This window comes from Sphingobacterium sp. BIGb0116 (assembly GCF_024808035.1).
In the GTDB taxonomy this organism is placed as follows: Bacteria; Bacteroidota; Bacteroidia; order Sphingobacteriales; family Sphingobacteriaceae; genus Sphingobacterium; species Sphingobacterium paramultivorum.
In genome coordinates, this window is the sequence record NZ_JANUDT010000001.1 from 1 (window position 1) to 57,671 (window position 57,671).

Here is a 57,671-nt window from a genome sequence, read left to right on the forward strand (position 1 = left end):
TAGTATATCAAAAGGCGCAAATTTATAACTTGCTAGCCAAGGTTGGAATTATCTTTGAAAAGAAACTTGGCCTAATATCTAAAGTGTAATTATTTGTTATACTTTCACCAAAATTGATGAAGATCCCATCCGGCCGAAATGACTGGCACAAATCAAACCGTAATATCCAGTTAGAAAATTACAACTCATATGCGGACGCAAATGATTATATGATTCTATACTTTTAGTCACTTCCAGCAGGGCTTCACTTCTTGAAAAAAATACCCTTTTGAGTTTAAATTCTGTTTTTAATATGCCGTTAATTCTTTCTGAAATAGGGTTTTCATAGGCCTCTCCGTTTTCTGTCATGTTGATTTTTACACCCGCTTTTTTCAACATTATTATATAGTTGAAGGAACAGTACTGCACACCTCGATCCGAATGATGAATCAGAGTATTGGGAGCCGGTTTTTCCTTCAGTGCCATTTGCAGAGCTTTAATTGCCCCTTGAGCAGTCAGCTGGGGATGAAGGCAATAGCCCATAATTTTTCTCGAGTATGCATCAGTTATGAGTGAAAGACAATTGAAATCATAGCCTACTGAAATATATGTAATATCTGAAACCCATAATTCATTACTACGCGTAGGTGATAACTCTTTGATTAGGTTGGGATATTTCAGATAGGAATGATTAGAATTCGTGGTTTCTGGCGCGTGCTTCTTTTTCCTGTCTATCAGTAAGCTATGTTTTTTGAGTACCTTGTAGAACTTGTCTCTACCAATATTTATTCCATTACTTCGGAAAGGTGTATATAGACATTTATAAAGCTTGTGACCACCTAACCCAGGTAGTTCACGGCGAACAAGGCGAACCATGTCTACAGCCAGATTTTCGTGATCAGTATGGTCGTTAAGATGCCATATATGATCGTAATAAGCTTGTCGGCTATTACCAAACAATTTACAAAGTGGATCGACTCCCATCCTTGTCACATGCTTTTCTTTGAATAGCTTTATTGTTTGGTACCACGCTTTTTTCGGATCGCAATTTTATTCTCCTTTTCAGCATGGTCAATCATAAAGTTAAGACCGTAAATTAGCACATTGGCTTTTTCTAAAGCTTTCTCCAGATCCTTGATCCGTTTTTTTAAAGCGGTAACGTCTTTTGTTCCTGGCTTTTCCATAGGTACGGCTCCTTTTTCTAATTTGCGTTTATAATTGTTAATCCAATTGATTAAGATCGTCATATTGGATAGTCCATACTTTCTTGTAGTTTGTTCTGCTGACATATTTTTATATAGCACCAGCTCTACTAATTTCTCTTTAAATTCTTCTTTGAATTCAAAGAGAGACAAAGCTTGTTCATTCATGTTTCCTTTACATTTTTAACCAAAACTGTAAAGCTATAGACGTATAAGCCCCTGGAGAAAACTAATTCAATCTGATGTTCATATGCCCGTCTATCGACTTCCGTGGAAATAGCTCTGATCCGTTATCAACTTGGATTTTCCTGAGAATTGCCTGCTGGAATAGTCGGAGTTCTTCCAAAACAGAAACTACGTCACTTCCTTTAAGTACCTGTCCAACCTCAATAGCCATGCATTTACGGCTATATTTATCCACGCATATATTACAGTGAAACATGCCAGAATCATTGGGTCAATTTACTCCAGAATATGCAATATCTTCTGTCCTTCTATCTTCTCTTAATATTAGGGGGCTCTCACAATCTTTTTCTCCTTGAAGGATTTTTTCCAACCTACTACTTAAATATTAGCATCATACCCAATTTTAAGCAAGTTAATTTTTAGAAACACCTACAGGATATAAGAAAGTTTTTATTATTTTTAATACCAGACCATATTATAACATGACTATATCGCAGAAGTTAATAAAGAAATTACAAAGCATTAAAGAGAATAAGCTTACTATAGAGGTAATAATTCCATTTCTAGAATCTTTAAACTATAAAAAAGTGGAGTTTAATGGTGGAGTATATGAAGAAGGAAAGGACATAATTATGTGGGAAGAGGACAGATTTGGAGATACCAAAGTATCTGTTGCGCAAGTAAAGCACTTCAAGCTATCAAATAAAGCTTCAGGAAATGATAGTCTTCAGACTGTAATTAACCAACTAGAAAATTGCATAAAAAAACCTATATTATTTACTGACAAAATACACTATTTGCCGTCCAAAACAATTTTAATATCTACATATCCCATCAATACAACCACTTTAAAAACACGTTTTAGCGAAAATACGTGCATTAAAGATCACGATATTACTATTATAGACGGAGATAAACTATGCGATCTTTTAATTAAAAATCGAAAAGACATTGTAGATTCATTGTTGGGAATAGAGATAAATATTCCCGAGAAGATTTCACCAACTTTAAATAATGAGATTCTGCTAAGAGCTTTGGGGTATAATAATAAAATATCAATTAATAAAATTTATACGGATATAAATTTCAATTTAGGAAGGAGAATCCCTAAAATATTATTAAAGGAAAAATATGATCCTATTGAACAACAATTCGATTTAACCCTAAATCAGTGGAATCAATTTAAATCGCTTTGTGAAACTATATCAATAGAATATAAAATTGATTTCCTAAATTGCACTTTACAAGAGGTTGATTCTTCTGTCGACCAAACAACTTATAAAAAATGGCAAAGTAGTCTTCAAGATAAAATCAAAAACCATGAAAGAAAATTAATTGAAGTAAAAAAAGCAAGAAATGATTTACAAGAAAAAGCTCGAAAACGACGAGTACTGGATAATCAACAATATGATAATCAAGCTTTGTCAGATGCAGATGAGTTATTGAAGATTGCAGAATCCAAACTATCATTACTAGAAAAAGAATTATCTTTAGCGAACACACATGTCCAAAAACTTAAAGTAGCAAAACCCAGTGTGATATTTAATATAACTATTGACGGACATAAATTATCAAATCAAATAATTTTTAAACACAATTGGTTAATTGATGAAATTAATAAAATAAATAGTGAATCAATCGTTACTAAAGAAGTTTTGAGAAATTTTTTAAAAAACACGGAATTGTTAATCTCAACTACCGAATTAATTTTTAATAATCCTTTTATAGTAAACTGTCTGAAACCAAAAGAAGATGATATTATTGAGGAAGAATCTTCTCCAAGGCTTTCTATAGATATTCACAAACTCTTTGATACCGGTATGAATTTCATTGTTTTGGGGGAAGCAGGTGCAGGAAAAACAACAACTCTTCAAATGTACGCAAGTAAGCAATCTCAAAAGGATAATAAAATACCCATTTGGATTTCGCTTTCCAGAATGATACAATATGTCAATGAAATCCAAAACAATAAAAAGTCTTTAGATCTTACTCAATGCATAAATATTTACTTGACAAAACTTGGCGTGCCTAGTGGGGTCGATGTTCTTTGTGAGCTATTTAAATCCAATAAAACAATTCTTTTATTGGACGGATTAGATGAGGCTATTAAACCTGGGCCGTGGTTACCAGCAGAAATCCATAGGTTCAGCAAGTTATATAATTCAAACACACAGGTAATAGTATCTTCCCGGCTTTCAACTAAAGAAGTTAGCGAAGTAGGTTTTTTTCCTATTACATTATTACCCTTTACAAATGAGCAGCGAAATTCTTTTATAAAACAGTGGTTTTCCGAAATTGATAATGAAGTCATATATAGACGAGTTGCTAATCATTTGGATATCAATAAAGAAGTAGCTGACATTGTTAGAAATCCACTTCTAACGACCACCCTATGTGTTTTGGCTGAAAATAATCTTCCACTACCACGTACCGAAATTAACCTTTACAACGATAGGATCAAGTTACTAACGGGATATTATGATAATGTAAAAAACATTATTTCAAGGATTACCATTACTCCTCATCATTTGGAAACATTATCGATGAAACTAGCATTTTTCCTGCATACTAATAACTCTAGGGAAGATACTATTGAAAGTTTAACTATTATAGCTATTAATTCTATGAAAAATCATTTAAGTAGAGATCAAGCATCAATGGCAGTTCAAGAACTAATAGATCCTTGTAATATACTTATTCCAATGACAAAAAATGGACAATATGGATTTGGACATCTACGATACCAAGAGCACCTTGCTGCTAAAGAAATTTTGAGTAATAGAAGCATCAAATTACAGATACTCCTGAAAAATCAATGGTGGAAAGGCGCATTTACAATATTTTCAAAACTAAATGATACAATAGATTGGTTTATTAAAGAGCTAGGAAAATATGAATTAGTCACTAAAAACCAGGATATACTTTGTGAAATTATTGCAGCGAGACCTAAACATGAGCAAGATGCATTGATGGCCTTTTTACAGAAACATATTATAGCAGAAACTGGAAATATATAATAGTAAGATAATGCAAAAATATATTTAAATAGAAATAAATTATGGTTATAAATTTACCCCCCGAAAGTTATCAAGAAACTCTTTTATATAAAAAATTGTTAAAAAAGAGTACACCTAAAGATGGGTTGGCTGAGAAAGTGACATGTTTAATCGAAACGGCGAAACCATTACAAGAGTTAATTGTTGCAGGTCCTTTTAGAGACTATACGCTTCATAATCCAAATCATTCTAAGAAATTAATTCATCTGTCGGGGGCCATTATCCCAAATGAAACCTTGAATGAATTATCCGCACTAGAGATAACAGTGCTAATAATGTCATTTTATATTCATGACTTGGGTATGGTTCTGACACAAACTGAAAGAGAAAGAACAATTAGATCAACGCAATTTTTAGAGTTTTTAGCATCTCGCCAGGAGTTCTCACAAAAGCTTTCTGTATTGAGAGAAATTAGTAAATCAGCAATGGGTACAGAACTTTTTGATATAGAAACTTCTATTTTTCAAGTGACAGAAGCGGCATTAGCGGAATATATTAGGCCTTTGCATGCTACCCACCAACGATATCAACAATTAATAGACACCATAAAAAACTCCTCTGGCAGGAACGATTTATTTGAAATAGATGGAGTTTCATTTTTGGAAGAGCTAATTCTAGTTTGTATTAGCCACAATTTAAATTCAAGTTGTCTTCTTGAAACAAATGGTATACATAATGATAGATTTAATAGATCTTTAATTATAAATGGCTTAAGTTTAAATATGCAATATTGCGCTGCGGTACTTAGACTTGTTGACATCATCGATTTTGATAGGGAGCGGACTCCCAAATCAATTTTTGATGCTCTTGGAATAGCCAACAAAAGATTACCTGGATTTGAAATTTCACTAAAAGAATGGAATAAACACTTAAGCGTACATTCTATTAATATTACTGATGACGAGTTAGTAATATCCGGCGATAGCAAGCATCCCAATATTGAACATTCAATAAGAGAATTCTGCAGTATTATTGAGGAAGAGATAAGAAATACCACCACAATATTAAAGCAGAACACAAAAAATATTGCAGAAAAGTACTGGATCTCTTTGCCATTCAATGTCAGGGCCAATATCCGATCTATCGGATATATATACAAAGATTATTCAATCAAACTTAACGAAAGTGCAATAATTAATTTATTAATGGGTGAGAATTTATATCTCGACTCTCAAATAGCTCTGAGAGAGTTAATTCAAAATTCCATCGACGCATGTAATGTAAGGAAAAATTATGAGGAGTTAAGCTATTTTCCAGAAATAATAGTAGATACATATCAAGATAAAGATGAGCGTAGATGGCTTAGAGTTATTGATAATGGTATCGGAATGGATGAGTATGTGTTATCTAATTTTTTTTTCAAAGTAGGTAATAGTTATTATAATTCCGGTGATTTTAAAAAATTTGCTTTAAACAAACAAATTAATTCATTTGTTCCTATATCAAGATTTGGAATAGGAATGATATCAGTTTTTATGATAGGAGAAGCTCTAAAAGTTGTAACAAAAAATGAATCTTCACCTAGAAATGATAGATTGCAGAGAACGTTATTTATCGATGGCGTTAATTCGTTAGCTGTAGTAACAGAACAAAGTGATGGACCACAAGGAACAATAATCGAAGTCCTTTTGAGGAAAGAATATAGTGATAGCTCTTCAATTAAGAAGCTTTTCGGTTTTATTAAAGAGAATATAATAAGACCAAAGATTAAAATAAGCTTGATCCAAGAATCAAATAATAAAAGTGTAATTACTCATGACAATTATATTAAATTAAATAACAAAATTCTCCCCACATTAAAATTGGAGAATATCGAAACGGTACAGATTGATTTAGGACGATTTAGTAATATTTTAGAAGGGAAAGCAATTTTTTTCTTCTTTAAAACAGATTCTAACAAACTGTCATATTACGATTTACAAGGAAAATTAACGTGGGGGACATATCCACTAAAGGAATCTTTTATGTTTGAGAAATACCTTGGTGGAAGTAGAATAACTGTGAATGGTATACTAATGAGAATGAAAAAAATTGGTTCTTTGTATAATTTTGGAAAAAAATTCACAAACTTTGTTCTTGACGTGGAAGTAAAAGGAATTTCTGGTATTGAATATGATGTTTCTAGAGACAGGATTTATGGAAAAGGATTATTTAAGGTCAGGGGAGAGATTTTTAAAACTATAAGCAAGGGATTAAAAGAATTAGGTATTTATGGAAGATTAACTCCTGAAACGAAACAAATCCTAGAATCGGTCGAAACAAGAAAAATGCCTACTCCTCCACTAGATAAAGATTTGGTATCCAAGATAAAGCAAATCATAGATAATTCGAAAGATTGGGAAATTGGGATTCATAAAAGAATTGCTGAAGATTTAGGTATTAGTAACTCAGTAGCTACTAAATATATCACTGCTATGCTTAAAATGAAGATGATAAAAAAAAGTCATTCTTCAACTCTAGATGGGAGTTTAACTCAAACTCTGTCATTGGATAATTTGTAGGATTTATATAGATCCTTTCAATAACTTTATGTCAAAATGATGGTAGAACTATCAGCCTTACCATCATTTTGACATAAATCAGCAGTAATGAAAAATGAGTTAAGAAAGCGCTTTGAATGGGTAATGTTTTATGAGACCATTGGTAATGCGGTGTTGTATGTTTACGGTGGGGCATGACTAGGCCGACACTGAGAAAATGGGTTAAACGATTTAAAGACACTCCTATTCCAGAATTAGTCTTCCATTTTTTCTTATTGCAGAAATCCAAGGTAATTCCTCAAATGAACTATAAACAGTACTTTTCTCGAATTCTGTAAAAGCTATATAATCGCATATCTTAAGATCAGATACAAATATTGGAAAGACAAGTTTTTTTGGGGACGAGTTTCACATTCTATTTTGAGAGCAATATAGCCATTATTGTACAAATTGACTTTTGATTCAATTTCATCTGAAAATGGCTCGTTACCCTCCTCCAGATAAACACTTAATGAAATCCGGCCGTTACCTTTGTCATAAAATATCATTCTAGAATCATGTAAAAGGGTCATTATACATAATAAAATATCGTTAAGATTGAGTGAGATGGAATCAAAAAATACATTATAAATATTAAACTGCTCAAGTAGATCGAGGAATATGGTTTGAAATTCTTTTGAAAGAATATCTTTTTCAAAAACTGACGAAAAAAATATAGCCCCCCTAATTGTCTTCTGAATTTCGTTAATATGATTTCTTACTTTAGCTATAAGTTTTTCAGCTTCTAAACAGGTCTCAATTTCTTCCACAGTGGGTTTGAATTTCCTGATGGTGGAAATCATTTTTTCTGTTTTTTGAACCTTCAAATAATAAAACCCTTCAGATTTTTCATAATATTCTCTCATAACATACTGAATATCAGATTTAGAAAAGTTAAGATATTTTATCAAAAAATCTTCAGGAATATCATCTAGGCCGTCCAGATATAGAATTTTAAATAACTTGGCATCTATTTTATTTACATTAACTCCTCCAAGCAAAAAATTATTCAGTACATCATGGAAAGAAACTTTTCTCCATCCATATCCAACAACTTTAACACTTTTTGTTCATACAGCTTAAGGCATATCTAGAATTAACTTTACTGTGAAATATTCCCTGATTTCTAGTTGGATGGGCGATAAAGTGTGCTAATTCCCTAATAATACTATCAATTTTGATATACTCTCTGGTTGATATCAATAAGGTCCTGATAGTGTCCTCATCGAAAGTTCTTTCTTTAATTTTGAGTAAACAGGACTCAATTGCTTGCTTAACTTTTACAGAAATGGTATTCATTGGCTTTTAAGAATAAATAGTACCCTTCAGTTATAAAAATAGGAAAAATTGAAATTAAATGAAGTGTTCTTAGCAACCCATACATCGAATAAAAATTCTTCATCAGTTATTTTGTTATAATCATCATATAAATTAGGTACTAGTCCAACAAATACGGTCGCATAATCAATATAGGTGTGGTTAATCCTTGGTCGTCATACATACAAGTTGATATTTGTATCAGATCTTGCAAAAAGGACAAGTTTTCAACCTCTATACTATGTCGTAAGGTTTTTATCAAACTTATATTAACAAAAAACTTTTAATATGAAGTATTTTTTTTCTTAAAGAAAAAAAATACTTCATTGCTGGAAATGTACAATATTTTATTAATTTTGAATCAGCCGTAAATTTTATTAACAAAATTTAACACAAGATATTTTTTATACCAAGACTGAATCGTTTTTTTGATTCTAGCTCTAAAGAGTAATCTATTTATTATCTATCGTATCAGAATTTTATTTAAATAATTTCATCGGCAGGAAAAATATAAATAATAAAAAATTATGCTAACCGATAGATTTGAAGAACTTAGAAAAAAATCTCTAAAAAGAATTTTCGAAACCCAAAATATTACAAGGGTTTGGAGAGATACAGTAAGAGGCCAATTACGTAATCTTGATTTCCAAGATTATTTTGATAATTACGATCTAAATTTTAATATAGATAATCGATCTAAAGTTTTACAGAACGAGATACTAAAAGGCAATTATAAAACCTCTAATCCACTAATTTACAAACTAGAGAAAAAGTTAGGGATATGTAGGCATGTTGTTATACCCAATGCCATTGATGCCTTAGTATTACAAGTTCTAATAGAAGATATTGCGGAAGAAATTCTAAACAAGCAGCCTTCAAAGAATTCGTTTTATTCACGTGATAAGCATGCTAAACCAAATCCCTTAGGAATCTTCGATTCAAACGATTTTAAAGCACTTTGGAAAAGGATGCAAAAAGAAATTTATAAATTCCAAGAACAAAGAGAATTAATAGTAGTTACAGATCTGTCTAATTATTACGATACAATACATGTCAAAGAACTGAAAAAGGTCCTATCGAGTTATTGTCGAATTGATGAAGTTTTGTTGGACCTGTTATTTAAAATAATAGAAGATATTAGTTGGCGTCCAGATTATTTACCATATTCATTTAGAGGCCTCCCAACCACAAATATCGAAGGAGTTCGACTATTAGCTCATTCCTTTATGTTTGAAATAGATGACATTCTCAAAATAAAATCAGGAGAATCTTTCACAAGGTGGATGGACGACATTACATTTGCCGTGGATGACAAAAAAGAAGCTGTAAAAATAATAAATTCAATATCTGATCTTCTTAAATCAAGAGGTTTAGCTTTGAACATTTCGAAGACAAAGATTTTTTCGAAAGATCAGGCATCTCAAGAGTTTCTAATTGATGAAAATAAATATATCGATAATTGTGAAAAAATTATTTCTATTGGATCCAAAGTTAGTATAGAAGACATAGTATCTAAATTTCGAGAGCATCTAACAAAAAATACGGACAAAAAATATTTTGATAAAGTCACTAAAAGGTATTTAACCTTAATATCAAAAGTTAATTCGGAATGGGGTTATGAATTTTTAGAAGTACTGTATTTGGAATATCCCCAATTAAGGTCTCACATTCTATTATTCTTAGGAAATAATGGTTATAATAAGATGGGGGCGGACGTCATTACAAAAATTATAAGTAAGATTGAAGTTTTTGACGACATTTCACTACATCATATTACCAAATTGATCTGTCAATGGGAAATAAAAAATGTAGCTGATGATACTTCTTTTATAAATGGAATATTGGAAAGAATTGAAGCTATATTTAAATCGAACAAAATAATAATGAATTATTTGAGCGTACTAATGTTTAAAACAAAATATTCGCATGCCGAAGACTTGTTCAATTTCATAGTCTATTGGAAGGCAATTTGGGAAGACCACACTTATGGTAGGAGGCAAGTAATGGCTTGCTTAGCCCGATTAATAAATACTCAATATAATGATAAGGTAATCAAAATTATTCACTCAAACATCTCTTCAGGAATTTTAAGCGTTATTACTATCTGTACACAAATAATTGAATTTTCTCAGATTAGAAATATCGAGCGGAAAATGCTGTTATATCTCTTCCCGACAAATAAACCGAAAGCATATCCTTTTTATAAATTTTTAGTTTTATGTTCTGTGCTAAATTCTGAACCGGTTCGAAAAAATAAGCAACTAAATTCATCTATCAAAGAACATATCACTGATCCCTTTTATTTAAAATGGATAGAAGACCACTATAATATAAAAATTAATTAAAAAATGCGACAACAAGAAAAAGACACCGCATCTGAGCTTTATGACCGATTATGGAAAGTTAAATCCGCGAGGTTCAATGCAGCTAATAGATTGAGAAGGACACACTTGCTATCTTCCTATTCTACAAATTTACTTTCGGTCTATATAATTATTCTGTCAGTTTTCCCCGTTTTTGATTTTATAGAAAACGAAAGTTATATCAAAATATTAAGTTTCGTAACAGTATGTGTATCAATTATATTACTTGTATTTGTACTTATGGAATCTTCAATGCAGTATAATTTAAAATCAGAACGATTTCATGATTGTGGAAAAAAAATCGATCGGCTTTTTAAAAAATTTGAATTTGTAAAAGAAAATAAAGAGATTGATGAAGAAGAGCGATTTAAGCAATATTATAAGATTCAGAAAAAATATGATAAGATTATAGAGTTGCATGAAAATCATAATCCAATAGATTTCTATTTTTTCCAAGCAATTCAAAAACAAAAGAAATATGGAGTTCAAAAAAAAGAAATACTATTTATTAAGCGATTTGAATATGATACTGCATGTTTAAAGCGATCGTATATGATCATGAAATACAACCACTTAATCTATATTCATTATTATTTTGTGATCTTTATTCTTCCCATCTTAACAACTTATTTGGTACTTAAGTTAAAGTAATAGCTTTGATTCATAACGCCATAAAAAGTTAATAGAATGACTCCATCTAGTTTTATAAGATTATAACACTGTAACAATATATCAATATTTAATATTTGTTATATTTGCATATATCCAAATGGATAAGCCATTAAAAGTTTAATACAATGAGTCAACAAGATTATATAAAAGACATTGCACGTTTTGGATTGGAAAACGACCAGGACAAACTGTTGTCTACGTTGAACGAATTTATTGAACATAACAAGAACACCAAAAAGGTCAATTTTGCTTTGCAGCTTCAATCGCTATTAAAGGATTCTTTACGTAAGCAGAACAATCATTTAATGAAGGTTGGCTCCCCTACCCATTATCAAACTTTACAAGACAGAGAGACGGATGAGCTAATCTTAGAAAAGCTCACTTCAGATTATACACTTAATAATTTGGTACTAACCGAAGATGCTGCAGATAAATTAAATAATTTTTTGGAGGAACATCGTCAAAGTGAGTTATTAACCAAATACAATCTGCCGGTCTCCAATAAACTTTTGTTTTATGGCCCATCGGGATGCGGTAAAACATTAGCTTCTTATGTCATCGCTGGTGAGCTCAACAAATTGATGATCGTTGTCAACCTCGGAGCTATTGTTTCATCAAAATTGGGTGAAACTAGTAAAAATCTTGCCAAGATATTTCGTAAAGCTGCTCAGGAAGATTGTATTATCTTTATTGATGAATTTGACTCTCTTGGTAAAGTTCGTGACTACAGCCAAGATCATGGCGAAATGAAACGGGTAGTCAATACGATTTTGCAATTGTTTGATTATCTACCTCAAAGTAGTATGGTGATAGCAGCTACCAATCAGAAAGATATGTTGGACGAAGCTTTACTTCGTCGATTTGATCTTTCTATTTCATTGGAGTTGCCAGAAAAAGAGCAAATTGAAAAGCTGATCAATTTAGTACTCAAGGAAGACCAATTTATTTTTGATAAAAATGTCTCGAAGACTGCACTAATGGAAAGTGCTAAAGGCCTCTCCTATTACAGTATTCAGAAGACATTGATAAACGCAATAAAACGAAGCTTGTTTGCTATAAATCCTGTAAAAAGTATCAAACCAAAAATAGATACTAAGATCTGGAAAAATCTATTAGAGCAAGAAAAAAATACCTTAGCTATTAAATAAGCTAAGGCATTTTTTATTTCAATGATTTTAGAGAATTAAGCTTCCAAATCTGCTTCTTGATGGATATCTGCTATCACGTTAGGAACAGCTTCCATTATATTGACAGTTTTTAACTCTTCGTACAAATTTCCGTTGGAATTATTAGATTTATCTTCTAAATATAGAGCTAATGAAAATTGATGATCTTTAGTGGTGCGAGCCCATTCACTTAATTCCGTATCTAGATTTTCTTTAATAGCACACCTTAATACGATAGCTAATTGATTACCTATTTTTCGTAGCTCCTTTTTATTTATTTTAATAGAATGTTGTTGACGATTTGATAGGGGCTTATTAACTAGAGGAAAGAAATCTTCGGACCAGCTTTGTATTTTTGATTTTACTCCCAGGATTTTATTTCTTTGAACTCCTTTTAAGAGATTGAATTGCTTGATTTCCCCCTCGCTTAACTTACCTGACTGCTTCTGTTTTTTCAAATTATGCAGCTTTGGTGTCCAATATAACTCATAATGTTCGTGATCACGGTCCGCAAGAACATCTGCCAACTCTCCAATTGAATTTTTAACCAAAGAATTTGCAAAGTTAAAGGAAATATGAAGAGGATTATAATCAACATGATTACCCCACGCCGGATTTGTTTTAAAGCATAAAGTTGCCTTAATATCTAAAGCACCATTGCCTTTACCCTCCAATAAATAATCTGGAATCTTTACTAAGATTACTTTATGATGATCTTGTTTTATAGAATCTTCAATAAGTACCGAGACTGTATTTTCCTTTGAATACAACAATTGTTCAACATTTGGTTTTCCATAGCCGGATAGATTTCGATGAAGATCATCTGCTGAAATGACACGATTAGTTATATTCGTTTTGCCTTTACCAGTTAATTTGTTATATGTTATCCCAAATATTTTTACCGCTAATTCATCTTTTCTTAATTTTATTAACTCATCCAAATAGTTTGACAGATAGTTTTCCGCCGAATTTATCAATAGCGCTTTGATAGATTGTATAGAAATTTCGGGATACATATTCAGCAATTTTGCAGCTAAATTTGCTGCTAAAGGAGATGCTAAACTTGTACCTGCGTCAAAGGCATAAAAATCGGATCCTAACTCTCCAAAACCGATCACCTGCATAGAAGATTCTGGAGTTAGCAAATCTCCTCCAGGCATTAATATATCCGGCTTAAACCAGTTTTTATTACTATGATTTACACTTAATTTACCACCATTAATTTTCTGTTTAAAATCATAGTGATTTTTCCTAGAATAATAAGCTGTTAAATTCTTATCTAAACTTAAATCGGTAAGTGTATCAGGCCTAAAATTTTCAGCCAGTGCTCCCACCGTGATATTATTTATGCTCTCGGCGGGAATACAAATATTAGTATATACACAATTATGAAGTTCCATTTCATCTTCTGGTGGATTATAAAAATGAAATGGGTATTGATGTCGTTGACTAGGTATAGCTTGCAATCCCTCCAAGTCGTCATAAGGCATATTTCCGGCAGCGATAAATATTAATATATTTAACTCATAACTCAACTTATCTAACAAATAAGCAAAGTGCGAAGGAGCTTCATTATAACGCTTACTTTGTGCACAAACAGATAGATTAAAAATACGAACTCCATATACAAGGTTTGCTTGTTTAATTGCTTCAACAACACTAATTACATCAATGTACCCATTCATATCTTCTAAAATCTTTATAGAGAATATCTTCGCGTCGGCTTCAATATTCCTATCACCTGAGAAAAAAGACTCTCCAACAGCTGCTAAACTGGCCACTACTGTGCCGTGCGTATGAATTGCTTTATGTCCATCCTGAGTATTTGTAATGTCAATTTTCTCATCTAACATAACCGTCTCTATAGGTTGAATTTTACGTATTCCATTATCGATTACCCCGATTGTTGTCGATCTATCCTTAGGAGAAATATGTAAATTCCAAGTCAATACTTCTTGATTATATTGATTAGGTCTTACCGCTACGCTTCTTAGAGAATGTCCCTGAGCAAGGATATCAAAATTGTTTACTAATAAGTTTAATTCTGAAGATTCAATCCCCTCTAGTTGAATCACTTTTTCATATGGGTCAAACTTGAAATCTTGTAAGGCACCTTCTCGTTTTAAATCTTCCAACCTCTCCCTAAGAATTCCTTTTTGATGATCATATTGCTGAAATATTGGTACAGTATTATTAATCAATTCTAGAATCAAATTATCACTACAATGGTTTCTGATATCATCGGCAGTATGATACTTTATATCATAAATTGTAGTCATAATATCGTATTGCGTGTTCTTAGGGGAGGTCTGATCACTGCTATTGATATATTGCAATAGAATTCTGTGAAATTCGTTGAATTTGTCTTGATTTTCAACCGCAAATAGTACTGTCCTATTAAAATCTTCCAACATAACAGCAGTTAAACCAAACTCATTTAAAAATTTTGTTCTGGTATTAAAATTAACACCATTACTAAATGGAATTAAAAATCTAACCTCAACAATATCTATATTGACATTTATAAGTGTTTTATTTCTTAGACGATTCTCTCGATCAAGCAATAATTGATTAAATGAATTATTAAGCTTTTGCTTATGACTGCGGTAGGCTTCCGGATTTTGGTCAATAAGATCCGACTTTTCGATACCTCGATCTTTCTTAAATTTATTGATAAGCCCAAAGGGATTTCTCAAGTATAAATGTGGTAGTCTTCTATTCATAAAATGGCAATTTATGGTTAATACTAATATAGTAAAAAGAAATATAACCAATAGATTAAATAACGATTTCTTTGATTCTAATCCCTACAATTGTTTATTTCTAGAATCTAAAAATTGAGAAATTTGATATATTTTACATTATGGGAAACCGTAGATAATATAATTTTAGCTGTTTTAGATTTGCTTTCTTAAGATATAAAAATTATGAAAAAAACCTATTTAATTGGCTATGATTTAAACAGAACCGGCCAAGATTACGAAACTCTAATTGACGAAATAAAAAAACTTGGCACTTGGTGGCATTGTTTAGATAGCACATTTATAATTAAATCAACATCTACAGCCACTCTAATTAGGAACCATCTAATGACTTTCATTGACTCCAACGACGAGCTACTCGTTGTAGGGTTAAGCGGCGAGGGTGCTTGGACTGGCTTTTCAAATGAATGTTCAAACTGGCTAAAAAACAACCTCTAGCATATACCAAATGTCTATTTATACATGATCTACAAGTATAGATTGTAACAGCTAAATCTTCGGAAAAAGTAAATAAAAATACCCACGATCAAAAAATTATTTATCGTGGGTACTTAAAAAATGGATAAATCTAATTTAAATTAAAAATTTTAGCTGTGTCAGCTTCATTAAGAACGTCATTATAATTATCATCTTTAAAAGATTCAACATCGACTTTAAGTAAGCTCAACAGATAACGTGCAAATTCGTCCTTAGCACCAGTATTTTGAGGGAAATTTACTATCCTGTTTAAGGAAGCAGTTAGAAGGTCAGCCATTTGAATATATTCATTTCCAAAAGAATCTTCAGCGACAAAATTTAATAAATGTAACCCATTAATTTTTTGACTCCTTATTCTTTCCTTTATATTGGCTAATTTAAGTTTATCTCTCCCGTCCTCTTCCCTATCTACTGTAAGAGTTAGATTTCGAGGTAATTTTGCTCTATTTGAATTATGTTCTTGCAACACTCCTTCATAAAGTAAATGGGTTGTTAGATCTTCTAAGGCTCTGTCATTATCTGATACCCCTTTCCTTTTTAATACAATAGCTTTAAAACTAATCTCAGGATTTAAACCTATGAACTTCTCGACGAATTGCTTATACCTATTTAGATTGTTTGTCTTCAAATCTTTAAAATGAAATTCGAATTTGATGTCATTCAGCTTTTTCCAATCAAATAACTCTTTTTGTTTTTGTATCAAAGACGGCCCGAAGGAAAATAACCAAATGGAACCAATAATTAGGTAATCGTTTGTTTTTCCAGATTCATCTACATAAACAAAAAAGTTATCATCTAAAGGCTTATCATTAACGTTGTCGGTTTCAAACTCTTCTCTTAATTTTCTTCTAAATTTTTTTACCTCAGGATCAGCTTGAAATAGTCTATACTCATTTTGAATCTTCGCTCTAGCTCTTGAAAGCGAAGTTTGTTTTGTTAACTTGAATAATTTATCTTTCGTAAGCTCTCCATCACCCAAAATTTCATGTTCAAAATATCTCCAATAATTCCAAGCTAATTCCGCATCAGAATTTCTAGATTGCGGGAAATAACTCAAAATAAAAGCAACCCTATCTTTTAATCTATCAAAATTATTTGATCTTATATTTTCATTCAATTTAAGAATGTCCTCTTTTCTCTTTAGGTCTTTTTCAAGTTCTAGATTTTCAAGCTCTTCTGTGTTATTTGTTTCCATTTCGATATCGTTTTAATTTTTTTAGAATAGAGTTAATTAATTAGTCAACAGATGGTAGTGAAAATATTTCGAACTATAGAGTAATTAAACCTTAATAATTTTAACTTATTAAGAATGAAACCTATATAGCTCGCACCTATATCGCTAAAGACAGTGGTGCCGATGACAACATTGGCTGCTATTGGATCATTATATCGTGAAATCTCCCTCCCTTCGATGGAATTGGTCGTGGTTACTATCATGGCATTATACTTTTCAATCGGGCAAGGTTAATACCCAAGCCTAATATACATTATTTATTCTGAATTAATATGTTTACAGATATTAACTTTCAAGATTATTACAAACTGTAAGACTAAGGTATTGGTTTGAAAGTAGGATTGGTTACGGGAAACCGTAGCTGATTTATTCGACCGTTTTAATAAGGTAATAAATAAACAAAAAGGCCTCCCTCGTTAACCGTCGAGGGAGGCAATTTGGGCTAGATGTTAACCGGCTTTGGGCTTTCATCTATTGCAAAGATTGTTAGATTAGTTGAGATAATTGTTGTTCATTTCTTAGAAAATGTTGTTCAAAAATTCCATCCTAATAATAATTTAATTGCTAATGGATATTACGGTTTGATTTGTGCCAGTCATTTCGGTCGGATGGTGCCAGCTATTACGGTTCAAATGATGCCACTTTAGTGGTATAGTTTTAGTCCGTCCATCCGTATTTTTTACGGTTTGAATTGTGCCACTTTAAAAAGATCAAGAAAGAATTACCTTGTCGCTTTAAATACAGCGATATGGCCAACAAACTTGATCCGATGGACTTAAAACAAATACTCACATTACATCTGGACGGTTACAGTAACCGTAAAATAGGTTCCGTTCTCGGTATTTCCCGCAATACAGTCAATACCTATATGCAGCTATTTGCAGGCAGTGGCTACTCATTCAGGGAGCTTCTGGGCTTTGATACCGCTGCTTTATCCGAACTTTTTTCATCCCATACGACGCTGGACGCTACCCGCCACAATGAACTCATGCTTTACTTTGAGGGGGTCAACAAGGCCCGGAATCATCCCGGCTTTACCTTCCTGTATCATTATCAGCAATATGTTGAGCTAGCCGCAGAACCATATAGCTACACGCAGTTTCTCGAACATTACCGCCGTAAATATCCAAAAGAAAAGGGTTCAATGAAACTTCAGCATATTGCGGGCGAAGAAATGTTCGTGGACTTTGCCGGGAAGAAGCTGCAGATCATCGATAAACACACCGGAGAGGTTATCGCTGTGGAAGTATTTGTGGCCATACTACCGTGCAGCCAGTACACCTATATCCAGGCATGCAGGAGCCAGAAACGCGAAGATATGATATCCTGTTGCACAGCGGCGCTTCGTTTTTATGGTGGATCGCCCAAAGCGATAGTGTCCGACAATCTAAAGTCCGCCGTCAATAGATCGAGCAGATACGAAGCGGACATCAACCGTAGCTTCAAGGACTTTGCCCGCCATTATAACTGTGTCATCAACCCGACTCGTAGTTACGCTCCACAGGACAAAGCGCTGGTTGAGAATGCGGTGCATCTGGCCTATCAGCGTATCTATTACCCATTACGTGAAATGACTTTCTTCTCGCTGGAAGATCTCAATAGAGAAATTGCAGTACTACTGGAGCGTTATAACAATCTATTGTTCAAACGAAAAGAATCGAGCCGTATCGAGCTCTTCCAGAGTATTGAACGAGAATATCTCAAAGCCCTTCCCGCTGATCCATATGAACTGAAAGATTACAAAAGGGCCAAAGTGCAGAAAATGGGTTACGTATACTTTTCTCCCGAGAAGTGTTATTATAGTGTTCCATACCGGTATATCGGAAAGGAAACAATGATCCATTACACCAGAAGTCGTATTGAGATCTTTTATAATCATGAAAGAATTGCGCTACACCCGCGCAATCTGACCAAAGGCAGCTACATCACCAACGCAGATCACCTGAGCAGCACACATAAGTTCTATTCGGAATGGAGCCCTGAGTTCTTTAGAAAAAAAGCGCTGCCACATGGGGATTATGTCCTGGCATGCATCGAAAAGATACTTGCTTCCCATGATTATCCCGAAATAAACTATAAACGCTCCCTTGGAATTATCCACCTGCACCGAGCCTATGGATCCGGGCGTCTGAACAATGCGTGTAAAAGAGCATTGGATACAGATAGCTGCTCCTATCTACGGATAAAGAATATCCTGAAAAACAATATGGACAGGCTGCTTTTATCTGTGAATGAGCTTGATCCCCAAAAACCACATATACCTTTTCACAGCAATATACGCGGTGCTTCCGCATATGAATAATAAACAAAAATCAAGAAAATGAACAATCAGACAGTTGAAAAACTACGCGACATGCGTTTAGGAGCTATGGCACAGTTACACCAGCAGTACGTTAAGGAAAACAGGCTCGAAGGTATGACCTGCGACGAATACCTCGCGTTACTTACTGACCATCAGTGGGAAGACCGGGAAAATAAAAAGATAGAGCGTTTGCTCAAGCAGGCAAACTTTAGGCATAATGCCAGTATAGGTGATATAAACTACGCCAGTGAAAGAAATCTGGACAAAAATATGTTTGCGCGTCTGGGTACACTGGACTTTGTGCTCCGAAAAGAAAACATTATTATCTGTGGTGCTTCTGGCACAGGAAAAAGCTACCTGTCACAGGCTCTCGGACATCAGGCATGTATTACAGGGGTAAAAACCTCATATACAGTAACTGCCAGACTGATCAAAAGGCTGAAATTGAGCAAAGTTGACGGAACATACCTTAAAGAACTGGAAAAACTAACGAAAACGGAACTGCTGATACTTGATGACTTTGGCTTACAGGCTTTTGATAGCCAAGATCGGGAAACACTGATGGATATTATTGATGACCGACATGGTAAAAGATCAACCCTAATATCATCCCAGATACCTGTATCGGCCTGGTACGAGGTCATCGGCGGAGAGGGCACTATTGCGGATGCGATCTTGGACCGGATTGTAAACTCCTCACATCGGATAGACCTAAAAGGTGAATCGCTAAGAAAAGGAATATTGAAAAAGGAATAATCACAGCTTTTTTATATAATTGTATGATCTTTTAAGTGGCACGGTTTGACCGAAATCACTGGCATCATTACTCCGAAATACCCAGCTAAAGGCTATTTTTTCACGAACGCTCCAGATCAACCCACTCTTCGATAATTACAACCGTCGTTTATCAAAAGTTCTTCCATGACCATCCATATCTTATCCGTCAACGTAAAATATTTTTTAATGCTTAGATCATCTATAGTCAAAAATCCGGGAACAGAAAACTTATTGACAAATAGCACTCAACATCTAGAAATAATTTTTTTTAAAACCAAACAGGATTCGATCCTCCCCGACTCAAGGTTTTTTTATTCCTTTTATATCCTTTTTCATCGAATATCGTCCTTTATCCACTTTAATTCCCCACGTTGTATCAGAGCTATATATTTTTGCACGTGATCATCGGTCAATAAGCAATTGTCTTCAAGGTGGTAATTGAACTGTTTAGTGAAGGTGTAATATTGAATACTTCCTACATAAGCATTATTGAGATAAATATGCCAAAGGCTGTATTTCTTGGCCCTCACTTCCACTACCTGGCGTTTTCCATGATGATAAAACAACTCAGGCACATCCGTTTCAAAGCGAAGTATAAGAGCGTCAATGCACGCTTCCTTGATGTCATCGGCAAGTACACCGAATGCCAATTGCCACACTCCCTGAGATTTCCTGAAAACATAAAAAGCAAGACCATTTTTGTTATAAAGATGATAATCTTTCATGCCCATGCTTTTATCATGCACGGTAATTTGAGCGTACATTACCCGATTTCGGCAAAAGATTTCTAGCGGCTTCATTTTACAATATTACTAATAATATTAGTAATATTGCATACGATATAGATTTATAGGGTTTCTCATTTTTTATATGTAATCGGATGGATAAAGCTTCTCATAGCCCGATAATAGCATCGCACAAATTGTCTGGACGTATTACTTGGGAGTTTCTATGATAGGATTGTACATCTCCTGCATCTTCTTCTCATAGCTGGTAGAGCGACCGCCAAAGAAATCGACATAGCTCGCTCCTATATCGCTAAAGACAGTGGTACCGATAACAACATTGGCAGCTATTGGAAGTTTGGAATTGGTATGCTGAATTAATATGTTTACAGCTATTAACTTTCAAGATTTTTACAAATCGTAGGGCTAAGGCAAATATCATAGTTGGTCTACCACTTTTAAACGGCTTCTTGAAGCTCTCTGTAGATTTAAAAAATTGCCTCTCTCTAAATGACAGAAAGAAGCAATTTGACTAGTCTTAACCTGAAATTGTCTAAATATCAAGCGCTTGCATTATAAATCTATTTTTTCTATTTAACTCTTTTCAATTCAATATTATTCGGAACATGAAGTTTATATTGACTACCTTTTCCATCAATACTTATCATTCCACCTCCTTCCGCTAATATGAGTTTTAAAACTAGTTTATCAGGATTTCCTTTGACGTAGGTCAAGGTTCCTCGGGCATTAATACGATTTTTAGTTTCTCTAAATCGGAAAGATAATATATTTTCATTATTTACTTTTTTATCAAAAGATCCGGTAGTTATGGTATTCTTACCACCAACCTCATAACCATCGATCAAAACACCATTTTTTTTATAAGAATGGTAACCAACTGCAAAATCCATTTTATCACCATTAACTTTGTTGTAATATTCGTCTTTTATCAAAACTATAGTAAACACTTCATCATGCCCCTCATACTTCCAGGTACCGTAAAATTTATTTAACCCCGTTGGCTTGAGGTGTCTACCTGATTCATTTCTATGATCCTTAGATTGTGAGAAAACAAAACCTGTGATTAAAACCATCATAAATAGAATTGCTGCTTTTTTCATTTTTATCATTTTTATTGAATTTAACATGGATCGGGTATTATAGCTCCATTGGACACCTTTATAGGATCATAATTCCCATTTGAAAAATCCTTTTTAAATAATTGCATTCCAGTACCCTGAATACTTTCAAGAAATGATCTTTCATAGGCGTTCACTTCGCTCATACCATTAATTGTTTGATAATTTTGCGCATTGTTAAAATAACTATCAGACCAATTATTAAAATATGCAGCGTCATTTAAATTTGACATAAAACTTGAAAATTGATTTTGATTGGAAATTTTCAATAAATATTCTGTTCCCTGATTGGTAGTAACACCTAAAGTAAATACATCCGCATTATTAATTTTATTATTGTCATAGAGAACTTTTAATAGTTCAATATCTCCGTCTGAAAAATTGGGAATACCACCGGAAAAATGGTTATGAATATATCCGTCGATTGGATTTGTTACCCCCATAGAAACAAAATGTTGCCCATTGGCGCCCTGCGCATAATTAAATGAACCATCCATTTTAAAAGAATAAGCGGCTTCAAAATTTGCATTTGTACTTGTTCGTAAATTAGACATAAAGGTATTAAAAAAAGCCTTGGAATTCAATGCCTTTACTTCATCACATGGATCTTCAGGACATTCATATATACCAGTATTTCCCCCCATACATCCACAGGGTCCGTTGTATGCAGTCCCAAAAAGATCTCCATTGCAATCATAAATTTCATTTTCTGGAGGATAAGGGTTTTCAGGATTACATAAATAAAATTGATCGGGATCGTCACAAGGATCTTCACAATCGGGATAACAGGGAGGATATGGATCAGTACCATCAGGCGGACAATCGACCGCAAAACACTCTTCGCCAATTTCCACCCAGTCACTACAGACCTCATCTTCACTACCTTCCTCAACATCTCCCAAACACGCCTGTTGATAAATAGGAGTACATTCCTCACATTCCTGTTCTCCAATTCCAGCCATCAGAATATTTTTAGCAGAAGGTATGGCTTTTGGTATGTTAGCCTTTACGGCTGTTACACCATTCTTAACAGAAGATACATTACTGGATTCCGCTAATTGCTGTTTATCTTGTAAGAATACTTTCCTCTTCTCAACTTTGCCATTTTTCAATTGGAACACGAATAGCTTTCTTCCATCCAATCTCTTATATTCAATATAACCAGAAAATCTTTTAGTTCGAATTGATTTTAATTGAATGTTCTTCCGGAAATAACTCCCTGAATTACTTTCAAGATAATCGTAATCAGGGATATAAGTTAAAATAAGATTTATTTTCCTCCCACTTCTTGATTTGTAAAATAGCAACCTATTGAAGCTATTCTGTACTCTAATTTTGTTAGATTTCTTATCCGATTTTATATTATCAAAATTATATAACGCAATTCGGTTTTTAGATTTAGCAATTGGAACTTCGATAGCATTATAAACTTTAGTATTTGCATTTTTCGACAGCTGCCAAGCTGGGGTCAATTTAATTTTTTCAACTAAACCTATTTTATTGTTGGCGGAACTCGACAATTTATTAACGTCTGTGAGGCTATACTCACTTTCAAAACTTTCCCTTGCTTCTTTAACGAAAGGATCTTCAGTTTCTAATTTATTTGCCAAATATTCTAAAAATGAATCCCTTGTACAGGCAGCCATTAATAAAATGGGAATAAATAATAGAATAAAACTCCGATTAAATTTTCTTTTCATAAATCTAAAATTTTTGATTTTACATATTTCCTTATGTTTATAACATCGACAGAATTAACTTTAATTGGTAAATTCAAGAGTTCTAATCCTGATTTTTTCGCTAACTCAATTTCATTATTTTCTAAATAAAAATTAAACAATTCTAATCTAGTTGAAAACCGATTTGGCACGGAATAAACTGCTGATTTATAGTATTTCTCTGCTTCAACATTATTTCCTAAATGAGCACAAATCATACCCAGTCTTGAATAAATTACATTGAAAGGTTTTAATTTAGAAAGATTGAGTGTTGCCTCAAAGGCTTTTTCCCACTGCATACTTTCTGTGTAATAATTGGATATAATTTTCAACTTTTCTACCTCAAAATCAGTGCTTAAAAAAGCGGTTTTACTTCGCATTAATTCAATATCAGTATCGGTGAATTCTCCACTCTGCGCTTGTTGCTTAAGATTTAAAAAATATTTTCTGGTTAAATTATAATTGATTGACAAACAAATTATTACTAAAAATAACAAAATATTGAATAACATCAAATTTTTTCTTGAAAATTTCTCTATTGTAATTATATTTAAATACAGCTGTACAACCACGACTAGCCAAATAAGATCTCGACTAATAGTATTAGTAAAAAATGATGCTATGATAATTGTTATATAGGCAGTTGATAAAAAATAGGTCAAAAAATTGTTATTTATGTCTAATGCACGATTTACTGCCTTTAAACTAAAAAAAAAGAAAAAAAATAGAGGTATTAGCATTAATATTCCATTTTCAATTACTAAACGATAATATTCATTAAAAACATAATGTGTATTATCTGCAAGTAACAGTTCCTTTTCTGAAAAGGGTCTTTCAGAGAAATAACAACTTTGTAGATATAAATACTTACCATATATACCATTCCAACCTATTCCTTCAATCGGATTAACCAAAAACGCCTTAAATGAAATTTTATAAATCAATATCCTCCCTAAAGAGGAATCAATTTTCGTTATAAATGCAATAGTAATTGAAGCTATTAGTATCAATATTGATAACCATAAAGTAGGTTTCAATTTAGCCTTACTCCGAAATAGAATAAAGAAAAAAGAGGTGATAGCTCCCAGAGCGAATGATCGACTGCTAAAAATCGAAGCCAACAAGAAGATAATGGCTGGAAATAAAGCTATCTTTAGAATTTCGATCCAATTTTTGTTAGAAATCATAAAATTTACTTACACTACAAAGTATTTGATTATAGAATTTCGTTCAGAGAGCTTCATCAAAGCTTTTGGTCACAGAATAATTTTCTGATATTTTAATCAATTTTACAATTGATTAGGTTTAAATGGTGAATTTTTAACTTAGTAATAATAGCGATAAATTATTTTAAAAACAAAACCACTAGCGTCCAAAATGATAAATAATAGTTGCAGACTCAAAGTTTTTTTATTCCTTTTATATCCTTTTTCATCGAATATCGTCCTTTATCCACTTTAATTCCCCACGTTCTATCATGGCTATATATTTTTGCACGTGATCATCGGTCAATAAGCCATTGTCTTCAAGGTGGTAATTGAACTGCTTAGTGAAGGTGTAATATTGAATACTTCCTACATAAGCATTGTTGAGATAAATATGCCAAAGGCTGTATTTCTTGGCCCGAACTTCCACGACCTGCCGTTTTCCATGATGATAAAACAACTCAGGCACATCCGTATCAAAGCGAAGTATAAGAGCGTCAATGCACGCTTCCTTGATGTCATCGGCGAGTACACCGAATGCCAATTCCCACACTCCCTGAGATTTCCTGAAAACATAAAAAGCAAGACCATTTTTGTTGTAAAGATGATAATCTTTCATGCCCATGCTTTTATCATGCACGGTAATTTGAGCGTACATTACCCGATTTCGGCAAAAGATTTCTAGCGGTTTCATTTTGCAATATTACTAATAATATTAGTAATATTGTATACAGTATAGATTTATAGGGTTTCTCATTTTTTATATGCGAATGGTTGGATGATGCCTCTCATAGCCCGAAAATAGCATTAAACAAATTGTCTGGACGTGTTACTTGAGCGTTTCTATGATACGCTTGTACATCTCTTGCATAAGTTATTGGTTTGGAAGTCGGAATGGCTACGGGAAACTGTAAGTTTAGTAAATTTCATTCTCTTTAACTGACTTTCTTGCATACTAGTTTTCTAAAATAAAATATATACCATTTTTTGGTGTCCCACGAAATTCACAAAGCATATTTTCTTGCAGTATCTTAGGATCGAGTTCGACAGTGAAATGACACTTACTGCTTAAATCGGATATTTCTGCCTTTCATCCCATTTTAATTCTTTAATATAGCTAGCAATAACACAAAAAGAGTCATTTTCTACTGGTCGAACAATTGCTTTTCTCCTTAAAAATTACTATTTTTGAATAGTATTAATGTGGTATTATGAGAAATTTAGAGCACTTAAAAGAAGTTAGCAACAGCATTGTTCTCAAGTTGCGCAAACAAAAGCTTGATAAAGGGCAACCATTTTTAATAAGATCTAGCAAATTACCCAAAAATCAAAGCTACATCGAATACCCAAATCATTTAGTTAAAATTGTGATTGTTTCTTCTGATAAACGATCTTTTGATGTAGTACAGGAATTTAATATTCGTCAATCAAAAGATATCTTGAGAGAACTCAATATTTACTAATGCCTGATCTTTACATAATAACGGGTTCTAACGGTGCCGGGAAATCTACATTAGGTGCAGAATATCTTCCAGAGCATATAAAGAGTAATAATATTATTTTCGATGGTGATTTACTCTATACGAAAGAACTATCTCGGATATTCCCAAAAATTGTTCCTTCAGCAAAATACGCTCGGAAAGAGGCTTTGGATTATGTAGTACAGCAATTTGAAGAACAGACAAAACATGCATTAGAAAACCGGTTAGATTACGTCTATGAAGGACATTTTACAAATGACGAAACTTGGGAAACGCCCAAGCTGTTCAAGAAGTCGGGTTATAGAATATATTTATTGTTTTTTGGTTTAGAAAATACCGAACTTTCTCAGTTCCGTGTAACGGAAAGAGTTACTGACGGTGGACATTATGTAGATCCTCAAACATTGGAAAATAATTTTTTTGGAAATCTTGAGAAGCTAAACGATCACTTTCACTTCATCGATGAATTAGCTATTGTTGACACTTCAGATCTTAAACATACCATTTTATTGAAATTATCCGACGGTAAAATAGAGTATTCGGTGGAAAAAGATGAATTACCTGAATGGTTCACAACTTATATGCCTGTAATTGCTGCTTTGATCTAACTTCGGCCTTATTTAATTGAGTAAATCAACCTTTCCTATCCTATTGCAGATAATCTATCTATTAAATTCTTCTTTTGAAATTGTCTTCGTGTCAAATTTGTCTTTAAGCGAGTGATCTCGACTTCGGACAGCCAGTCGTAAACTATAAGATGGTACGCTTTGTACTTCATATCTTTTTCCATCTATTGTTTCAATCCGTTTTGGCCCACAACCAACAATTAAGACTCCATTTTTTAGATAGTTTAATTTTTAGCTTATGAATAAAAAACTGTAAATTGACAGTGTTAACTTATTCACGAAGTATCTTTTCGAACTGAAACTCAACAAGGCGCCATTGAAATATGGTAATGATTTAATTTTGTTAAAAGTTGCTCGGTTTGAAAATTCATTAGATATAACACGTAAAGCTATGATGAAAAAAGTACTGTTTATTATCTTACTGTATACAATCTCGTTTCCCGTAATCGCACAAAACAAGTATGCAACAACGACGGATGGAAAAACGGTATTATTAAAAAGCGACGGAACCTGGGAATATGTAAAAGACAAATCTACATCATCAAATATCAATCAATTTAAAAGTACGAGCTACTCCCCTTCGCCGCGCAGAACAAATTCTTCTAAAAGTAGTTCTTCTTCGAGAAATTACATCCGTGGCCCTCGTGGAGGCTGTTATTATATCAACTCCAATGGCAACAAGACTTATGTGGATAGAAGCATGTGTAATTGATTAGGCAAACAGGATCTATGACTATTAGGGCTATTCTCATCATATGCATTTATTTATTTATATCCTGTAAATCGGACGTAAATAAAAGATACTACGTCAACTCTAACGAAGATAACGCAAATTCTTTTTATGAAAAGTCTGAACAGCAGAACATCCTCGAGGACGAGAAAGATGATGACGGATATGAATACAAAGATGGAATGTACTGTGCATCCGTAGAATACTATAATCCAAATACAGGAACTAGTAGTACATATACCTTAAATATTGAGGTGGAAAGTGACAACTTAGTTATTATACATTGGCCAAATGGTGGTTGGCTGGACGAGTCTCATTTTATTTCGGAAGACATTTCTAGTGGTGCTTGTTCGTTTACAAGCGATAAAGGCTATGAGTATAATGTAACTATTTTAGGTAAAAATTGCCAGTTCACGGATAGCTCTATATCTGAAGACTTTAATGAAGAACAAGAAATAGATATTGAAGATGAAGTACAGCCTGATGAAGAAATAGAATAGTTTCGCTTTACGGTATTCCGTAACGTGAATATCTGTCAATACTTTATTTTCGAAATCTACTAAAATATTAACGTTATATGCAGGATAACATGACCAATTTTGATGTCGATAAAATTGTTAATTATTTAAAGCCATTGTGTGGCTATTTAAATGAACTTTACAACTGGAATGCAAATCTAACAGCACTAATTCCTCTGCAAATACTGGCGCAAGAAATGGTAGATGAGCTAAATAGTAAAAGTTTCTATGAAAAAGAAGTAACACTAAAAGCTATCTTGCGTCCGCATTTAATTGATGCTCATACCAATGACACCATATTGTTTGATAAGTTGACAATGTGGATTATTAAAGAATGGGGTGGAATTAAAGCCGCAAATGAAGAAAGTACCAAACTATTAATACAGGAATTTCTCAAAAATCGAGTAGCCAAATTTGACCGTATTGCGAGTATCTCAAAAGTTGCAGCATATATGTTCCCCGAAGAATGCATTATTTATGATTCTCGTGTTGCTTACTCCCTAAATTGGATACTACTCTCTCAAAATGCTGGTCATAAATTTTTTCCAATCCCAGACGGCCGCAATTCTAAAATGTCAGCTTTCAATATGGATACGCTTATCCGACTAAAATATGTACATAAATATGTTGCTCCAGATAAAACATCGCTAAGCAACAAAAAGTATATTAGCAAAATAGACAACGAGTTATATATCAGTAAAGAACGAGCATACCAAACACTCAATTGCCTCATTAAAGAGATAGCAAAAAGACTTTGGGTTGGACAAAAGGAGAAATGCGACCAACTTTTTTTTACCGAAATGCTCTTATTCTCAATTGCCGATCGAGAAGTATTTTTGGATATAACAAAACATTTCTCCGATGGTGCATACACCTCTCATCAACGATCAATAGAGCCTTCATTTCAGTAGGCGTTAAGATTCTTAGAATATTTAAATACACAATGCAAATAACTTTGCATTGTGTATTTAAATATTCTACTTCTTCTCTTATTGTCTTTTTGGAGGAGATAAAGAAGGCGTATTGCCTGGAGTTTCTTTGTTGTCTCTTTGGCGTCTGTCTGCTTTGCCCGTGGATTCGGCAATTCTTTTTGGTCCTGGTTTTAGTGCCATAATTTTGAAATTTATTAATAAAATATGTTTATTAATAGCCGCATATTTCTAATAGGCTATGACTTGATATAGACTTCAAAAATATCGTAATAAGCAGCTTCATCTTTAATAGTTTTAAGATATACGGTCTTTTCGCTCGCGAATACTGATTTAGGACTAATCACCACCTTCACTTCATCTGTCTGTACACTGAAATCTATTGCATCATTCTTACTCCAAGGTAAAGTAACGAAACCTCCTATATCTCCCACCCTTACCATAAGTGTTCCTGACATACTTGGAGTCTGCGAACAATATAAGGCGAGTACCGTTTTCTTAATAGGGGCATTTCGTCTTAAATTCTCCTTTTCCAATTCGAACTCCTCTCTGCTAATCAGACCGGAGTCCAACAATGTCTTAAGTTTAAATAACTCATCTGTAAATGATTTATGGCCAGCATTTAAGATGCCATCGGTTTGCTTTTTTGTATGTGAAAGCAATTCCGTTTCAAATTTGAGTTGCTCGTCTGATTTAGACACCAGAGTAAAAATGAGTCCAATAACCGGAGATAGGAATAATGAAAGAAAGAATGCTCCGGCAAAACCTATATTTCTATTAATGCCAATAGCACCCACTGCTAACGAAAAGATAATCCATCCTAAAAATATTTCCATTGTCTATGTTGTTTATAATAACTTTAATCAAAACTAAAGCTTGTTTAAAATGAAATTATACGGGAACCCGTAAGAAGAAAGTAAAAGAAAGGCTGAGATTTGCTAGTAGATTCTATTTAATCTTAGAACCATCTGCAACAACATGGCGCAACGAAAACCTTATAATCCGAATACAAAATATGGTCGTCGCAAATTAAGGGAAGATCATTACCGTCGAGTGGCAAATATGACAGACGACGAAAGAGGCAAGCTAGAAGCTAATACTTTTGGATGTATGCTATTGTTTATCATCATAAGTGGTTTAATTGTATTTTTTCTTTTTGGCGGAGATGGACTTATGAGATGGCTTGGTGGAAAACATCCCTATTAAAACAGTTCATTTAAACTTTAAATAGCTTAGAGTACAAGAAATCTTAGCTTGATTAAAATCGAAAACAGGAAATTTAACCAAAGCACATATTAAAAAATATTATGAGGAAAAGATTTTTATTCACATCCCTGAGTGCAATAATACTGTTTGCTTGTTGTCTAAATTCAGAAACAATTGAGTCTACTGAGTTGACGGACACAACTAATGATGAAATAAGTATAGCGGCACCCATTAAACTAAGCGGATACAGGTTATTACCACCAACCATTTCTAGAACACCGACAAAAACCTTATATAGAGCCAACATCGTATTAAAGGGTGACGATGGATTAAATGATGAAAACAATAAGCAGCTCCTACTCCATCTTTATGATTCTATAAAGAATAGTGATGCAAGCCCAAATGCAGTCAGTCTATTTCTATTTCAAACGGAAGAGCACAGTCAAAGTGGTATGGGACAATGGGTCGCAAGGCTTTCAAAGGCTAAAAACGATGATGAACCTACCGTAGCTGCACAGCATTTTAAAATTCCTTCTCCGGAAAAAGCACCATCTTATCGCAAATCACTTACACTTGAAATTCGAAAAGAGATATTTAAGGAGATTATCCAGGCAGAGGACAAGTCGATGCAAGAGGCCGAAAGAAAGTATCCATTGACGAGCTTTAGTAACGCAGAGAAGAATGATACTTATCAGCATCAACTTGCAAAAAAGTTCAAGGCCGAGATTCAAAGAAAATTTAAAGTAGACCAGAAAACACTTAAAACAATATCATTGGAAGGATTGGAATATAATTGGCCGATGCCAAAATATTCGAAAGACTGATTAATTATCTGTGGGATTCATATAGATCCTTTCAATAACTTTATGTTAAAATGATGGTAGAACTATCAGCTTTACCATCATTTTAACATAAGTCAGCAGTAATGAAAAATGAGGTAAAAAAGCGCTTTGAATGGGTAATGCTTTATGAGGCCATTGGTAATGCAGGTGTTGTATGTTTAAAGTGTGGCATAACTAGGCCGACACTGAGAAAATGGGTTAAACGATTTAAAGAGTCTGGTATTGATGGTCTAAGTGAACTTAGTAGGAGACCACATAAAATCCACCATAAAATAACAATAGAGGACGAACAGAGAATTATTGAGTTAAGGACAAACCGCAATTTAGGGCATCGTAGTATTGCTAGTGAGATGAAACGTTTATATGGGGTCTCAATCTCAACGGCAACTGTTCATAAGATTCTTAAAAAGAATAATAAACAGTATTTAAAACTTAAGCGATACTACCGTAAAAGACAAACTCGCTATAACCGACCAATACCGGGTGATCGCGTACAAATGGACGTCTGTAAAATAGCGCCAGGCATTTATCAATATACGGCGATAGATGATTGTAGCAGATTTAAAGTACTTCAATTATTTCCAAGGCGTACTGCTACCAACACCCTGAAATTTCTTGATACAGTGCTGGAACAGATGCCTTTTGCGATACAGCGCATTCAAACTGATAGAGGAAAAGAGTTTTTTGCTTATTCCGTTCAAGATAGATTAATGGAATGGGGTATAAAATTTCGGCCTATTAAACCAGGCTCTCCACATCTCAATGGAAAGGTAGAAAGAACACAGCGAACCGATCTTGATGAATTTTATTCCACAGTTGATATCAAAGATCCTGACCTACCAAACCTACTATCACAATGGCAATTTTATTATAATTGGCTTAGATCCCACAGTTCTCTAACGGGCCGTACCCCAATTCAGGTAATTAATGCTTTATCAAATAAAACTCCATTATGGGAGGAAGTCGATAATATGTACGACCCAAGCCGAGAGCGAATAAGGGATCAAAATTATTGGATTGACTGTCAGTTAAATAAGTGAAACGATGTGTGTAAATCTCACAGTTTACCGCAATAGTTTCTTCTGTAAACTATTTAACTAGACCCCTGGCTATACTCAAAAAAATATTTAGTTCCTTAACACGTATATTTATTACCGGGAGTTTCTTTGCTGTCTCTTGATTAAAATAGCCTCACCACTGCATATAAATTTCAGCTATATCATACAAAGTGGTTTCATGCATCACAGTTTTTAAGTAGACCATCTTTTCGCTGGCAAAAATTCCAGTCGGGCTGATCACCACCTTAACTTCGCCTGCAGGTACGTCGCAATCTAAAGCGTTATCCCGTCCCTGTGGTAAATCGATAAAGTTTCCTTTGTCCCCTACCCTTATCATCAATCTTCCAGAAATGCCAGAGGTGGAAGAACAATAAAGTGATAACACAGTCTTCTTTTGTGGTAGGGTGCTTTTTAAGTTTTCCTTCTCAATTTCAAATTCCTCCCTGGTAATCAAGTCTGAATCGAGCAAACTCTTAAGTTTATATAATTCATCAGTAAAAGACTTATCAATTGCTTTTAAAAGCCCATGAGTTTGTTTTTTCGCATTGGATAGCAATTCTGTTTCAAATTTAACCTGATCGTCTGATTTAGACACCAGTGTGAATATGAGTCCAATAACAGGAGATAGAAACATTCGACTCAGATTTAAGTGGCAGAGCTATTTGATACGTTTAAATACCCGATGAACTTTTAGCGAATCTTGAGATCCGATTCGGTTTCCCTTTTCGTCCCAAAGGACTGGTGTTGCTCGCAAATGAAGCTTCTTATTGATTATTTCCAGTTCAACCTCATCATTCTCATTTTGGATGGCAGGAATTATTAGGAGCTTTCCGTTTACATTTGCTTTAACAGTTTTTGCAGGAGCTATCCCCGAGCCGTCATCGGTAAAAAGTGCATAGTCCGTCCCCGGTTCAAAATGTATCTTGACGGTATTTGTCTCATACTTTACGCTGTACTGCCAGATACCTTCAAATGCTGTTTTTACCGTTAGAGGAATAGTTGTACTTTGTGCATAAGAACTTTGTGCAGCAATTACTATGAATATGATTGTAAATAGCCTTTTCATAGTTTGTGCCATTAATTTTTTTAGCTAACGTTTTACATGCTGAATACTATTCCGCTCCGACCCTATCCAATTTGTTGTTCTATACGTCAGAGTTTTAATAAATACCTGTCGACTCTCCATATTTTTCTACACAAACTTCGTCGGCTATGCCATAAAGAATTTGATCTGTAAATTCGTTAACACTATAGGGTATTTTTTCCGGATTTTTAATAACCGACAAATATAAATCTAGGCCATTACTAACTATCCAATTCGCAATATCTTCCACTCCATCTTCGGATTCTTCCATATAATCAGTATATGGTTTATCCTGCAATTCAACTGAAGCATCCACAAAGGTTTCCTGAAATCTGATAATTTCTTCTTTTTTAAAAGCACTAAGAATTTCTTTTAGCTTTTCTCTATTACAGTCTGCCTTTTTTATTATTGACCAAAACCATTCCAATGTTTGAATATGATCCATATCTATTGTTCTTTTTACGATATCCTTATAGCACACAATTTGCAGAAAATCCAAATTGTGTGGTTTATACTTTTAATTTTTAATAACCTTTTCTAAATTTCCATTTTCGTCATAGACTTTCCATTCTCCTTTTTTTCTTCCATTTTCATAGTTTCCTGTTTCCCGTAATTGTCCATTGTCGTGATAAAGCTTCCATAACCCTGAATTTTTATCATTTTTAAAGTTTGATACTTGCCGTATTTTTCCTTCTTCAGTATAGCGTTTCCATTCTCCGGTTTTTTCACCATTTTCGTAATGACCAATTTCTGCTAGCTGTCCATTTACATGGTATTGTTTCCATTCACCAAACTCCTTGCCATTTTCATAGTATACAATATCTTGCAATTGACCATTATAATAATATCTTTTCCACTCTCCTTTCCTAGTTCCATTTTTATAATTTCCGATTATTTTTAATTGTCCATTCACATCATATTCTTTAAATTCGCCTTGCGGTAGGTCGTTTTCATAGCTTAAACTTTTCCAAAGCTGTCCATTGTCAAAATACAAGTTCGATTCTCCCGTCACTTTTCCATTTTTATCTAATTTTTCCTTCAATCGAATTTCCCCATTATCGTGGTAAGTAATTACCTCTCTTGAATTTGAATTATCCTTTTTAAATTTTTGCTCCTGTCCACTACAGAATGTGAAGAGAGATAAAATTACTGGCATTACTAAGAATTGTTTCATCATTTGTGTATAGTCTTATCATTTAGGGATTATCAATATATTCTATATCAGTTTAATTATTTGCTGGATACCTATCTTAATAAACTTGAAGCTCCTTGCTATTTTTTGGGCGATAGAGATATAGCTGAATGTAAGTTGTAGTACCTAATCCTTTATCTTTTCGCTTAAATCCTCCCCACAATGCTGATTTTTCATTGTTAATTTTCTCTAAACAAACCAGTTTTCCGTGAGCATAGAAAGTCATTTTGTATTTTTCAATGGGTTTCAGATCAAAAAACTCTAAATCCTCATCTGTTCGGAATTGATATTCTTTGTCCCAGTTGTTTTTTATTTCTTCGGAAGAAAGATACATTTGCTGGGCTAGTCTTTTTTCTTTTTCATAAACAACATTCGCCAAATCATCTTTCGTACCTTTCATATATATACCTCTTATCTCATTGTATTTTGCAACAACTTCTATTTCTAACGCTTGTAACTGGTCTTTATCCTTAGCAAAAAGAACTTCGGCATTATCTAAAATGTTTATTTTGTAGGGAACTTCGGCGTCAAAAGTAAAACTGTCTTCAAAAAAATTCTGTCCGTCAAATGTTGAAACTTCTTTACCTTCCTCTATTTTTTGTGGAGTGGTGTAAGTAGTCACTTCTTCCTCATCACTCCAACTACCATCTTTACCTATGAAGGATTTTTTGATTAGGATCTGAACTCCAGAGTTTTTCATCAATGATGAATGCATTGACTTTGTATTTTGATTAAATCCTGGAGAGAGACGAATGGTGATTTTTTGCGGGCCTTTTTGTATGATGTCCCAATTTAAAGGGAAGTATGAGCCCGATAAACTTCCGCCTGAATTATCTTTGTATTTGATAACGGGAACATCATTGATAAGAATTTCGAACGAGCAGTTACTCGTGGATATATTTGCGCCATAATGCGGTTCTTTATCGAAGTGCTTTATTTCGGTTTCGATAGCATAGATATCTTTTGCTGATTTTGTGCTTTTATTCTGGCCATTACAGCTAACAGATAGTAGTATAAGATTTATAAATAAAAATATTCCCTTAAATTTCATCATACGTGTAATTTATTTATTTGGCTGCGAAAATCAGTAGGCCAATTATCGTAATTGAACTGTGCTTCTTTGCGATATACTGTTCATCATTTTGCTTATACTATTTGTTTTAGATGAATAGATTTTTGAATAAATTTAAAGCTTTAATGCTTAGGTGATTTCTATAATTACAATTCGTTGGATGTGCTTTATTATTCGCTGCGGTTGAGTCAAAAAAATAGGTCCTTTTGCAAACCTACCATAATTTGGTTCTGTTCTTAAGACAAATATTGGAAATATGGTATTCACAATTTGTACGGAACAAAACTATCAGGATCGAAAAATTCCATCTCCGGAAAATGCACCATCTTATCGCGAATCACTTACACTTGAAATTCGAAAAGAAATATTTAATGTGATTGTCCAGGCAGAGGAAAAGTCGATACAAATGGCCGAAAAAAGTATCCATTAACGAGCTTTAGTAATGCGAAGAAGAATGATACTGATCAACATCAGCTAGCAAAAGAGTTCAAGGCCGAGATCCGAAGAAAATTTGATCAATTTGTTGAGCGGAGATCTTGATTAACGTTGGCCGTCCGGATTCGAAAACCAATGACCATTCAATTCACGAATAGATGAACCATACAGACAAGTAAATTGAACCGTAGAAGAAAGCAATATGGTTATTAAATCAAGACCTTTGTATAATAAATTTAATCAATCAAATGTCAGAAATTACTAAAATTCAATTGGGGCAAAACGGCCCCACGGTTTCAAAGCTTAGTCTGGGATGTATGCGGATGTCATCAATATGGGGTGGCCCAACTCCCGACGAAACCGAAAGCATTGCAACCATCCATCAAGCTTTGGACAGTGGGATAAACTTCCTGAATACGGGAGATTTTTATGGTGCAGGTCACAACGAAATGCTTATTGGCAAAGCCATTAAGGGAAGACGGGATGATGCTTTCATCAGTGTCAAATTCGGTGCTATTTTCCACAACGGTCAATGGATCGGCTTGGATCTCCGTCCTGTAGCGATCAAGAATTTTGTCAACTATTCGTTGACCCGTCTGGGCATTGAAACTATCGACTTATATCAACCCTGTAGAATGGATAGCAGTGTGCCAATAGAAGACATCATCGGAACGATTGCAGACCTAGTAGCTGAAGGAAAAGTACGTCATATAGGCGTATCGGAAATAACCGCCTATCAGCTCCGTAAAGCCAACAGCGTTTATCCCATCAGTGCACTAGAAATCGGTTATTCTTTGGCTGACCGTCAGATCGAAAATGAGCTATTGCCTGCGGCTAAAGAATTAGGGATTGGTGTCGTGGCATTTGCCAACACGGCCGAAGGACTGTTAACCGGTAACCTACAAGCGCCAATTCCTGCGGATGACCATCGAAATCACTTTTCCCGTTTTCAGGGTAATAACCTGATCCATAATCTTGAAAAAGTGAAAGTATTAAAAGAAATTGCTCAGCGTAACAATGTCAGCCCTACACAACTTGCGATTGCGTGGGTAAAAGAACAAGGCGACAATATCATGCCATTGGTGAGTATGAGCCGCAGATCAAGACTACCCGAAAATATCGATGCGATGGAAATTGTAATTAGCCCAGAGGAGATGAATATTTTAAACACTACATTTGCAATAGGTGCTATTAAAGGTGGTACTTACTTACAAAGATAAATGGAAAGTCCAGCAGAAATACTTCCCGGCGTGATATTCTATTCCTACCTTTCTTCCCTAAAGAAAGAGAAAGCATGCGTATGGAACCACCATACCTTGGTATTACAGGTCTCGGGCCAGATGGTTCTGGAAACAGCTGAGCAGCATGTAAACATATCTGCCGGGGAAGTATTGCTAATTCACAAGAATCAGCTGGGAACCTTGACTAAAACCCCCGGGCCAAGTGGCCACTATGAAACTATCGTAATATCACTGCAAGAAGATCTGATGCGTCAAATAGCACTAGAAGAAAAGATGGAAGCCCAGGGTAAATACACCGGCCTTCCGAACATATGCCTCCCCAATAATGCGTTTATCAAAGGTTATTTCCAGTCGGTCGTTCCCTACGCACGAAGCGCTGGTCATGAAATGACTGACGAGATGGGACTTTTAAAGGTGAAAGAGGGAATCAAGTTGATACTGATAGCTGTTCCGGCACTGCGTAACTTTTTGTTTGATTTCGCAGCGCCTTATAAGATGGATCTAGAAAAATTTATGCTGAGCAATTTTCATTTCAATGTCCCTATTGAAAAGTTTGCACAACTCACCGGAAGAAGCCTTTCAGGATATAAAAGAGATTTTCAGAAAACCTTCGGGATGCCGCCACGTAAGTGGTTACAGGATAAAAGGCTGAATGAAGCACGGCATTTAATTGAAAGAAAAAACAAAAAACCATCAGCTATCTATCTCGATCTTGGTTTCGAGACCCTGTCCCATTTTTCTTCCGCCTTTAAGAAGAAATTTGGCAAAGCGCCGACTGTAGGTGGATAGTATTCCCAATCTTTTAATTGAATTATTAACTGCTACTTTTCAATCGGGAAATGTTAATACTTAAGCCCAATATACACTATATATTGCGGGCGAAGTGGTACAAAATGCTGGTTTCGCTTTCCGATGTCCAGCATTTAGTTTCTCTGTTTTATTTTGTTATTTAATTCTTCAAGTTTCGTTTTTGCGATATTATTAGTTGGAGAAAGTGTCAAGATTTTTTCATAACACTTTTTTGCTTTATCCATATATCCCCTGACTGTGTAGGCCTCGGCTAAGCTATCCCATACATTGATTGATTGCGGATAATTTTCCGTATTCAGCTCAAAAATAGAAATTGCTATATCAGGTAGTTGCCTATCATAAAGGGCAACATATCCAATTGTATTTACAAAACTTTGGTCCGGTTTAGTATCAAAGAAAAGTTCCTTTTTTATTTTTGCACTGTAATTTACCAATATATTGGGGTCTTTTGTTACTTCATTTATATCAATATTATATGGCTCGAAGAGATATCGAAGGCCATAATATGTAGCAGGAATTGTTACTGTTAAATGCTTTTCGTCTTCAAAATATCTAAAGTCTACCTTCAGATCTGGAGATTTATTCTCTTTCAGTAATTTATAAAATTGATTTCCCCATTGATAATGCCTCTTATCCTCCTGCATATTATTGGCTAATGCAATATATATTCTAGCTTTTAGGTCAACTCGATTCTCCAAAACTTCTTTACTTCTTTTCCCAATATAATTATGATCCCAAAACCATGAGGGGTCGATAAGTAAGTAATAACTAAACAGCTGCGGATTTTCTAACAGGCAATGTAACGCAAAGAGTCCGCCCAATGAGTGTCCGATAATCATGCTTTGTGGGATGGTCCTGAAAGATTTATTTATTTCCACCATTAATTCATCCTCCATAAAACGCATGAAATCATCTGCTTTTCCGCTACTTTTAAATGCAGTAATATCTTCTTTATCCAAATAATTCAATGAATTTGTAGGAGTGAAATTCTTTGTTCTATCGGTGTTTTCTATTGAAACAATAATAAGCTCAGGGATTTGCAACTTAAGATTTGCATCTGAATGCATCGATTGTGCAATCCCAGATACTTCCAAAAACTTACTCCTATCCCCATCTAAAACATAGGCAACGATGTATTTTTTGTCGATATTGTTTTTATAGGAAGCCGGTAAATAAACAGAATAATTTCTGCTTTCATTAAGTATTTTAGAGTTTATCGTATAGCGCTGTCCAACCACTAAAAAATTGTCATTTGATTGCGCAAAAGAATTGCTAAGACTAAAAATAAAAAAACAGATTATTGTGGTTATAGTTCGGCTCGTCAGTATAATGCTGGAAATCATCCGTATTGTTGCCATTAAAAAGGATTAAATAGATCTTATAAATACAAGTAAGCTTTAAATTTATGTAAAAATTTTAGATTTATAATATCTTCATGCATGATTTTAGGGAAAGAACGCAGCATTCTGTTTGTTCTAAACCTTATCATATTGAAATTCGTTTTTTTATTGCATATTAGCCATCGAAAATTGGACCATTTGAATTGGTACACCTATAGAACAAATTGAATATGGAAAGGCCATATAGCGATATTGCAACCCATTACGAAACTCCAACGGGGTATTCCATTATTGTCCCGGCAAAAAAGCATTTACCTATTATCATTATTTTTAGTTTATGGCTGGTTGGTTGGATACAATCAATTATTTTTTTTGCCCCGACACTTGAAAACTTTTCCGATAACACTGGCGGTTTAAGCTTCGAGGGAATATTTTTTATAGTTTGGTTGATGCTCTCGATGGCAGCGGGCTTATTTGTAATGAAAACGTTGATGTGGTACCTCATTGGAAAAGAAATTATTACAATAGATCGCGAGCAAATAAGTATTGCCAGAAAAAACGATATTCTATTCAGGCATAAGATTTATGATCTACAAGAAGCGAAGAAATTTCATGTTGAGGAAGAACATTTTGAGTTTGTTTTTTGGAACCAGGGGAATAGTTTAGGTATTTTTAGAAACAGAGGCACTATTCGATTTGAATATGGTTTTAAAACCATAAAATTTGCAAATGATATGGATCAAGCTGAGGCAAACCATATCTTGGAATCATTACGTGCGTCGGGCTATCTGACCACCACTAATTTTTGATTAAATTTTTTATGAATACGGAAAGCACCTTCGATTTAAAAAAATTCATACCACATGTGTCCTAAATAAATTTTAGGAGTCGGTTTCTGTGTTACAACCATAGATTTTTTGTTCATTTGAATTTTGCCCCCCAAGTAACGATTAAAATAGCCTTACATACAATTTAAGGCCAAGATATCGGTTGAATAGAGGATTAGTTACGGGAAACCGTAAGAATGCCTAACAGGCAATCCGTAGGTTTGAAAAGACAATACAAACCGCATTAATCAATAACATATGAAAGATAAAACAACCGCAGCTTTAATGGCATTTTTCCTTGGAGGATTTGGTGCACATAGATTTTACCTCGGGCAAACCGGATTAGGTGTCCTTTACCTCCTTTTTTGCTGGACGCTTATACCCGCATTTATCGCTTTGATTGATTTTATCGTTTTTCTCTCCATGAATAAAGAGAGTTTTGATATGAAATATAACCGTGTATATTTTTCACAGCCCATTATTCATAATTATGTACCCACTTCACCCATTCCCCAAAAGGATGCTGCGACTGAAATAGAGCGATTACATGGATTGATGGAAAAAGGAGTGATTACAAAAGCAGAATTTGAGGATGCAAAACGTAAGCTGCTATAAAGGTATAAAATAGATCGAAAAGTCTCCCTTAACGGTCGTTAAGGGAGACCGAAGCAATAAGCCTTTCAAAAAAATTATGCCTGTTGGCCACTCGCTCTATCAGCAACCAATTTGGCATTCAGCGAACCGCGTACCTCACTAGTCAGACTGCGAAGCTCATTGTATTTTCCGATCAATGTATTTAGGTCAGTGACAATTTTTGGTAGTGTATCCGCTACCGAATCTGTAACTGCATTTGGCAAAGGGCTTGCTGAACCTCCTACTGCTGCCGACTTTTTCACTAAGCCTGGAACAGTATTATTGGCCTCTAATATAATATTCTGATCCAGCACCTTTACTGCTGCCCCAACCTCATTGGAAACGCGCTGGGCAAACTGTCCGATCAGCATGTTATTTTTAATATAGGTTTCAGACAGCGACAAGGATGCACGAATACCGATCGACAATGCATTCGCTGTCTGTAATATGGTATTATCCTCAACGACGATATTGGCACTGGCAGTAACTCCCGTAACATAAATACAGGGACCATTCGCCTTACCAGAGGTGTTGAAATTGTTAATGACATTCCCTTTGATAATACAATTGGACAACATGCCACTATTGGAAAAGAAGCCCATGCTCAAGTTGGTACTATTATTATTGTAAATAAACAAATCGCTGCAATTACTATAATTGTACGCCATCACCGAAGTTCCTATTTGCTTATTGATCGTGTTGGAATAAACTTTAATCTTGGAGCTATTGCCAGCGGATACCATGGCATGCATTAGGGTATCAACAGTATTTGCATGCACGGTTAGCCCCTTTACTTCTGTTTGGCATAGCACAAAGTGGAACGATCGCCAGGAGAAGTTAGAGCCAACCACAACATCAAAGACAGTATCGAGTTTAATCGAAGTGATGTCAAGATTGGTTTTAAATGTATTGCTGCTTATATCGATCACCTTTGCAGAACCGTAACAATAGATAAATGCTGTAATCTGAGGTACTCCATCAAATTCATAAAATAACTGATTATTTTTAATGGAGATATTCTTGGTAATCATATCATCCTTAAGCCTTTCTGCATTCACCTTGATTAGAGCGCTTACTGTGGCAGATTTTTGTTTAGTTACCTGAATGGTATTATTGTAAAAATTAACATTCTCGATCATCGTATTTGTCCGCATGCAATTGCTTTCGAAATCATGCCCGACATTATTCAGGAAAGTATTATCATAAATATTGACGTTCAAAACGCTATTATTTTTATTCGGCTCAATGTCTATTCCATCCATGGGGAATTTGCCATTAATCACTCCAGTATTGCTGATTCTCGACTTTGAAATACTGATGTTGCTTCCTTTCGTTACCGTAATACCCTGACGTCCATTATTGTCCACGATTACATGATCTACAGAAATATTAATGCTCCCCCCGTCGGCAGTTTCTGCACCGCCTATACATATGCCATCGCCACAACAATTTTCAATCGTGATATCCTGAATGCTGATATCGCTACAGCCATCGACAATATTTATACCGTGCCCCCACTCACTCGAAGTTTCAATATGTGTTGCATTATCGCCGGTTATACGCCCCCTACCAAACACACCGCTATCGACGACCTCCGAAAATAATATAATTGCATACCGGTCATTGTTATTGGTTCGAATAGCGATCGTCGCATTGAGCTCCAAATAAACATGTGACTTCATCAATATACCTGGTCCATAATAGCTCGCTGGCAAACTTAAAAGCACATCTTGGCTGACTTCAACTATTTTTACGTTATTGTTTTGCGCATACACAATGGCACGGTTGATTCTTTCAAGACAATCGACAACGCCACCTATGGCACCAAAATAACTCACATCAACCCGATCACAAAATTCATGGATAAGCCCGATTCCACTAACTACAATTAGACTGCCACCATCGTCTGCCCCAGGCCCCGGAGTAGCCGCAGCCAGATAGTACTTGATCGGTGCTGGGGTATCCCCTTTTTCGTAATAGCCTAATAGCTCCACTCCTTCGTAGGTACCGTTTTGCAATGCTGTGATTTCAATGGCTGATATGCCTTGCATAGCTGCCATAGTTTCCTTAACTAAAAATTGATTTGCCATATTTCTTTGATTTAAATGATATAGGCAAAAGTATGTTTGCTGCCAGGTCGATCTGAGAGAAAATAGGGCTTTGTAAGCGGTAGTTGGACGATACCGAAAAGTTGAAATGATTACGGTTCCTATCCGTTATTTTAAAAGAAAAATGCGATATTTTTTGGAATACCGCACTTTAGGTTTTTGTTATATGTTATTTAATTATTTTGCCAATATGCCTGCAGCCCTTAGCTTCGCTTTTAAGTCCCGCAATTCGCTCAAGATCCCTTGTACTTCAGTAAGGGATTGGTTTGGAAGTAGGATTGGATATGGGAAACCATAGTACATTAAGATTAGAATTGACATAAGCCGTCATTACACGGACAACTTACAAGAAGCAACTTGGGAAAACAGCTCCACTTTCGTATATTCGATATGGCTATGTTACTTCGTTAAGTCGCCGCACCATTATATACTATGCTGAAAACTACGATACATACATTCAACGACCTTGATAAATGGTTGTCCGACAACTTTTATTTTGAAGACGGACACGTTTTGGCAATAAAAGAAAATCCGCTTGAAATTATTGTTGGTTATAATGTGAAAGCAAATTACAAGGCAAATTCAGAAAGACACATTTTGCCTTTCAAAATCATTCCATCAAAAATTTACGAATGGACTTTTGACAAAGATCTAGCAAATGTTGGTGACGACAACTACATTGAATATATTGAAGCACAAGAAGTTGAAAATGGAATTTGCTTAGAGTTCTCTACACCTGCGACTTTTCGACTTGTTACAAACAGCCTTGAAATTGAAGAACAAGAGCTAATAAAAACAACATTTAAGCCTTGGACAAGCGAAAAAGAAATGTATTTGACCGCTGACCTTTCTGAAGTTCCGAGACCTTTATTTTGGAAAGAAAAATTAAACAAATACGGACACGACATTCTGTTTCGTTATTATTCAGGTGAAGAAAGACAACCAGAGCAAGTTCCTTACCCAGACTATCAAGGTTACTATATACAACTTGCGGACAGAATTAGCTCGACACAAGAAGGTATTTTTCTCAAGCATATAAAAATAGAAAACGGAAAATTTAGTTTGAATTTTGAAAACAAGGACGATGAATTGAAAGATGTTTGGAACGACTTAACAGCAATTCTTGCAGACTTTCCTAATGCTCAAATCAAAAGCGGAAATTGCGAGTTTACCGGGACAAAATGGAAACAATATTTAGCGGACAAACTATTACCGACAACAGAATGACAGGAAGCACAGCATATAACGGGAGAGTGTAACATAAACTGTGTCAACCAATTTAATCGGCTCGTGCCCTTCATCTACTGGGGGGCAGTCATCCAAAATAAAGAAACTTAGAGTTTTTCGACCTCTTCGACAGAAAGTCCTGTGCCCTTAGCAATATCAGCTATAGGTAGCCCCATTTCCTTAAATGCTTTAGCAGTCTCAAGAGCTTTTTTACGCTCTCCTTCTGCTAGACCTTTGGCTTTACCTTCTGCTAGACCTTTGGCTTTACCTTCTGCTAGACCTTTAGCGTGACCTAAAGCTTCTCCTGATTTCTTGGCCGAATTAAATACGCTCTCAGCATCACGCTTATGTTTTAAACTTGCTTCGTATGACATTAGCTCCTCCTCCGTTAATTTACCTATCTCTCCTATCTCAAAGATAAGACCAAATATTCTTTTATCCAAAAATGATGGCAATCTATCCATAGTACTCAAATGTTTAAGTAAGTACAACCACTGATCCATAACTGTCTTTAGTTCTTCTGGCTGTTTATTAAATAATGGAAGCGAAATCATTTTATATCCCAATTTATCATAGAATATTTCTTTGGTCAATTTGTCACACAGCGCAACATCATAGAAATAAGGCCGCTCTGTGACACGGGATATACCAGAACTTCCATTTCTATCCATGTCAAACTCCAAAATACCAATAAAGTAAACCTCCGGTAGGTAATAATCACTCCCCTTCTTACCTCGCGCTAATTGTTTATTGATGAGACGTGAGGTATAGTACACTGCACGGTCCTTAAAAAATTCTTGAAAGAGCTGCTGCATCTCAATGATGAAAACCTCACCATCGCTGCCAATACAATGTAAATCAAATACAACACGACGCATTTCCTCATAATCACCATCATGTTCTACAGGCTTATATCTTAGATCCGAAATTATCTTCTCTCCATGAAATAGACTATTGAGAAACTCAATCAGTAAGATTTTGTTGTCCTCCCTACCAAAGTAAAATTTCCAACCGAAATCGGTACGTGGATCTACATACCTACCCAAATGTTTTTTTAATCTAGCCATAATATTTATTAATTGGTTATCAGTCAAATATACAACAATAAATTGAAAAATACTAAAATAATTAGTAAATAACATAAGTAGACAAGTAACTTATATTGATAGTCAATCGCACGAGCTGAAAAATTGTCTTAATAGCAGCTCCCCACATTATCTTATTAACGCTTTAGATAAAATACAAATTCAAATGGTCAAAATTATCCGTATTGAATGGTAACCGGATGTTGAATCTGGATGGTCAATGGTATCGAAATCTCCAATATAATAAGCTGAACAAAAAAACAAAAATCACTACATTTGATTAAGATAGAATAAGAATGGAACATGGGTTAATTTTGGAGAATATTGCTAAGCACATAACATTAGACGATAATGAAGTTGCACAATTTCTTAAGGTATTAAAAAAAGTAAAAGTACCGCGTAGAAGCATGATATTAACTCAGGGGCAATTATGTAATTCCATTTATTTTGTTGATACTGGAGCATTACGGGCATTCTACCTTGATGTGTCCGGCAGAGAATCGACTATTATGTTTGCCATAAAAGACTGGTGGATAACAGATATGTACTGCTTTATAAATGTACTTCCCGCCATGCTTACCATTGACACTATTGAAGATAGCATCATCTATCAGCTGCAAAAAAATGATCTGGAAAAACTCTATTTAACAGTACCAAAATTTGAACGTTTTTTTAGGATCTTGATGCAAAATGCCTATATAAGGGAACAATTGCGTGTGATTCAAAATCTCTCGTTAACCGCCGAAGAACGCTTTGACATATTCCTGAACAAATATCCTGATGTTGCCAATAAAGTGAAGCAAAAACAAATTGCATCCTATTTAGGAATCACACCTGAGTTTTTAAGTATGATCAAGCGAAAAAAGCGGAAGTCTTAAAGTAGTTTATTTTTTTTCAAGTTTGGACACCTTTAATTTGCAGTAATTAAAGAATGTAAATATGATGCTAATATTAATTGCGGGCCCTTATCGAGGTGGCACTAACGATGATCCGGTTTTAATGAAAAAGAACCTGGACAACCTTGAATCATTTGCTTTAGAAATCTTTAGAAAAGGGCATATACCGTTCATTGGTGAATGGATGGCACTTCCATTGATAAAATTAGCAGGATCAACACATGTTGGAGATCAGCAGTGGAATGAAGTCCAATATCCCATAGCACATCGGATGCTCGAGAAATGCGATGCCGTATTGCGAATCAAAGGAGAATCAAAAGGAGCTGATCAAGATGTACGGTTAGCCCAGGAAAGAGGACTGAAAATTTATCATTCTGTAGAAGAAATTCCCGTATCGGAGCTTCTTTAACCAAATTTTTACTAACAAAAAATATACTTTATGGAGTTAGAAATATATCAAGTCGATTCTTTTACAGAACAGGTATTTCATGGTAATCCCGCATGCGTTGTACCTTTAAAAAACTGGTTACCCGACGAAACACTTTTAAAAATAGCCCGTGAAAATGCGGTTGCGGAAACAGCATTTTTTATCGATAAAGGTGATATTATACACCTGAGATGGTTTACGCCCGAGATTGAAATGGATCTATGTGGGCACGCAACCCTTGCAACAGCCCATTGTTTAGTTGCACACCTGAGTTATCAAAAAAAAAGAATCATTTTTGAAACCCAGGTGGGACCGTTAAAAGTAGATGTAGAAGATGGTGTTTATTATATGGATTTTCCTTCCAGAATGCCAGAACCTACTGCCCTGCCCGATATTATTGAGAGATCATTAAATATCAAGCCAAAAGAGGTCCTCAAATCTAGAGATTATGTACTGTTGTATGAATCTGAGCAGGATATAAAAAACATCAGAATTGACAGATCCATTTTTGACCTAATCAATCTTGATCCGGGAGGCGTAGTAGTAACAGCAGCAGGTACGGAGAGCGATTTTGTTTCAAGATTTTTCACCCCACAGTCTTCTATTCTTGAAGATCCAGTTACTGGCTCAGCGCATTGTTCGCTTATACCATTCTGGGCAAAAAGATTAACAAAGGATAAGCTTTTAGCCCTGCAATTATCAGAAAGAGGTGGAAAGTTGTATTGTGAAAACAAGCCTGATCGCGTAATTATTGCTGGTAAGGCAAGAACATATTCTGTTGGACGCTTTTGGATTTAATTTCATTGTCAATAAAAACAGTTTAAAATCAATCTGAAGGCACATACACAAAGGCTGGCGGACAGCCCATTTAAAATTTATTAATTTTATAAGATGAAAGATAACATTATTGACAAAGTTGCTTTAATCTGTATAGTTGAAAAGAAAGTATTAACAGCTCTTTCCCATTCAAAATCAAAGCTATATCTACCTGGAGGCAAGAGAGAAATTGGTGAAACAGATTTAGAATGCTTAAAAAGAGAAATTCATGAGGAACTTAATGTCCAAATCAAAGAAGATTCAGTGCAATATTTTGAAACTTTCGAGGCTCTTGCCGATGGTAAAACTGATGGTATATCAGTAAGGATGACATGTTATTTTGCTGATTATTCCGGAAATCCTGAACCGACAAATGAAATAGCATCATTGGAATGGATAACCTATCAGGATAGGGATCGAACATCAGCTGTTGTAAAGATCATATTGGATAAGTTAAATGCTTTGAAGCTTATACATTAATTTTAATATTATTAGATGGAACAATTACTATCAATCGGTGCTGAAGCATTAAGGAAAGCTGCATTAAATGAAGATGCAAAAGCTTATGTTTTAAATAACGAAGCACTCTACAAGCTAATGAAGAAAGCCGCTGACCGATACATTGGCGGTGAAAATCTTTCGGAAACTTTAATAAAAGTACAAGATTCAAATGATACCGGTTTTAAGTGTTCGATCGAGTATATGGGTGAAAGCACTCGATCTATTATGCAAGCGGCAAAAGCGACGGATGAATTTTTGGATATCTGCAAAGCAATCGAGCAAAAAAATCTCAATTCCACGATTTCACTGGACCTTTCGCACATTGGACTAGAAGTCTCTGAAAGTCTTTGTTATGAGCACTTATCTAAAATATGTGAAACAGCAAAGGACAGGGAAGTTATTATTAGTGCTGAAGGAACAGACAGAACTGACCGCATTTTGAAACTCTATCAAAATGGTTCAAAGAAGTATGCCAACCTGTCCATTACCTTACAAGCCTACCTCCATCGGACAACTGATGATTTTGAAGCAATGTGTAATGAAAGGGGACGTATCCGTATCGTAAAAGGAGCATTTGAAACTGCTAAAGGACTGTCCCTACCACGTGGACAGGAACTCAATGACCGCTATATTTATTTTGTCGAACAGCTACTTTCAAAAGGCCACCCCTGTTCCATCGCAACCCATCATCATGAAATACAACAGGAAGTAAAAAAACTTATAGATACGCTAAAACCAAATAAAGAACTCTACGAGTTTGAAAGTCTTTTCGGAATCCAAACCGATCAGTTGGCCCAATTGAAAGATGAAGGCTATCCAACAAAACTCTATTTCGTTTACGGTCAGGAATGGTACCTTTATCTCTGCAACCGATTAGCTGAATATCCATTAAATTTGTTCAGAGCATTGCAGGATATTGTCGAATCAAAATAACAATTAGTAATAGAAAGTTCATCGAAACGATGAATTTTCTATTAACACAAACTTTATTTCATTAATTTAATTATTGCACAGCTCAAATTTTTCAAATGAAAAATGAGGATCAATTCGAATCGCTCACTTTCCCACAGGACATAAAAAAGAAGTTTAGAAGCTGCAGACAAAATCTTTCCAGACAGCACAAAACCAACATTAATAAATAAAGCTAAAAGCGCAATAAGTTCATAAAAACTTGATCGAATAGTCATTTAACCTCCTTTACGCCATTGCGAAAATCTACATCCATTTCCTGAAAACATAAAAAGCAAGACCATTTTTGTTGTAAAGATGATAATCTTCCATGCCCATGCTTTTATCATGCACGGTAATTTGAGCGTACATTACCCGATTTCGGCAAAAGATTTCTAGCGGTTTCATTTTACAATATTACTAACAATATTAGCAATATTGTATACGGTAAAGATATTTAGGGTTTCCCATTTTTTATATGTAATCGGATGTATTAAGCCTATCATAGCCCTATAATAGCATCGCAAAAATTGTCTGGACATGTTGCTTGAGCGTCTCTATGAGACGATTGTACATTTCCTGCATCTTCTTCTCATAGCTGGTAGAGCGACCGCCAAAGAAATCGACATAGCTCGCTGCTATATCGCTAAAGGCAGTGGTGCCGATGACAATATTGGTAGCTATTGGAAGGTTGGAATTTGTTGGGGTTGCTATCATAGCGTTCTATTGTTCAATCGGGCAAAGTCAATACCCAAGCAATCGGCCAAATGTTATATGAGAAAGCTATTTAACAAACATTCCGGAAAGCAACATACTTTCGTTAAAATTCAGGGTTACTGTATAAGGGGGCGTTTTGATTTCAATATAATTGGCAAAATCCACCGGATGATAAATTATTTTAAGCTTATCTAACAACTTAAGCACTTCTTCAAATTGTAAGCCTGGTTTTAAGTTATTTTCAAATGAGATGTTGACCTTTCTAAAGTCGTTGATGGCGTAACCATTGATAGTGTTTTCCTTTTGGTTCTCCGGATCACTTTTACTGACAGCAAAAAAAAGATTGAAATCATGATAAGTATTCTGATAATAGATCTCGTTGGTTTTTCCGGTAGTGCCATCAATTTCTGTCACTCGTTCAAAACGCTTATTTATAGGAGATTTCGTAAATTCTTCTTCCGTTGTTTTGCCAACAATCAAATTGTTTATATTCCAGTTCTTATCAATTTTCAGCGTGGGTTTGTCTCTAACATCTTCCGGTTTGGTCGCATTTTTTAGCAAGTCAGCCATATATTTTTCATTATTGCATCCGCCAAAATCAATTAAACCATTCATGATATCCCAGTAACACGTTTTAGACAAGTTTGTGTTGTTCAAAATGATTAACCTATCGTAGTCTGGCGCGTATAAAATAAATTTATTTTGGGGCTTTAAATTCCAGTATAAACCATGGTCGGTATTTGGATTTTTTGTCCCTTTGCCATATTTTACCTCTAGTTTCTTTAAAATACTCGCCTTTAGCTGTTGCGTCTTGAGCTCAATTCTTACGCCATATATTTTATCATCAGCAGCGTATCGTTTTAAAGATTCTTCTAATTCACTGGCGGTTTTGGCTTGTTTGAGATCAATATGTCCACCGCCAAGACGTGTAATACTATCTGTTTTTAATGTTTCCGAATTGATTTGAAAAATAATCCGCTGCCCTGCTAAATCAATTCCATCGAAACTATACCTTTGTGATTTTTCAACCTCCAGCAACAGACTGAAGGGATACTCTACAGTCTCAACGCCGACCAATAATCGATCCTCAAATTTACTGATTTGTTCAATCGGCTCATTTAAGTTCAAGTTTGCTAAATCTATTTTTTCTTGACTTCTGCAACACATAACAAAGGGTAAAACAGCTAGTAATGATAATTTCTTCATGATTCTTATTCTTTTTTAATAACAGGCAAAACACTACTTTTTACTGGATCTTTCCCACCTTAATCTCCGATCACCAAAAGGTTCTGTTTTCCCTTTTTTATAAATAACCCGTTTACGAATTGTTCCATCTTCTTTATAGTAAAACCATACACCTTCCTTAAGGTTGTTTAGATATGTACCCCTCTCTGCCAGCTTCTTATGTCTGTAAACTTTGGCCTCCCCATTTTTAAAACCATCTGTAAATGGCTCGAAATTGGTTTGGAAACCATTAAATTTTATCGCATAATTCCCGTTTAAAGGCTCTCCCGTTTCCTTTAAACAGGTTTTATCAGTAGCATCATCGTATTCGGTTTGCTCAAGTTCAATATTGATCCATGTCTGTGCAAAACCATTACTGATTGGAATTAAAAAGAAAAATAAAAAAAAGATGCCGGCAAGCATCTTCCTTAAAGCAGATAGCTTTAAAATTAAAATCGATGGAATTAATATTACTTTATTCATTTGTCAGGATGCTAAAATGTTGATATTATTGTTTAAGATTTCAGCTTCATTTACCAAACAAATTTAGCTGTAAAATCTATAGCAAATTGAATGGATTACAATTCGCTGGCAATAAATAACGATTCGTGGCCATTTGCTTTTTTTTCCACATCGATGGCACCCTGAATTCATTATGCTGCTGCCCAATCTTAAGTTTTTCTATTCAAAGAATGGCTTCGAATAAAAACGGCCACGAGCTGTATCACCCTATGATTTGTTTAATTAATACATGGTATTATTTCTTTTAAACTCTTTTTGAATTCAAGGCTTTGCTCCATTGTGTTTTATTGCATCTTGGACATGCCTTGGAATCATTCTCAAAACTAAATACGACATGGCCGCAATACATGCATGCGAATGGCCCTTCAGCACTGAATACATCAACCTTTTTGAAAGATGACGGGAATAATGGCAGCCCATACCTCACATCACTATCAGCATAAAATAAAACGCTTAGCGTTCCATCAACTTCTAGAATCCCTTCCTTAACCTGTCCCAAATGTTCGATATTTAAATTTCTCAGTTCAGAAAAAAATTCCATACGCGAAAAGGTATTATCATTTTCATGTTTTATATCAAATACGCCATCCTTTACTACAGGTAAAACTTTACCTTCCAATAAATGGGCAATATTCTCTGATCGGGAGGCAATCCAGGTTATCAACTTATAGACAAAGATTACACATATAAAGACAACAATCGAATGAAAGATTGGTATTTCTTCTTGAAACATTGGATCTCCAGCAGCTGAGCCCAAACTGATTATAATCGCAACCTCAAAAAGAGTTAACTGCCGAACTCCCCTTCTACCCGAGAGCCTTAGAATGATCAGTATTAGAATAAACATTATAATTGTTCTCGCTCCTATTTCAACAAGAAAGGAGCTTTCCACCCCCTCTGCAAATATTTTTTGTATATCAACCATAACCTTTTAAAATCCAAAAATCTTAATGTGGCCTCCGCCATTTAATCCTAAAACATTCCTCCGGTCGCAATAGTTCATCACTTGGCAAAAACAACTACATAAGGTATCAATCTTCAATGGTGTCGAGCTAATTCTGTCCGCAAGTTGTATATAGTAACCTTGATAGTCTGGATAAGGAACTTGCTCTGGTTGTCTTTCTTCACCTGAATAATAACGAAACAAAATGTCGTGTCCGTATTTGCTTAATTTTTCTTTCCAAAATAAAGGTCTCGGAACCTCAGAAAGGTAAGCGGTCAAATACATTTCTTTTTCGTGGGAACAATTAAAAGAGTCCCTTACCGACCTGTCTGCTGAAATCTGGGACTACTCCTTCTTGGGGGGAAGCCCTTCATATCACTTTTCCTTCCGCCTTGAGCAGAATGAAGACATTTTATACTCTTTATTTGTCAGTGTTATTTTACCCTATTTTGCGATCAGGATAATGCGCCTGCCCAATCGGGAAAAATCATTTAATCCCTGTAAGCGACACTGATTTTCAGGTATTTGAAAAGCTGAAAAAGAAAGTACAAAATGTTTTCCCCGAGCATCTGATAATTTAAGACGATAGGTTGCTACAAACAAAGGTTGATATCTTCGAGGCAGATGGGGAAAATCCTCCGTCAATACAGCACCTTTTATTCTCGACGATAGAAACATAGTTACAGCAGCACTATTCCGCAGTATTTAAGAATACTGAAAAGGTCAAATTCAAAGCAGGCATACATTTGCCTGCTTTGATCATTTAAGAAATATATTCTCTTATCTATGCAGACCTCTTGGGAAATAGTTCTTACATCTGTTTCTGACATATCAGTTTCACCAACACTCCAGATCAACCCATCCTTCATAAATACCGCCGATACCCTTTGGTCCATAAATTTTCCCCTTAACCTGTAATTTTTAGAAATTGGATTTGATTACCAACAATATTGAGCCGGTAACTCAATACAATAGGGCTTCCAGGAAAATTACCTGAGACTTCCGCTTTCAAAATACTTTGATCCTCATTCTTCTCAAAGCTGATAGGCTTCATAATTGACTTATAGTTTTTGTTTGCATCTGAAATCCATTTTTCGATCTCTTTTCGTCCATTGTGCATTTTGCCCTCATCATAAACTACTGCTGTTTCGGTGAAACACTTGGCATATGCAACACTATTGTAGCTCGCTTGTGCTGCCACTAAATCTATTAACACTTTTGGTAATTCCATGATTTCTTATTTTAGTTACTTTTAACCTATACAATTCCTTCCACAAGAACTCCATTATATATTGCCCCCGCTTTGCGGTGTGCTGCGGCCTTCTGGTAAGGCTTGCCAAAATACCATTTCCTTGCTGATTCCATATTTGGAAATTTAGCAACAACGACTCCCTGGATCTGATCACCTTCGAGAACTTCAAAGTCTCCATAAGGAGAAAGAACTTCAATTGGGTGCCCCTTCATAGTCTCTCCAATCAGGCTCCAATATTTCTCTAGCTCTTTTTGATCAATAGTTGTGATTCTTGTAAATATTATGTATGCTGGCATATGATTAAATTTAAACGGTTGGTATTGTCCCGCCATCGATTACAAATTCGGTTCCGGTGAGATATCCTGCTCGTGGTGATACTAAAAAACCGACCAATTCCGCAACCTCTTCGGGTTTTGCCGGCCTGCCAAAAGGTATTCCTCCCAGGCTGTTCATGACCTGTTGAATTGCTTCCTCAACGCTAATACCGGTTCGCTCCGAAATTTCCTGCATCATTCCCGTTGCACCGTCTGTCTGTATCCAGCCCGGCGAAACAGTTAAAACTCGTACCCCTTTCGGTGAGACTTCATTTGATAGATTTTTACTATAATTTAGCAATCCTGCTTTTGCTGCCGCATAAGGTAAAGTTGAATCATATAGTGGTAACCTAGCTTGTATGGAAGCGATATGAATAATGACACCATTTCCCTTCTCCAACATGTGAGGCAAAAAGCCTCGGTCTAAACGGACCGGCGCAAGCAGATTGGTATGAATAGCCTTTTCCCAATCTTCATCGCTCAATACTGAAAAACCTCCGCCTTGTGCATCTGAACCGCCCAGATTATTGACGAGTATATCCAACCTTCCAAATTTTTGAAGAACTTCTGTAACTATTTTTTTGGTTCCGGCAGATTGGCTTAGATCAGCAGAAATAAAATGTAACTTGTCGTTGGCTTGTTTAGGGGCATTTCTTGCCGCAATAATCACCGTTGCGCCTGCATTTAACAAGCGCTCAGCTATTACCTTTCCCGCGCCTTTTGTACCACCTGTCACCAAAGCAAATTTACCCGATAACTCCTTGTTGAAATCAACTATATGTTCCATTATTGAAATATTTTTATACAAATTTCCGACCTATAAACAGTTTACACAAGTACGGAAAAACGAATTGCATAGGGATAAATTTATCCCATATTGTATATTTTCGAACATTGACTTAATTTTGGAATATGTACGAAAAGAAAATACCTTTAAGTCTCAACTGTGGTTTAGACCTGATTGGTGAAGTTCTCTATGGTAAATGGAAAATACGATTATTGTGGTTTATCAATGAAGGGTATAAACGCCCAAGCGAACTCCAGCGCAAAATACCGGATGCTTCACGAAGAGTGCTAAATGTTCAGCTAAAAGAACTTGAAGAGCACGAATTGGTTGCAAAAGTTATTTACCCTGTTGTACCACCTAAAGTGGAATACAGTCTTACTGAATTTGGGAAAACTTTAATCCCTGTAATTTCTGCGCTAGGAAATTGGGGTGATGAGCATCAGGAGCGTCTAAGGAAAGTAATTTTGAAATAAAACGTTCAATTTCCCCGAGGGAAATCCAAAAAAAATGGCTTGCGAAATATCAAAAAAAAGTCGATTCTTCGTTTAGAATCGACTTATATACATACGCTAAAAAAGGTTTGTCCCACAAAAAACATCGTTGTTTTAATGCGGTATTGCAATTTCCGTTCTTCTTTTAATAAGATGGAAAGGAAGTACTGCTTTTTAACATCATTTTGATTTTGGCTCGGCCTTCTCTTGAGCATCTTCTGCTTGAGATGTAATCTGACCTTTCAGTTTATCAAAACCATCGGTCACCGAATTAGCGACATTACTTGCCGTCTCTTTAACACTCGCAGAAGCATTGTTAAACTGATCCTTCACGGCGTCACTAAGTTCTCCATATTTATTCTTTGCCTGATCCTTTAAATCATCTGACTTTTTCTTTATTTTCTTTCTTGTTTCCTCTCCACTTTCTGGAGCAAATAATAGTCCTACAAGTGCTCCAAGAGCAGCACCTGCCAGCATTCCAAGAACTAAGCCTGATTTATTATCTTTGTTGTTGAACATGGTAGTTTTATATTAAGTGGTTTGTAATTAATTCTATACAGTCAAAAAATACAATTAACATACCAACTTAACCAGTCTTCGAAATAAAAACTAAGTTTAGGTAATAATCGGAATCGTTAACCGTACTTAGACCTGTCACTTCATAGATTCTTTGATTCCCAAAATAGAATGGCGTTTAAGCTTCCCTTGGCTTAATTTCTGCCTGAATATTGTTTATCAACAATATTTAGGAAGTTTATAAGTTATTAAATTATGATATTAACATCCATTTATTTAAACTTGTCCTATATCAGCTATTACAGACTAACCGAAGTTTATGGTAATTATTAACAATTTTGAAGAATATAAGGCCTACGAGGGCAAACTCATCGGGGTTTCCAATTGGCACGTAATTAACCAACAGCAGATCAATCTGTTTGCGGATGCGACGCACGATCATCAATGGATACATGTCGACAAACAAAAAGCCGAAGAGGAAGGTCCCTTTTCTTCAACTATTGCACATGGGTATCTGACCCTATCATTAATTCCCTACTTGTGGAAGCAGATTGCAGATGTTAGAAACGTGAAAATGGAAATCAATTATGGAATAGAAAATTTTAGATTTGGACAAGCTGTCCCTGTAGATAGTGAAGTTCAACTCCAAGCAACCGCAAAATCCATCTGCAACCTTCGCGGAACAATAAAAGTGACTATTGAGGCTAAACTTGTTATCAAGAATCAAATTAAGCCAGCTTATATCGGGGATGTAGTATTCCTATATCATTTCAATACCTAAACTCGGTATATTTCATTATCAGCAACGCTATCAAGAACGCCCTTACCTAAGTGTAAAAATTACAACAAAATGCAAGGGCCGCCATTTTTAGCACGCTCTCCTTTTATAGATTTCCGATAATCTTTTATGGTCTCTTATCGACAATTCATCAATTACTTCCCGACAATCACTTTTCGATGTTCAGTTCCCCATTCGGCCAGGGTATTGATGATTTTTTTTAGCGTCAAGCCGTATTCTGTTAGTTGATATTGAACCGTTACGGGTTGCGTGTCGAGAACTATCCACAGTTGCAGCTAGCGGAAACAAAGTGGATGTGCTTGTACTGAATGCGGGAATAGCAAAGCAATATTCAATTGAAGATACAACCGAAGAGGTTTTTGACGACCTTTACAACATCAATGTCAAAGGACTATTCTTTACTTTGCAAAAATTAATCCCTCATTTATCAGAAGGAGATTCCATTGTTCTTATCTCATCTGGAGTCTCTGTGAGCGGGTATGCACAAATGGGTGCTTATGCAGCTACTGAACTGGCAGAATCTTGGAATTAACATTTGAAACGCCACAAGGAAGCAGTCCGTCGATTAGATCTCTCAGCGCTCCTCTATCGATTTCTGGTCGGAAATGTTCATCTCCGAATACGGGGGCTTCGTCTCGATGACTCTCATCCATCAGCATATTTCCCTGCGGATCAAGAAGACGGTATTTGTGTCGCCTCCATCGCTTTAAGACCTGAATCAAAGTGGTAAGGATAAGACGCCGCCGACCGACAGTGAAGAAATGTATATTTCCGCAGAGCTATATTTCGCGAAGGTCTCGAGAAATTGGAACGGAGGTATTTTAATGAAAGCGGAGCATTGAAAAACGTCTGGAGAGAGACGACAATACACCATTCTATGAAGCGGAAAGTCAAATGAGCTGTTAAGATATAAGCCTCATTTTGCTTTAATTTTATTTCTATGCTTTAGACCAAATTTAATTAAAACATTGGCAACTTCCTCCGTTTCTTTAGCATAGGCGGTAAGCGTATAAGAAACGGTCACAGGTTTGGTATCATTAACTGTTCTACTAATCAGCAAATTGTCTTCTAATTCCTGAAGTTCCTTGGATAGAACTTTTGGGGATATTCCCTGAGCCATCTCTTGCAGATCTTTAAACCGCATTGTGCCGTGTTGCTGCAAATTGTGCAGGATACAAAATTTCCATTTGCCACTGAGCAATTCAATGCCATCTTTTAATGCCAATATCGTTTCTTTATCAATATTTTTATTGCTCATATGATAGTTACTTTCCT

Annotated in this window: 65 protein-coding genes and 1 pseudogene; 31 read left to right on the top strand and 35 right to left on the bottom strand. The window is 35.0% G+C overall.

Going from position 1 to position 57,671, the window contains the following annotated elements; translation table 11 throughout:
- Positions 1-96: 96 nt before the first annotated feature.
- The 3 genes from M2419_RS00005 to M2419_RS00015 form a co-directional block, all read right to left on the bottom strand.
- Positions 97-972: an IS3 family transposase gene (locus M2419_RS00005; protein WP_259253962.1), complete on the bottom strand. Its 876-nt coding sequence runs from the start codon at positions 970-972 to the stop codon at positions 97-99.
- Between the two features lie 20 nt (positions 973-992).
- Complete coding sequence (locus M2419_RS00010) at positions 993-1,349, bottom strand: transposase (protein WP_259253963.1); 357 nt, start codon at positions 1,347-1,349, stop codon at positions 993-995.
- Positions 1,350-1,410: 61 nt separating this feature from the next.
- Positions 1,411-1,578 (bottom strand): hypothetical protein, encoded by a 168-nt coding sequence (locus tag M2419_RS00015; RefSeq protein WP_259253964.1) that lies wholly within the window; start codon positions 1,576-1,578, stop codon positions 1,411-1,413.
- Between the two features lie 271 nt (positions 1,579-1,849).
- Between M2419_RS00015 and M2419_RS00020 the strand changes: the two genes are divergently transcribed.
- Together M2419_RS00020 and M2419_RS00025 are read left to right on the top strand one after the other, a co-directional pair.
- Complete coding sequence (locus M2419_RS00020; protein WP_259253965.1) at positions 1,850-4,384, top strand: NACHT domain-containing NTPase; 2,535 nt, start codon at positions 1,850-1,852, stop codon at positions 4,382-4,384.
- Between the two features lie 41 nt (positions 4,385-4,425).
- Positions 4,426-6,924 carry an ATP-binding protein gene (locus tag M2419_RS00025; RefSeq protein WP_259253966.1) on the top strand — a complete coding sequence of 833 codons (2,499 nt, stop codon included), beginning with the start codon at positions 4,426-4,428 and terminating at the stop codon, positions 6,922-6,924.
- Between the two features lie 320 nt (positions 6,925-7,244).
- Here M2419_RS00025 and M2419_RS00030 read toward each other — a convergent pair whose 3' ends face one another.
- On the bottom strand, positions 7,245-7,943 hold the full coding sequence (locus M2419_RS00030) for a hypothetical protein (RefSeq protein WP_259253967.1): 699 nt from the start codon (positions 7,941-7,943) through the stop codon (positions 7,245-7,247).
- Positions 7,944-8,786: 843 nt separating this feature from the next.
- On the opposite strand from M2419_RS00030, the gene M2419_RS00035 reads away from it, so the two are divergent.
- The 3 genes from M2419_RS00035 to M2419_RS00045 all read left to right on the top strand — a co-directional run bounded on the left by M2419_RS00035 (position 8,787) and on the right by M2419_RS00045 (position 12,442).
- Positions 8,787-10,604, top strand: a complete 1,818-nt coding sequence (locus tag M2419_RS00035; protein ID WP_259253968.1) for an RNA-directed DNA polymerase — start codon at positions 8,787-8,789, stop codon at positions 10,602-10,604.
- Between the two features lie 3 nt (positions 10,605-10,607).
- Positions 10,608-11,273 carry an SLATT domain-containing protein gene (locus M2419_RS00040; protein ID WP_259253969.1) on the top strand — a complete coding sequence of 222 codons (666 nt, stop codon included), beginning with the start codon at positions 10,608-10,610 and terminating at the stop codon, positions 11,271-11,273.
- Between the two features lie 146 nt (positions 11,274-11,419).
- Positions 11,420-12,442, top strand: a complete 1,023-nt coding sequence (locus M2419_RS00045; protein WP_259253970.1) for an AAA family ATPase — start codon at positions 11,420-11,422, stop codon at positions 12,440-12,442.
- A 35-nt stretch (positions 12,443-12,477) separates the two neighbouring features.
- Here M2419_RS00045 and M2419_RS00050 read toward each other — a convergent pair whose 3' ends face one another.
- Complete coding sequence (locus tag M2419_RS00050) at positions 12,478-15,183, bottom strand: S8 family serine peptidase (protein WP_259253971.1); 2,706 nt, start codon at positions 15,181-15,183, stop codon at positions 12,478-12,480.
- A 204-nt stretch (positions 15,184-15,387) separates the two neighbouring features.
- On the opposite strand from M2419_RS00050, the gene M2419_RS00055 reads away from it, so the two are divergent.
- Positions 15,388-15,660: a SinR family protein gene (locus M2419_RS00055; RefSeq protein ID WP_205397818.1), complete on the top strand. Its 273-nt coding sequence runs from the start codon at positions 15,388-15,390 to the stop codon at positions 15,658-15,660.
- A gap of 130 nt (positions 15,661-15,790) precedes the next feature.
- Here M2419_RS00055 and M2419_RS00060 read toward each other — a convergent pair whose 3' ends face one another.
- Positions 15,791-16,894, bottom strand: coding sequence for a DUF3800 domain-containing protein (locus M2419_RS00060; protein WP_259253972.1), 1,104 nt, complete (start codon positions 16,892-16,894; stop codon positions 15,791-15,793).
- A 44-nt stretch (positions 16,895-16,938) separates the two neighbouring features.
- Positions 16,939-17,136 (bottom strand): heavy metal-binding domain-containing protein, encoded by a 198-nt coding sequence (locus M2419_RS27415; RefSeq protein WP_409049499.1) that lies wholly within the window; start codon positions 17,134-17,136, stop codon positions 16,939-16,941.
- A gap of 545 nt (positions 17,137-17,681) precedes the next feature.
- Here M2419_RS27415 and istA point away from each other — a divergent pair.
- On the top strand, positions 17,682-19,235 hold the full coding sequence (gene istA / locus M2419_RS00065) for an IS21 family transposase (RefSeq protein ID WP_259253973.1): 1,554 nt from the start codon (positions 17,682-17,684) through the stop codon (positions 19,233-19,235).
- A gap of 18 nt (positions 19,236-19,253) precedes the next feature.
- Positions 19,254-19,991: an IS21-like element helper ATPase IstB gene (istB, locus tag M2419_RS00070; protein WP_259253974.1), complete on the top strand. Its 738-nt coding sequence runs from the start codon at positions 19,254-19,256 to the stop codon at positions 19,989-19,991.
- 353 nt (positions 19,992-20,344) lie between these two features.
- On the opposite strand, the gene M2419_RS00075 is transcribed toward istB, so the two are convergent.
- From M2419_RS00075 to M2419_RS00095, 6 genes are all read right to left on the bottom strand, one after another.
- Entirely contained in the window at positions 20,345-20,737 is a 393-nt protein-coding gene (locus M2419_RS00075; RefSeq protein WP_259253975.1) for a hypothetical protein, read from the bottom strand.
- A gap of 210 nt (positions 20,738-20,947) precedes the next feature.
- Positions 20,948-21,133, bottom strand: coding sequence for a heavy metal-binding domain-containing protein (locus M2419_RS27420; RefSeq protein WP_409049502.1), 186 nt, complete (start codon positions 21,131-21,133; stop codon positions 20,948-20,950).
- A 194-nt stretch (positions 21,134-21,327) separates the two neighbouring features.
- The gene (locus M2419_RS00080) at positions 21,328-21,858 is read right to left on the bottom strand and encodes a DUF6705 family protein (RefSeq protein ID WP_259253976.1); all 531 of its coding nucleotides are present in this window, start codon (positions 21,856-21,858) and stop codon (positions 21,328-21,330) included.
- A 20-nt stretch (positions 21,859-21,878) separates the two neighbouring features.
- Positions 21,879-23,576, bottom strand: a complete 1,698-nt coding sequence (locus M2419_RS00085; protein WP_259253977.1) for a hypothetical protein — start codon at positions 23,574-23,576, stop codon at positions 21,879-21,881.
- Complete coding sequence (locus tag M2419_RS00090) at positions 23,573-24,781, bottom strand: O-antigen ligase family protein (protein WP_259253978.1); 1,209 nt, start codon at positions 24,779-24,781, stop codon at positions 23,573-23,575. The genes M2419_RS00085 and M2419_RS00090 overlap by 4 nt, the downstream gene beginning before the upstream one ends.
- 244 nt (positions 24,782-25,025) lie before the next feature.
- Positions 25,026-25,418: a hypothetical protein gene (locus M2419_RS00095; RefSeq protein ID WP_259253979.1), complete on the bottom strand. Its 393-nt coding sequence runs from the start codon at positions 25,416-25,418 to the stop codon at positions 25,026-25,028.
- Positions 25,419-26,010: 592 nt separating this feature from the next.
- On the opposite strand from M2419_RS00095, the gene M2419_RS00100 reads away from it, so the two are divergent.
- From M2419_RS00100 to M2419_RS00120, 5 genes are all read left to right on the top strand, one after another.
- The gene (locus tag M2419_RS00100) at positions 26,011-26,262 is read left to right on the top strand and encodes a hypothetical protein (protein WP_088161872.1); all 252 of its coding nucleotides are present in this window, start codon (positions 26,011-26,013) and stop codon (positions 26,260-26,262) included.
- A complete protein-coding gene (locus tag M2419_RS00105; RefSeq protein ID WP_259253980.1) occupies positions 26,262-26,888 on the top strand; it encodes a zeta toxin family protein in 627 nt (208 codons plus the stop codon). The genes M2419_RS00100 and M2419_RS00105 overlap by 1 nt, the downstream gene beginning before the upstream one ends.
- Before the next feature lie 409 nt (positions 26,889-27,297).
- Positions 27,298-27,618, top strand: coding sequence for a hypothetical protein (locus M2419_RS00110; protein WP_259253981.1), 321 nt, complete (start codon positions 27,298-27,300; stop codon positions 27,616-27,618).
- Positions 27,619-27,635: 17 nt separating this feature from the next.
- Positions 27,636-28,136: a hypothetical protein gene (locus M2419_RS00115; protein WP_259253983.1), complete on the top strand. Its 501-nt coding sequence runs from the start codon at positions 27,636-27,638 to the stop codon at positions 28,134-28,136.
- 89 nt (positions 28,137-28,225) lie between these two features.
- A complete protein-coding gene (locus tag M2419_RS00120; protein ID WP_259253984.1) occupies positions 28,226-29,065 on the top strand; it encodes a hypothetical protein in 840 nt (279 codons plus the stop codon).
- A 78-nt stretch (positions 29,066-29,143) separates the two neighbouring features.
- On the opposite strand, the gene M2419_RS00125 is transcribed toward M2419_RS00120, so the two are convergent.
- Complete coding sequence (locus tag M2419_RS00125) at positions 29,144-29,266, bottom strand: hypothetical protein (protein WP_259253985.1); 123 nt, start codon at positions 29,264-29,266, stop codon at positions 29,144-29,146.
- Positions 29,267-29,322: 56 nt separating this feature from the next.
- Complete coding sequence (locus tag M2419_RS00130) at positions 29,323-29,919, bottom strand: SHOCT domain-containing protein (RefSeq protein WP_259253986.1); 597 nt, start codon at positions 29,917-29,919, stop codon at positions 29,323-29,325.
- 142 nt (positions 29,920-30,061) lie between these two features.
- Here M2419_RS00130 and M2419_RS00135 point away from each other — a divergent pair, with 142 nt between their 5' ends.
- The 3 genes and pseudogenes from M2419_RS00135 to M2419_RS00145 all read left to right on the top strand — a co-directional run bounded on the left by M2419_RS00135 (position 30,062) and on the right by M2419_RS00145 (position 32,185).
- The gene (locus tag M2419_RS00135) at positions 30,062-30,289 is read left to right on the top strand and encodes a hypothetical protein (protein WP_159732384.1); all 228 of its coding nucleotides are present in this window, start codon (positions 30,062-30,064) and stop codon (positions 30,287-30,289) included.
- 101 nt (positions 30,290-30,390) lie between these two features.
- The gene (locus M2419_RS00140; RefSeq protein ID WP_259253988.1) at positions 30,391-31,113 is read left to right on the top strand and encodes a hypothetical protein; all 723 of its coding nucleotides are present in this window, start codon (positions 30,391-30,393) and stop codon (positions 31,111-31,113) included.
- Positions 31,114-31,214: 101 nt separating this feature from the next.
- Positions 31,215-32,185, top strand: a pseudogene (locus tag M2419_RS00145) (IS481 family transposase).
- A 137-nt stretch (positions 32,186-32,322) separates the two neighbouring features.
- Here the strand turns inward: M2419_RS00145 and M2419_RS00150 are convergent.
- The 5 genes from M2419_RS00150 to M2419_RS00170 all read right to left on the bottom strand — a co-directional run bounded on the left by M2419_RS00150 (position 32,323) and on the right by M2419_RS00170 (position 35,519).
- Positions 32,323-32,823, bottom strand: a complete 501-nt coding sequence (locus M2419_RS00150; RefSeq protein ID WP_259253990.1) for an SHOCT domain-containing protein — start codon at positions 32,821-32,823, stop codon at positions 32,323-32,325.
- 24 nt (positions 32,824-32,847) lie between these two features.
- Positions 32,848-33,255 carry a hypothetical protein gene (locus tag M2419_RS00155; RefSeq protein ID WP_259253991.1) on the bottom strand — a complete coding sequence of 136 codons (408 nt, stop codon included), beginning with the start codon at positions 33,253-33,255 and terminating at the stop codon, positions 32,848-32,850.
- Positions 33,256-33,349: 94 nt separating this feature from the next.
- Positions 33,350-33,718, bottom strand: coding sequence for a DUF4240 domain-containing protein (locus tag M2419_RS00160; RefSeq protein WP_159732420.1), 369 nt, complete (start codon positions 33,716-33,718; stop codon positions 33,350-33,352).
- 72 nt (positions 33,719-33,790) lie between these two features.
- Positions 33,791-34,450 carry a toxin-antitoxin system YwqK family antitoxin gene (locus M2419_RS00165; protein ID WP_259253992.1) on the bottom strand — a complete coding sequence of 220 codons (660 nt, stop codon included), beginning with the start codon at positions 34,448-34,450 and terminating at the stop codon, positions 33,791-33,793.
- A 73-nt stretch (positions 34,451-34,523) separates the two neighbouring features.
- Positions 34,524-35,519 (bottom strand): hypothetical protein, encoded by a 996-nt coding sequence (locus tag M2419_RS00170; protein ID WP_259253993.1) that lies wholly within the window; start codon positions 35,517-35,519, stop codon positions 34,524-34,526.
- A gap of 274 nt (positions 35,520-35,793) precedes the next feature.
- On the opposite strand from M2419_RS00170, the gene M2419_RS00175 reads away from it, so the two are divergent.
- From M2419_RS00175 to M2419_RS00185, 3 genes are all read left to right on the top strand, one after another.
- Entirely contained in the window at positions 35,794-35,967 is a 174-nt protein-coding gene (locus M2419_RS00175) for a hypothetical protein (RefSeq protein ID WP_259253994.1), read from the top strand.
- A gap of 253 nt (positions 35,968-36,220) precedes the next feature.
- Positions 36,221-37,192, top strand: a complete 972-nt coding sequence (locus M2419_RS00180; RefSeq protein WP_159732408.1) for an aldo/keto reductase — start codon at positions 36,221-36,223, stop codon at positions 37,190-37,192.
- Positions 37,193-38,002: an AraC family transcriptional regulator gene (locus M2419_RS00185; protein ID WP_159732405.1), complete on the top strand. Its 810-nt coding sequence runs from the start codon at positions 37,193-37,195 to the stop codon at positions 38,000-38,002. It abuts the gene before it with no gap.
- A gap of 134 nt (positions 38,003-38,136) precedes the next feature.
- Here the strand turns inward: M2419_RS00185 and M2419_RS00190 are convergent, their stop codons facing one another.
- Positions 38,137-39,366, bottom strand: a complete 1,230-nt coding sequence (locus tag M2419_RS00190; protein ID WP_259253995.1) for an alpha/beta hydrolase-fold protein — start codon at positions 39,364-39,366, stop codon at positions 38,137-38,139.
- 227 nt (positions 39,367-39,593) lie between these two features.
- Between M2419_RS00190 and M2419_RS00195 the strand changes: the two genes are divergently transcribed.
- Together M2419_RS00195 and M2419_RS00200 are read left to right on the top strand one after the other, a co-directional pair.
- Positions 39,594-40,172 (top strand): hypothetical protein, encoded by a 579-nt coding sequence (locus M2419_RS00195; RefSeq protein WP_159732399.1) that lies wholly within the window; start codon positions 39,594-39,596, stop codon positions 40,170-40,172.
- A gap of 276 nt (positions 40,173-40,448) precedes the next feature.
- Positions 40,449-40,805, top strand: coding sequence for an NINE protein (locus tag M2419_RS00200; protein WP_159732396.1), 357 nt, complete (start codon positions 40,449-40,451; stop codon positions 40,803-40,805).
- Between the two features lie 74 nt (positions 40,806-40,879).
- On the opposite strand, the gene M2419_RS00205 is transcribed toward M2419_RS00200, so the two are convergent.
- Positions 40,880-42,913: a right-handed parallel beta-helix repeat-containing protein gene (locus M2419_RS00205; protein WP_159732393.1), complete on the bottom strand. Its 2,034-nt coding sequence runs from the start codon at positions 42,911-42,913 to the stop codon at positions 40,880-40,882.
- Positions 42,914-43,363: 450 nt separating this feature from the next.
- On the opposite strand from M2419_RS00205, the gene M2419_RS00210 reads away from it, so the two are divergent.
- Positions 43,364-44,158, top strand: a complete 795-nt coding sequence (locus M2419_RS00210) for a hypothetical protein (protein WP_259253996.1) — start codon at positions 43,364-43,366, stop codon at positions 44,156-44,158.
- 107 nt (positions 44,159-44,265) lie between these two features.
- Here the strand turns inward: M2419_RS00210 and M2419_RS00215 are convergent, their stop codons facing one another.
- Entirely contained in the window at positions 44,266-45,225 is a 960-nt protein-coding gene (locus tag M2419_RS00215) for an Rpn family recombination-promoting nuclease/putative transposase (RefSeq protein WP_259253997.1), read from the bottom strand.
- A gap of 314 nt (positions 45,226-45,539) precedes the next feature.
- On the opposite strand from M2419_RS00215, the gene M2419_RS00220 reads away from it, so the two are divergent.
- From M2419_RS00220 to M2419_RS00240, 5 genes are all read left to right on the top strand, one after another.
- Positions 45,540-46,121, top strand: a complete 582-nt coding sequence (locus tag M2419_RS00220; protein ID WP_159732705.1) for a Crp/Fnr family transcriptional regulator — start codon at positions 45,540-45,542, stop codon at positions 46,119-46,121.
- Positions 46,122-46,182: 61 nt separating this feature from the next.
- A complete protein-coding gene (locus M2419_RS00225; protein WP_228280216.1) occupies positions 46,183-46,548 on the top strand; it encodes a DUF4406 domain-containing protein in 366 nt (121 codons plus the stop codon).
- Positions 46,549-46,578: 30 nt separating this feature from the next.
- The gene (locus M2419_RS00230) at positions 46,579-47,364 is read left to right on the top strand and encodes a PhzF family phenazine biosynthesis protein (RefSeq protein WP_259253998.1); all 786 of its coding nucleotides are present in this window, start codon (positions 46,579-46,581) and stop codon (positions 47,362-47,364) included.
- Positions 47,365-47,457: 93 nt separating this feature from the next.
- A complete protein-coding gene (locus M2419_RS00235) occupies positions 47,458-47,862 on the top strand; it encodes an NUDIX domain-containing protein (protein ID WP_075993047.1) in 405 nt (134 codons plus the stop codon).
- 15 nt (positions 47,863-47,877) lie between these two features.
- Entirely contained in the window at positions 47,878-48,816 is a 939-nt protein-coding gene (locus M2419_RS00240; RefSeq protein ID WP_159732702.1) for a proline dehydrogenase family protein, read from the top strand.
- 525 nt (positions 48,817-49,341) lie between these two features.
- On the opposite strand, the gene M2419_RS00245 is transcribed toward M2419_RS00240, so the two are convergent.
- The 9 genes from M2419_RS00245 to M2419_RS00285 form a co-directional block, all read right to left on the bottom strand.
- Positions 49,342-49,548: a heavy metal-binding domain-containing protein gene (locus tag M2419_RS00245; RefSeq protein ID WP_159732666.1), complete on the bottom strand. Its 207-nt coding sequence runs from the start codon at positions 49,546-49,548 to the stop codon at positions 49,342-49,344.
- A 66-nt stretch (positions 49,549-49,614) separates the two neighbouring features.
- Positions 49,615-50,754, bottom strand: a complete 1,140-nt coding sequence (locus tag M2419_RS00250; protein ID WP_159732663.1) for a hypothetical protein — start codon at positions 50,752-50,754, stop codon at positions 49,615-49,617.
- A 33-nt stretch (positions 50,755-50,787) separates the two neighbouring features.
- Entirely contained in the window at positions 50,788-51,255 is a 468-nt protein-coding gene (locus M2419_RS00255) for a hypothetical protein (RefSeq protein WP_159732661.1), read from the bottom strand.
- Positions 51,256-51,538: 283 nt separating this feature from the next.
- The gene (locus M2419_RS00260) at positions 51,539-52,219 is read right to left on the bottom strand and encodes a DUF421 domain-containing protein (RefSeq protein WP_159732657.1); all 681 of its coding nucleotides are present in this window, start codon (positions 52,217-52,219) and stop codon (positions 51,539-51,541) included.
- Positions 52,220-52,225: 6 nt separating this feature from the next.
- A complete protein-coding gene (locus tag M2419_RS00265) occupies positions 52,226-52,522 on the bottom strand; it encodes a hypothetical protein (RefSeq protein WP_259254000.1) in 297 nt (98 codons plus the stop codon).
- Between the two features lie 395 nt (positions 52,523-52,917).
- On the bottom strand, positions 52,918-53,133 hold the full coding sequence (locus tag M2419_RS00270; protein WP_259254002.1) for a hypothetical protein: 216 nt from the start codon (positions 53,131-53,133) through the stop codon (positions 52,918-52,920).
- Between the two features lie 11 nt (positions 53,134-53,144).
- Entirely contained in the window at positions 53,145-53,468 is a 324-nt protein-coding gene (locus M2419_RS00275) for a hypothetical protein (RefSeq protein ID WP_075993091.1), read from the bottom strand.
- Between the two features lie 26 nt (positions 53,469-53,494).
- Positions 53,495-53,785 (bottom strand): DUF1330 domain-containing protein, encoded by a 291-nt coding sequence (locus M2419_RS00280; protein ID WP_159732651.1) that lies wholly within the window; start codon positions 53,783-53,785, stop codon positions 53,495-53,497.
- Positions 53,786-53,795: 10 nt separating this feature from the next.
- Positions 53,796-54,590: an SDR family oxidoreductase gene (locus M2419_RS00285; protein ID WP_259254003.1), complete on the bottom strand. Its 795-nt coding sequence runs from the start codon at positions 54,588-54,590 to the stop codon at positions 53,796-53,798.
- A 125-nt stretch (positions 54,591-54,715) separates the two neighbouring features.
- On the opposite strand from M2419_RS00285, the gene M2419_RS00290 reads away from it, so the two are divergent.
- Positions 54,716-55,063 (top strand): helix-turn-helix domain-containing protein, encoded by a 348-nt coding sequence (locus M2419_RS00290; RefSeq protein WP_075993094.1) that lies wholly within the window; start codon positions 54,716-54,718, stop codon positions 55,061-55,063.
- Positions 55,064-55,261: 198 nt separating this feature from the next.
- Here M2419_RS00290 and M2419_RS00295 read toward each other — a convergent pair whose 3' ends face one another.
- Positions 55,262-55,600 carry a YtxH domain-containing protein gene (locus M2419_RS00295; protein ID WP_159732645.1) on the bottom strand — a complete coding sequence of 113 codons (339 nt, stop codon included), beginning with the start codon at positions 55,598-55,600 and terminating at the stop codon, positions 55,262-55,264.
- 316 nt (positions 55,601-55,916) lie between these two features.
- On the opposite strand from M2419_RS00295, the gene M2419_RS00300 reads away from it, so the two are divergent.
- Positions 55,917-56,378 carry a MaoC family dehydratase gene (locus M2419_RS00300; RefSeq protein WP_120333731.1) on the top strand — a complete coding sequence of 154 codons (462 nt, stop codon included), beginning with the start codon at positions 55,917-55,919 and terminating at the stop codon, positions 56,376-56,378.
- A gap of 152 nt (positions 56,379-56,530) precedes the next feature.
- On the opposite strand, the gene M2419_RS00305 is transcribed toward M2419_RS00300, so the two are convergent.
- On the bottom strand, positions 56,531-56,671 hold the full coding sequence (locus tag M2419_RS00305) for a helix-turn-helix domain-containing protein (protein ID WP_159732672.1): 141 nt from the start codon (positions 56,669-56,671) through the stop codon (positions 56,531-56,533).
- Here M2419_RS00305 and M2419_RS00310 point away from each other — a divergent pair.
- Both M2419_RS00310 and M2419_RS00315 read left to right on the top strand, forming a co-directional pair.
- Positions 56,626-56,928, top strand: a complete 303-nt coding sequence (locus M2419_RS00310; protein ID WP_235033004.1) for an SDR family oxidoreductase — start codon at positions 56,626-56,628, stop codon at positions 56,926-56,928. The two genes, M2419_RS00305 and M2419_RS00310, sit on opposite strands and share 46 nt — an antisense overlap.
- Before the next feature lie 3 nt (positions 56,929-56,931).
- Positions 56,932-57,126: a hypothetical protein gene (locus tag M2419_RS00315; RefSeq protein ID WP_159732639.1), complete on the top strand. Its 195-nt coding sequence runs from the start codon at positions 56,932-56,934 to the stop codon at positions 57,124-57,126.
- Between the two features lie 186 nt (positions 57,127-57,312).
- Here M2419_RS00315 and M2419_RS00320 read toward each other — a convergent pair whose 3' ends face one another.
- Positions 57,313-57,654 carry a helix-turn-helix domain-containing protein gene (locus M2419_RS00320; RefSeq protein WP_182331526.1) on the bottom strand — a complete coding sequence of 114 codons (342 nt, stop codon included), beginning with the start codon at positions 57,652-57,654 and terminating at the stop codon, positions 57,313-57,315.
- Between the last annotated feature and the right edge of the window lie 17 nt (positions 57,655-57,671).

Coding starts and splice junctions, on each gene's coding strand:
- M2419_RS00010 (WP_259253963.1), bottom strand. CDS start 1,349: ATGAATGAACAAGCTTTGTCTCTCTTTGAATTCAAAGAAGAATTTAAA.
- M2419_RS00015 (WP_259253964.1), bottom strand. CDS start 1,578: ATGGCTATTGAGGTTGGACAGGTACTTAAAGGAAGTGACGTAGTTTCT.
- M2419_RS00020 (WP_259253965.1), top strand. CDS start 1,850: ATGACTATATCGCAGAAGTTAATAAAGAAATTACAAAGCATTAAAGAG.
- M2419_RS00025 (WP_259253966.1), top strand. CDS start 4,426: ATGGTTATAAATTTACCCCCCGAAAGTTATCAAGAAACTCTTTTATAT.
- M2419_RS00035 (WP_259253968.1), top strand. CDS start 8,787: ATGCTAACCGATAGATTTGAAGAACTTAGAAAAAAATCTCTAAAAAGA.
- M2419_RS00040 (WP_259253969.1), top strand. CDS start 10,608: ATGCGACAACAAGAAAAAGACACCGCATCTGAGCTTTATGACCGATTA.
- M2419_RS00045 (WP_259253970.1), top strand. CDS start 11,420: ATGAGTCAACAAGATTATATAAAAGACATTGCACGTTTTGGATTGGAA.
- M2419_RS00050 (WP_259253971.1), bottom strand. CDS start 15,183: ATGAATAGAAGACTACCACATTTATACTTGAGAAATCCCTTTGGGCTT.
- M2419_RS00055 (WP_205397818.1), top strand. CDS start 15,388: ATGAAAAAAACCTATTTAATTGGCTATGATTTAAACAGAACCGGCCAA.
- M2419_RS00060 (WP_259253972.1), bottom strand. CDS start 16,894: ATGGAAACAAATAACACAGAAGAGCTTGAAAATCTAGAACTTGAAAAA.
- M2419_RS27415 (WP_409049499.1), bottom strand. CDS start 17,136: ATGATAGTAACCACGACCAATTCCATCGAAGGGAGGGAGATTTCACGA.
- istA (WP_259253973.1), top strand. CDS start 17,682: ATGGCCAACAAACTTGATCCGATGGACTTAAAACAAATACTCACATTA.
- istB (WP_259253974.1), top strand. CDS start 19,254: ATGAACAATCAGACAGTTGAAAAACTACGCGACATGCGTTTAGGAGCT.
- M2419_RS00075 (WP_259253975.1), bottom strand. CDS start 20,737: ATGAAAGATTATCATCTTTATAACAAAAATGGTCTTGCTTTTTATGTT.
- M2419_RS00080 (WP_259253976.1), bottom strand. CDS start 21,858: ATGAAAAAAGCAGCAATTCTATTTATGATGGTTTTAATCACAGGTTTT.
- M2419_RS00085 (WP_259253977.1), bottom strand. CDS start 23,576: ATGAAAAGAAAATTTAATCGGAGTTTTATTCTATTATTTATTCCCATT.
- M2419_RS00090 (WP_259253978.1), bottom strand. CDS start 24,781: ATGATTTCTAACAAAAATTGGATCGAAATTCTAAAGATAGCTTTATTT.
- M2419_RS00095 (WP_259253979.1), bottom strand. CDS start 25,418: ATGAAAGATTATCATCTTTACAACAAAAATGGTCTTGCTTTTTATGTT.
- M2419_RS00100 (WP_088161872.1), top strand. CDS start 26,011: ATGAGAAATTTAGAGCACTTAAAAGAAGTTAGCAACAGCATTGTTCTC.
- M2419_RS00105 (WP_259253980.1), top strand. CDS start 26,262: ATGCCTGATCTTTACATAATAACGGGTTCTAACGGTGCCGGGAAATCT.
- M2419_RS00110 (WP_259253981.1), top strand. CDS start 27,298: ATGATGAAAAAAGTACTGTTTATTATCTTACTGTATACAATCTCGTTT.
- M2419_RS00115 (WP_259253983.1), top strand. CDS start 27,636: ATGACTATTAGGGCTATTCTCATCATATGCATTTATTTATTTATATCC.
- M2419_RS00120 (WP_259253984.1), top strand. CDS start 28,226: ATGACCAATTTTGATGTCGATAAAATTGTTAATTATTTAAAGCCATTG.
- M2419_RS00125 (WP_259253985.1), bottom strand. CDS start 29,266: ATGGCACTAAAACCAGGACCAAAAAGAATTGCCGAATCCACGGGCAAA.
- M2419_RS00130 (WP_259253986.1), bottom strand. CDS start 29,919: ATGGAAATATTTTTAGGATGGATTATCTTTTCGTTAGCAGTGGGTGCT.
- M2419_RS00135 (WP_159732384.1), top strand. CDS start 30,062: ATGGCGCAACGAAAACCTTATAATCCGAATACAAAATATGGTCGTCGC.
- M2419_RS00140 (WP_259253988.1), top strand. CDS start 30,391: ATGAGGAAAAGATTTTTATTCACATCCCTGAGTGCAATAATACTGTTT.
- M2419_RS00150 (WP_259253990.1), bottom strand. CDS start 32,823: ATGTTTCTATCTCCTGTTATTGGACTCATATTCACACTGGTGTCTAAA.
- M2419_RS00155 (WP_259253991.1), bottom strand. CDS start 33,255: ATGAAAAGGCTATTTACAATCATATTCATAGTAATTGCTGCACAAAGT.
- M2419_RS00160 (WP_159732420.1), bottom strand. CDS start 33,718: ATGGATCATATTCAAACATTGGAATGGTTTTGGTCAATAATAAAAAAG.
- M2419_RS00165 (WP_259253992.1), bottom strand. CDS start 34,450: ATGATGAAACAATTCTTAGTAATGCCAGTAATTTTATCTCTCTTCACA.
- M2419_RS00170 (WP_259253993.1), bottom strand. CDS start 35,519: ATGATGAAATTTAAGGGAATATTTTTATTTATAAATCTTATACTACTA.
- M2419_RS00175 (WP_259253994.1), top strand. CDS start 35,794: ATGGTATTCACAATTTGTACGGAACAAAACTATCAGGATCGAAAAATT.
- M2419_RS00180 (WP_159732408.1), top strand. CDS start 36,221: ATGTCAGAAATTACTAAAATTCAATTGGGGCAAAACGGCCCCACGGTT.
- M2419_RS00185 (WP_159732405.1), top strand. CDS start 37,193: ATGGAAAGTCCAGCAGAAATACTTCCCGGCGTGATATTCTATTCCTAC.
- M2419_RS00190 (WP_259253995.1), bottom strand. CDS start 39,366: ATGATTTCCAGCATTATACTGACGAGCCGAACTATAACCACAATAATC.
- M2419_RS00195 (WP_159732399.1), top strand. CDS start 39,594: ATGGAAAGGCCATATAGCGATATTGCAACCCATTACGAAACTCCAACG.
- M2419_RS00200 (WP_159732396.1), top strand. CDS start 40,449: ATGAAAGATAAAACAACCGCAGCTTTAATGGCATTTTTCCTTGGAGGA.
- M2419_RS00205 (WP_159732393.1), bottom strand. CDS start 42,913: ATGGCAAATCAATTTTTAGTTAAGGAAACTATGGCAGCTATGCAAGGC.
- M2419_RS00210 (WP_259253996.1), top strand. CDS start 43,364: ATGCTGAAAACTACGATACATACATTCAACGACCTTGATAAATGGTTG.
- M2419_RS00215 (WP_259253997.1), bottom strand. CDS start 45,225: ATGGCTAGATTAAAAAAACATTTGGGTAGGTATGTAGATCCACGTACC.
- M2419_RS00220 (WP_159732705.1), top strand. CDS start 45,540: ATGGAACATGGGTTAATTTTGGAGAATATTGCTAAGCACATAACATTA.
- M2419_RS00225 (WP_228280216.1), top strand. CDS start 46,183: ATGATGCTAATATTAATTGCGGGCCCTTATCGAGGTGGCACTAACGAT.
- M2419_RS00230 (WP_259253998.1), top strand. CDS start 46,579: ATGGAGTTAGAAATATATCAAGTCGATTCTTTTACAGAACAGGTATTT.
- M2419_RS00235 (WP_075993047.1), top strand. CDS start 47,458: ATGAAAGATAACATTATTGACAAAGTTGCTTTAATCTGTATAGTTGAA.
- M2419_RS00240 (WP_159732702.1), top strand. CDS start 47,878: ATGGAACAATTACTATCAATCGGTGCTGAAGCATTAAGGAAAGCTGCA.
- M2419_RS00245 (WP_159732666.1), bottom strand. CDS start 49,548: ATGATAGCAACCCCAACAAATTCCAACCTTCCAATAGCTACCAATATT.
- M2419_RS00250 (WP_159732663.1), bottom strand. CDS start 50,754: ATGAAGAAATTATCATTACTAGCTGTTTTACCCTTTGTTATGTGTTGC.
- M2419_RS00255 (WP_159732661.1), bottom strand. CDS start 51,255: ATGAATAAAGTAATATTAATTCCATCGATTTTAATTTTAAAGCTATCT.
- M2419_RS00260 (WP_159732657.1), bottom strand. CDS start 52,219: ATGGTTGATATACAAAAAATATTTGCAGAGGGGGTGGAAAGCTCCTTT.
- M2419_RS00265 (WP_259254000.1), bottom strand. CDS start 52,522: ATGTATTTGACCGCTTACCTTTCTGAGGTTCCGAGACCTTTATTTTGG.
- M2419_RS00270 (WP_259254002.1), bottom strand. CDS start 53,133: ATGGACCAAAGGGTATCGGCGGTATTTATGAAGGATGGGTTGATCTGG.
- M2419_RS00275 (WP_075993091.1), bottom strand. CDS start 53,468: ATGGAATTACCAAAAGTGTTAATAGATTTAGTGGCAGCACAAGCGAGC.
- M2419_RS00280 (WP_159732651.1), bottom strand. CDS start 53,785: ATGCCAGCATACATAATATTTACAAGAATCACAACTATTGATCAAAAA.
- M2419_RS00285 (WP_259254003.1), bottom strand. CDS start 54,590: ATGGAACATATAGTTGATTTCAACAAGGAGTTATCGGGTAAATTTGCT.
- M2419_RS00290 (WP_075993094.1), top strand. CDS start 54,716: ATGTACGAAAAGAAAATACCTTTAAGTCTCAACTGTGGTTTAGACCTG.
- M2419_RS00295 (WP_159732645.1), bottom strand. CDS start 55,600: ATGTTCAACAACAAAGATAATAAATCAGGCTTAGTTCTTGGAATGCTG.
- M2419_RS00300 (WP_120333731.1), top strand. CDS start 55,917: ATGGTAATTATTAACAATTTTGAAGAATATAAGGCCTACGAGGGCAAA.
- M2419_RS00320 (WP_182331526.1), bottom strand. CDS start 57,654: ATGAGCAATAAAAATATTGATAAAGAAACGATATTGGCATTAAAAGAT.